Source organism: Selenomonas sp. oral taxon 136 (assembly GCF_001554015.1).
Lineage (GTDB): Bacteria > Bacillota > Negativicutes > Selenomonadales > Selenomonadaceae > Centipeda > Centipeda felix.
On the sequence record NZ_CP014239.1, the window covers coordinates 1,070,001 to 1,127,671 of the forward strand.

Below are 57,671 nucleotides of genomic sequence, written 5' to 3' on the forward strand. Positions count from 1 at the left end.
GTACACGCGGCGTCGGATTGGTGACGAGGTCGTCCATGCGGATGAGGTGCAGGTCTTTCATGGTATTTCTCCCATATTATAATAGAAAATGAACGACGGCATAGGCAATGGCAAGCCCGATGCCGATTCCGGCAACGGTCTCAAATGATGAGCTCTCCTCCGCACGGTCACTTTGCGGGACGGGCGTGCGCGAAGAGGTGTTTTGCTGTGGTGTCGTGAGCCACGTCTCGCGCTCCTTCTTTCGCGCCTCGCGGCATTCCCTGCAGTTCTCGGGCTGAGCCAGCCCCTTATCCACGAAGAAGGCGTGCTCGGCAGCGGTGATGCAGAAACGGCTGCCGCACGTTCTACATTGCTTCCATTCATAAATTTCTCCTCTGCACAAGGAACATACGCCGTGGTCGAGCTGCGTGACCGGCACCTCGCTCTTACAAACGCGGCACGGGCGTTTTTCTGGTGACTTCGACTGCTTCGCTCCAGACTTTGTATGCGGCGTTGAGTGCCCCCATGTCTTCGTTTGCTGCGGGGACTTCGCGTCTGCATTTGGTTCAATGTGCTTGTAGCGATTCGGAAAAATCTCAAGTGAGAGGGCATCCTGCTCCGCATACTTCCCATTCGTGAGGAGGTTCTTGTACTCGCGCAGGTTTGCAAGCCACGCGTTCACATCGAGGCGGTCGCACTCTTCGTAGTGTGCTTCGCCCTTGCGGAAGGTCTGATAAAACGGTTCTTTCATCGCACGGCGCGGGAGATGGCTCCAGATGAATCTCCACGGGCCGTCGGGAGCACGGCGATTCGAGTTCTCTCCGCAGGGATAGGAGAAATCACCGCGTGCAATGTTTTCCTGCAGATCGTTGCCGCCCTGCTGGGAGTAAGGCGTCTTACCCGGAAGCATGATGCGGAAAAGCAGGGTCGCGATAGCAAATGCCTCATTCCCCTTCGTGCGCAGAAAGCTTGAGAACGGTTGTCCCTGCACCTCGGGGGCGGTGTAAACGGGGGTGCCTACGGGACAGGGAAAGCCCTCAATCTGATAACTGTCCGTGTCAACAAAGTAGACCTCGGTCGCGGAAACGACGAGGATATTCTGGTCATTCAGGTCGCCGATGAGAATGTCGTGGTCGTGAAGGTACTTGATCTTCTCAAGGATGGTAATGCAAAGGATAACAAGGTCGACCTTTTTCCAGTGCGGGAAAAATTTCTGCAGGCGCCGCGGACTGAATACGGCGATCTGCAGGGACTGCCCCTGTGCCCGCGGCATTAGATAGCCGACAAAGTCCCCGCTCTCGTTTGAGAGTTCTGCACAGGGCCAGCAGATGCCCGCATAGGAGATACTGCGGCTGAGCATACGGCGAATCTTTTCCCGCCGCCGTACAGTCAGGCAGTCCCGCGCGTAAATCTTCGCAACGTATGGCGTGCCCGTTTCGTAGATCCTGCCCTCGCCGCCCTTACCGATCTCCTTGCCGAGACGTATGCGCTCCGGCACGCCGTTCTGTAGGCGGAAGACAATCTCGCCCTCGATGGGGATGTGTGCTGCAGGCAGCGGATCATCGGCGATGGCCGTGACGACGGTCTTTCGTGCAGTGGTCATGGCGGACGAGCGGCTGTCCGTGCGCTGCGGCGCGGGCCTCTGCCCTGCCGTATGCTCATGCCCACCATGCGGTCGACGGTCACCGTCTGTCTGCGCGCGCGCGGAGTCCGTCCTTTTCGTATGCGGCTTCTTTCCATCCTGCGGGAAAAGGTTGCCGCCGCCATCGATGCGCCGTACATGGATTTTCTTGCCGCGCTGAACGGAACGCTGGTTGACAAGGTTGCGGATGTCCGCGCCGAGGTCTGCATCCTGCGTGATGAGAAGGAGGTTGTACGTCATGCGGTGACGCGTAAACTGCGTGATGAAGACGTTGTCTGCGTGACCTTCCCGATCAACCGGCTCTCCACGAAATTCGAGCAGGTTCTCCTGCTGATACCGTGGCAAAAACTCTGACAAACAGCGTTCCGCATTTCGCACATCCACAGGATCATATACCCCCGCGGCGTTCCTGTAAATTTTCTGCAGTTCGTGAAGCACACGCTCCGGAACGATGACGGGGTTGTTGTACTTCAAAATATAGGGTCTGGCGCGTTCCCAGAACGTCGGCGCAGCCTCCTTGAGCAGACTGCAGGTGTCAATGAACACCTTCCAGTCCTTGAAATACATATCAAGCAGCTTCTCTTGCCGCTCCTTCATGTTGCGTCCCGTCCCTACGCGCACGCGCTCTCCACCCCCTACGTCTTTTCTCATCAGCCGATCTCGTCCCATCCACGCGGCAAAGCACTGCGGTCATGCTCCGGTACGCTGCTCTTCGGCGTGAACGGAGTGCTGTCATTGCTATTATCACCGCATTGCCGGTCCACGAGCTCAGCTGTCGCGACATCGTCCGCTGCGGCGGCGGGTGCGCTGCTCTCTATCATACCTTTCTCGAACGCCCGCATATCCGCTGCCATAGTCTCCAGCTCCGCAGCATCCGGCTCGTCGAAGATAATTACCTCGTCCGAACACGGAGGTATCTCCTCAGCGGAAGGCGGCACACGTTCAATCTCCTCAAGGTTCTCAAGAGGCGCATCGGAGGGTTCCGCAGGCACACCGTCAAGGTCATCCCATCCGATCACCGGTTCCCGCACGTCCGCATCATCCTCCTCGTCTGCATAGGAAGGTATGCCGCAGTCTGCGCCCGAAACCTGCCAGCGATAAAATCCGTGATCGGTCTGATATCCGACAAGGTCGATCTCCGCACCGCCGAGGCGAGCACGATTCAGCAGTGCGATCTGTGCTGCACAGTCAGACGTGTTCGTAAAGAGTACAATCTGATGGGCATTTTTGAATCGCGCAAACACGGAAAAGAAAGTACTGAGCTCCGACCCGTCGTCATCTTCACCGCGCAGGTCGATCAGCCCCTCCTCCTGCAGTTGCACCAAATGCTGCATACCGTGCTTGGCTCTTCTGCGCACGGCATCATCCGTGCTGCGCATATCCCCTTCAAGAGCTCGCACAGTCGCGAGGGAGATGAAGAAAGCACTGCCATGTTCACGCAATGCAGCGAGCAGCGGCTCTGCTGCCGCAAAGAAGCCCTCCGATGCGACGACGCTGTGGTCAAGGAAGATGCGGCAGTCCGTCGCGAAGGCATGGTAATCCTCCTCCGTCAGCCAGTCGCGTGTACTGTCCTGTGCATATATATCGAGAGGCGCAGGGAATGTGTCGAGCCACCGCTGTGTGAGTGAGAGCGTACCGAGGTGATCGAAAAGGCCTGCGTCCTCAGGTGCGTTGAGTGAGAGAATTGTCTCCATCCGCACGGCAATCTCTGGCCTCTCCCGCACAGCGCCGTCCAGCACAGCGGCAATCGCGAGGAACATCGTCGCACCGAGCTCCTCGCCTCCCACCTCGATGTCCGCCATCTCCTGTTCGTGGATCCCCAGTACTGCCGCAAACTGCTTCGCATCCATTCGCAGGAGCCGCCGCAGGTACGGCAGAGATTCTTGCATGGCGGTACACATGAGTCCACGCTGCTCTTCATAATAGGTTCGGATATCCATATCTATTCCTCCTCTATCAGCTGGCTGCGCGCCCCCGCGCAGCCCCGTCCTATAATTTGATCTCCGATATCGGCTGATTCGGCCCATGCGGCTGCACCAGTATCTTTGCGGGAGTCGCTCCCGCGGGCATGGCAAAAACAACACTTGCTGTCATCTGCATCCCTGGTGATATGTTTTCCATGTGGAACGTGGCAACCCTGTTGTGAAAGAGCACGCCCATACCGCTGTCCGAGACTGCATAGCTGTTGCCATCCGTATCAACCATGCGTATGTTAAAACTCACGATGTGGATACTGCTCGAGCCTCGGTTTGCAAGCGTCAGTTTGACGAGAGCAAAAGGCCCCTGCACGGTGCCCATCGGACCTGTCAGCGAGGACGGGCGCGAGATGGACTCCACACGCCCGACAAGCGCAGGCTTCTGTGCAGATGCACTCTGCGCTGCAGGTTGGTCCGTACGCAGAGAGCCCCCCGTGGTTTTCTCGCTGCCCTTCTTTGTGCCGCGCTCCCCATTCTCCTTGGTTTTGGCATCCGTCTTTTCTGTTTGCGTCGCTGTCATCGGCTGTGCAGCAGGCGCATCTTTTTTCCAAAGCCCCAAGCCGGGGCCGAAAAAATAGATGAGCGCTCCCAGAATAAGCCCGAACAGGATCCCCTTCCTCATCTCTCTACGTCCTTTCTCATTGAACGCAAAATCATTTTATCGAGTATGAAATCATTCTACCATAAAACAAGATATGCAGCAGGAAAAATTTTCTATCCATAATTATATTTCCCCAGATGATTGTTCCTTGTTTCTTCCCCCTTCCTGTGGTATTCTATGATAGAATTTATTCTGGGGGAAGTACTGATAAGTTCGGCACGACCATCTTGACGCATCTTTTCGTCCGCTTGTCGTCGGCAAATTCTCCACATAGCCCTTGCTATGCGTCCGGTTTGCTGCCTCAATCGGACAAAATCTACGCCGATCTGAGAGACTGTTTTATCAGCGATTTCCTAGATGAAATACCCTGAAAGGAATTTGAAATGCCGAAAAATCCGGTCAAGCATCAATGCACCTTCTGCAAGCGCATCATCGACGTGCGCGACCAATACGATATGCCGATCTACGATCCGAACACAGGCTTTGCGATCTGCAAGGACTGCGTGCGTGAGATCAACCGCTACCTCGACGAGCACGACGCATCCGTCTCCTCGGAGGAGCGCACGACGTTCCGCAAGGAGCTGGGCGACGTACTGGAAAAGACGCGCCCTCACCTCATCAAGGAGTATCTCGACACCTACATCATCAATCAGGACCGCGCGAAGAAAATCCTCGCCGTTGCCGTCTACAACCACTACAAGCGCATGAAATACGGCTACGAAAAGAAAGAGGACGAGGGCACGGAGATCGAGAAGTCGAACGTCATCATGCTTGGTCCCTCGGGCTGCGGCAAAACCGCCCTCCTCTCCCATCTCTCAAAGCTCCTCGATGTGCCGTTTGCCGTGACAGATGCCTCCAGCCTCACCGAGGCGGGCTTCGTCGGCGCGGATGTCGAGGTCGCCGTCCGCAACCTCTACTATGCGGCGGACAAGGACGTGGAGAAGGCGGAGCACGGCATCATCTACCTCGACGAGTTCGATAAAATCGCGCGCAAATCCGGCGCAAACAATTCCATCACTGCTGACCCCGGCCACGAGGGCGTCCAGCAGGCACTCCTCAAGATGCTCGAAGGCAGTGTCGTCGAGTTCACGGCGCGCGGCCAGCGTAAACACCCCGAGGCGCCGACCATCAAGGTCGATACGAAAAACATCCTCTTCATCGTCGGCGGTGCATTCGTCGGCATCGAGAAGATCATCGCCAAGCGCCTCAAGAAAGGCAACGTCGCCATGGGCTTTGGCGCGGAGGTGCGCGGCAAGGATCTCGAAAAGGAATACGACGCACTCATCCATCAGGTCACGCCGGAGGACCTCATGGAGTATGGCATCATCCCTGAGATCATCGGCCGCCTGCCCGTGATCTGCACGCTCGAAACCCTTGACGAAGACGCACTCCTGCGCATCCTCACCGAGCCGATCAACGCGCCGGTACGCCAGTACCAGCAGCTGCTCGCGATGGACGGCGTGGAGCTCGTCTTTACCGAGGACGCACTGCGTGCCGTCGCAAAAAAGGCAATCGAGCGCAAAACGGGCGCACGCAGCCTGCGCGGCATCATCGAGGAGGTCATGCTCGACGTGATGTTCGACATCCCGCGTGAGACCGCCCCGCGCCGCGTCACCGTGACGAAGGAATGCATCACCGAGGGCGCAGCGCCGACCGTGGAGAACGCGGCGGCGGGGTGATAAATTTATCCTTGCAAAACAGCATAAACGTGTTATACTGTGTGTAGAAGTCAACGATGGTCATTGACAACCAAAAGAAAGAAATCCCCTGCGGCTGGTTACCTCAGGGGTCTTTCTTTGCAACTGGTGAGGTCGCATCTGGCTGGTGCCACAACGGCGGTCGCTTCTACCGCCCCAGCCTCTGCAGAATCAGCGCCCCGAGAATACTCCCGAGTACGCTGGTCAGCAGGGAAAGCATAACATCTCCGATGGTCATCGTGACAACCTCCCTTCCTTGCCGGATTGGCTTGGTTGGGCCGTGGCAGCTTCAGTATAACACAACGGACGACAAAACTCCCACTGCGGTGCCAGCCGCAGTGGGAGTTTTCATATGGAAATTTATACCCGTACAAAATCCCCGTCCGCCGTCATGCGCCAGATCTCGTCCGCCGCACCTGCATGTGCGGCAAAGCGTTCGACGTTGCGGGCATCGCTCGCCTCGCAGAAGGCGGTCGCCTCCGCCTCGGAGAGGCCCCCCTGCACCTTGCGGGCGATGAGACGAGCCCGCAGGAACGCGGCGGGTGCGTCGATACGGACGGCATAGTCGGCGAGCGGACGGAGGCCGCTCCACGGCTCCTCGTCCAAGAGCAGCCAGTTGCCCTCGACGAGGAGGATTGGCGCATCCGCCGTGACGGCATTGGGCACGACATCGTGAATGCGGCGGTCATAGACAGGGAATTGAACCGCGCCAACCTTTGCCGCCGCAAGTTTCTCCGCAAGTGCTGCCGCATCGAATGTCTCGGGTGCGCCCTTGATGGATTTCAGGGGGATTTCTTCCCCGCCCTGCCGGATGGTATGCGCTGCGAGACAGCGATTTGGGTAGTGAAAGCCGTCCATGCCGAGTGCCTGCACGGGGGTCAGCCCCGCCTCGGTGCGTGAAAGCTGCGCCAAGAACTGCGCGAGCGTCGTTTTCCCCGTAGCGGGCGGCGCGGCAAGGAAGACGATGCATCGCCGCCCGCTGCGCCGCTGCAGCTCCGTGAGACGACGCAGCAGCGGCAGAAAGAGATGCTCCACCGTGTCGGTACGGTAACGAACACGCTGCGGCAGTCCGTTGACGGTCATCGCGCAGGTACGCCACTCTTTTTCACGCACAGAGATCCCCCTCCTCGATGGAATATTTTAGCAAAAGTATGCCCATGGTTCAACTGTAGACAAGTTTCCATATAAAAAGGACTGCTGAACGAGTCAAGCCTCGTACGGCAGTCCTTTCTTGTGCCCCCGCCACCGCTTGCTGACCTGTCCAAGAAGCAAGTCCGTAGGACGAAGCTGATTGGGAAACAGGTCGTATGCGAAAACGTCCCAAGAACACGAGCGTTAGCGATGTGTGATTGGCTGACGTTGACCGCTCGCGTTCCCCCTCCCCCGTCACAACGGAGGAGGCTTTAGCGAAATCACGGCATAGCAGCTTCCCCATTTACGAAGGGGCTAGGGAAGCACGAATAAGTTTGGCACAACCATCTTGACGCATCTTTTACGCCCGCTTTTCATTAGCCAATGTTCCACATAGCCTCTGCTATGCGCCCGGTTTGCCTCCTTAATCCTTCATGCGCGGAACGGTCATCGTGCCGAAGGCGGTCTCCTTGCGGTGGCAGTGCGGGCACTCGTTCTCGATGAGTCCCGTGTAGCCGCAGACGGGGTCGCGGTCGACGGGGTGGTTGATGGAGAAGTAGCCCATGTCCGCGTCGTGCATGGCGCGGACGACTTTCTCGAAGGCCTTGACGTTCTTCGACGGGTCGCCGTCCATCTCGATGTAGGCGATGTGCCCCGCATTCTCGAGCGCGTGATACGGTGCCTCGATGCGGATCTTGTCGTAGGCGCTGATGTCGTAGTAGACGGGCACATGGCTTGAGTTCGTCATGTAAGAGCGGTCGGTGACGCCGGGGATCGTCCCATAGACGCGCTTGTTCGCACGCTGGAACTGTCCTGCCGTGCTCTCGGCGGGCGTGCCGAACGTCGACCAGTTGCGGTGCTCCGCCTCAGTGTAGGCATCGGTACGCTCGCGCATGTGCCCGACGATCTCGAGCCCGAGTTTCTGCGCCTCCTCGCTCTCGCCGTGGTGCTTTCCGATGAGTGCAACAAGGCACTCGGCGAGTCCGCAGAAGCCGATCGAGTACGAGGCGTGCTTCAGCACTTCCTTGATGGAGTCGACGGGACTCGCCTTTTCGCTGTCGAGCCAGACGCCCTGCCCCATGAGGAATGGATAGTTGTAGATGTGCTTTTCCTCGATAATCTTCAGCCGATCGAGCAAATAGTCGTGGCAGAGGTCAATATAGTAATCGTAGAGTTCCCAGAACTTCTTTAGATCGCCCTTGGCCTCGAGCGCAAGCTTCGGCAGGTTGATCGTCGTAAAGGAAAAATTCCCGCGGCTGCCCGACTGCTCGGGGCCGTTGACGTTGCTCATGACGCGCGTGCGGCAGCCCATGGTTGCGACGCAGCTGTTGTAGTCGCCGGGCTTGTAGTACTGGAGGTTGTACGGCGCATCGAGGTTGACGTAGTTCGGGAACAGGCGGCGCGCACTGACGCGGCAGGACTCGATAAAGAGGTCGTAGTTCGGATCCTCGGGGTTGTAGTTGACGCCCGCCTTAAGCTGAAAGACAGAAATGGGAAAGATTGCCGTCTCGCCGTTGCCGAGCCCCTGCCAGATCGCGCTCAGTACCTCGCGGATAACGAGCCGTCCCTCGGGCGAGGTATCCATGCCGTAGTTGATGGAGCTGAACGGCACCTGTGCACCCGCACGCGAGTGGAGCGTGTTGAAGTTGTGAATGAGCGCCTCCATCGCCTGATGCGTCTCCTCCTCGACACTTTCGCAGGCGAGCTGGTAGATCGTCCGCACGTCCGCCTCGAGTTCCTGCTCCGCCGGGGTGTCGAATGCCGCACTGTAGACGATGTTCAGTGCACGCATGAGTTCGGCACGGGCGCGCTCCGCACGCACATCGTCCTGCTTTTCCGCATAGACGCAGACGGCAAAGTCGAGCTCGGCGCGCAGTGCCTTCTTGAACGCCTCATGCGTGAAGTAGCCGCGTCCGATGTGGTAGAGCAGCGCCTTCCACGCCTCCTCGAGGATTGCCTTGCGGAAGGACTTCTTTACGCCGTCTGCCATGGCGTAGTCAAACGCGTTGATGCTCTGCCCGCCGAACATGTCGTTCTGGTTCGACTGGATCGCGATGCACGCGAGGCTCGCATAGGCACGGATGGAGTTCGGTTCGCGCAGGAAGCCGTGTCCCGTCGAGAAGCCGCCGCGAAAGAGTTTCAGAAGATCGATCTGGCAGCAGTTGAACGTGATGAGTGAGAAGTCCTTGTCATGGATGTGGATGAAGTTCTCGCGGTCAGCAGTCGCGTAGCGCTCATCGAGGACGTAGTTGTCGACGAAATGCTTCGCCCCCTCCGCACCGAGCTTCAGCATGATGCCCATCGACGCGTCCGTGTTGATGTTCGCGTTGTCGCGCTTGAGGTCGGAGTCCACCGCATCGGCAAAGAAGATGTCGCGGTAACTCTCCATGAGATGCTTCTGCGCGCGGCGGCGCTGGGCATGCCGCTGGCGGTAGGTGATGTAGCGGCGCGCAATGTCATAGTGCCCGTGCGCGAGCAGCTGTTTTTCGACGAGATCCTGGATCTCCTCGACGCTGATCTCCGTGCGGTCGCCAAACGCCTCCTCGACGCTCTTCGTCACCGTGTCGATCTCAAGCGCCGTCATCGGGTGGACGTACTCCTTGCTCGCCGAGGTAATGGCATTGAGGATCTTCGAACGGTCGTAGGGCACCGCATTGCCCGCGCGTTTTGTCACCGTCGTCACTGTCATAGATTTCGCTCCTTTATCCATAAATAATACTATATCTTGTGGTTCGCATTTTTTGCTACGGAAGATATTGTAACAGAGAGGAAGATTCTTGGCAAGGTATTTTTCACGCAAAAAAGGCAGCGGTACGTCACAATATGACATACCGCTGCCCATGTGCGCAGCGAAGCATCCTCGCTGCTTTTCGTTACTTCTTGCTGACGACGGCAATATAGGAAAACTCTTTGCCATGATCGAAAAAGAAATTGAACATCGTGCGGAAACGGTCGATGTTCTCCGTGCGCAGCCCGTTGCGGATGATCTTCATCGCACCGTCGAACCCCTCGTCGCGCACCAATCCGGCAGGATCGAGCAGCGTCATCCGCCCCGTCTGCACCTCCGTCGTAAATCCCGCCTGTTGAAAGAGCTGGCGCCACATGCCCTCAGAGAGCGGATCGACGTTTACGCGAATCGCACGCGAGATCCCCGCGCGCAGCTCCGCCGCCTGCTCCTCGTCGTCCGTGCGCAGGGCAACGTCATGGGTCAGGAGTACGCCGCCCGGCTTCAGCACGCGGAAGTACTCGGCGATCGCCTTTGCCTTGTTCTCGCGCGGCAGCATGGTAAGCATCGCCTCATTGATGACGACATCAAACACAGCATCGGGGAACGGCAGCGCCATGGCGTTGCCCTCGACCACATCGACCACATCGGAAAGCCCGTGTGCCTCGATATTGGCACGCGCCTTCGCGAGGGCGGCGGGATTCATATCGAGGCCCGTGATGCGGCAGCCATGCTCCTCCGCCAGCGCGATCATCGTCGTGCCCATGTTGCAGGCGACCTCAAGAACACGCGTGTCAATGGTAAAATCCACATGGGAAAGGAGCCACTCCGTCGCCTCACGCCCGCCGGGACGCAGGCGCGTCTTGCCAAGACGTGCAAGGAACTCATGGCCCATCTCGTTTTGCTTCTGTTCTGTCATCATAACACCTCCGTTGGTCGATTATAGAACGATTCTCAACGTCATTCTACTGGGTATTGGCAATCGTTTTCTGTAACGAATGTTACGGGCATAAAATTATTTCCGTATCTTCTATCTCCTTAACGGGAAATTCATTGCTCCGCGGCTTTGCTTATCTTCCTCTCATGAGATATAATGAAAGAGATTCTATGTGTATAAGGAAGGAATATCCATGAACGAAAACGATCCAGCCCGCCGCAGGATCATCCTGAGCGGCATTCAGCCCACCGGCACATTCACCCTCGGCAACTATCTCGGCGCGGTGAAAAACTGGCGCCAGCTGCAGAAGGAATACGACTGCTACTACTTCGTCGCCGATCTCCATGCGCTCACCGTCTATCACGAGCCTGCGATGCGGCGAAAAGCAAGCCGCGCGGCGTTTGCCCTCCTGCTCGCGTGCGGACTTGATCCGGAGAAGAGTCTTGTCTTTATCCAGAGCCACGTGAGTGCACACGCGCAGATGGGATGGATGCTCTCCTGTCTCAGCCCGTTCGGTGATCTCAGCCGCATGACGCAGTTCAAGGACAAGTCGGCGAAGCATCCCGAGGACATCAACGCGGGACTCTTCACTTACCCTGCGCTCATGGCCGGCGATATTCTTCTCTATCAGGCGGACTACGTGCCCGTCGGGGCAGATCAGACGCAGCACCTTGAGTTTACGCGGAACGTCGCCGCGCGGTTCAACCACGTCTACGGCGAGACGTTCCGCCTGCCCGAGGGCTATTTCCCGAAGGCGGGTGCGCGCGTCATGAGTCTCGCGGAGCCGACAGCGAAGATGAGCAAGTCCGACGAGAACGCCAAGGCGACCATCTTCATCCTCGACGATGAGAAGACGATCCTCAAAAAATTCAAGTCTGCCGTCACGGACAGCGATGCCGAGGTCGCGTTCCGCGAGGGCAAGGACGGCATCAACAACCTCATGACGATCTACTCCGCCATCACCGGGAAATCCTGCGATGCGATCACGGCGGAGTTTGCAGGAAAGGGCTACGGCGACTTCAAGACGGCCGTTGGGACGGTCGTCGCCGATGAGCTGCGCCCCATCCGTGAGCGTTATGCGGAGCTGCTCACGGATAAGGCGTACCTCGACGCAGAGATTGCGCGGGGGGCGGAGCGCGCCGCACACATCGCCGAAAAGACGCTCGCGAAGGCGAAACGCAAAATGGGGCTGTGCTGATGAATGCACATCGTGTGACGCGCGCCGTCATTCTCGCAGCCGGGCGCGGGTCACGGCTCGCGCCGCTGACCGATCACCTGCCGAAGCCGCTCGTCCCCGTGAACGGCGTGCCGATCATCGCAACCATTTTAGATGCGCTTAATGCGGCGGGGATTTCGTCGATTACTATAATACGGGGCTATTGCGGTGCGGCGCTTGACACGCTCAAGGACGCGTACCCGCACATCGCCTTTCTCGACAATCCGGACTGGGCGGCGGCAAACAACATATCCTCCATCGCGCTCGCGGGGCGTGCAGGGCTGCTTGAGGACAGCTACGTCATCGAGGGTGATCTCTACCTCGCGCATCCCGCCATCATCACGCCCACACAGGAGCGCACGAACTACATCGCCTTCCCCGTGGCAGCGACGGATGACTGGTGTTTCGACGCGGATGCCGACGGGAGGATCACGCACATCGCTACAGAAAGCTCACACCCCTGTCACCAGATGCTCGGTCTCTCCTACTGGACGGCAGAGGACGGGCGGCGGCTCGCGGCCTGTGCGGATGCGATGTACCGCGAAGAACGATACCGTCAGCTCTACTGGGACGAGATCATTTTGAAATACAATCCCGACACATGCGATGTGTATATCAGGGAGTGCACGCGCGAGGACGTGTGGGAGATCGACACCGTGGCGGATCTGCGGGCGCTGGAGGCGCGGATAAGACATAATTGAGCCCCGTCTGCTGGATGCCCGTCTGCTGGATGCCCGAAGCGAAGCTACAGGAGGTTCTCTCTGCCGAGAAGGCAGTGCATCCCCTGTAGCAAACCTAGTGAAGCAAGCGGAGAAAAGGGTACGTTCTGCCCCCCTGCGGATTTCTACCGTTCAAGCGAAGCGCGTTTGGAATCCGCAGGTATTTAGGCAGATAAGTACCCGACCGCTTGCGTAACGAGGTTCTGCGAAGAGGATGCACCGTAAAAATCAGCAAAAATGAAATAGAGGGAAAGATATGAAGAACGTTTATACCTGCTTCTGCACGGACATCATCCACGCAGGACACAAGAACCTCCTGCGCGCGGCGGCGGAGCTCGGCCGGGTCACTGTCGGTGTCCTCTCCGACGCGGAGATGGTACGCTACAACCGCTTTCCGACGAAGACACTCGAAGAGCGCATGGCGATGCTCAGCGAGCTGTCCGAGGTCGCGGAGGTCATCGTACAGGATCACATCATGTACGACGAGGTACTGGATCGTCTGCGCCCCGACTACGTCGTCCACGGAAGCAACTGGGCGCAGGGCCCTGAGTCCGCCATCCGCAAGAACGTCCTCGCGGCGCTCGCGCGCTACGGCGGAAAACTGATCGAACCATCCTATACCTATAATGACGAGGTGCGCAAGATCGACTGGCAGATGCGTGAGCTGCTCGCTATGCCCGAGGCGCGCCGCGGCCGTCTGCGCCGTCTCCTCGACATTGTCCCCATCATCAAGACCATCGAGGTGCACAACGGCCTCACGGGACTGATCGCGGAGAAAACCATCGTCGAGAATGACGGCGGCCTCGACCAGTTCGACGCCATGTGGGTCTCCAGTCTCTGTGACTCGACCTCACGCGGCAAGCCCGACATCGAGCTCGTCGACCTCTCCGACCGCATCCAGACCATCAACGAGGTCATGGACGTCACGACGAAGCCCATCATCCTCGACATGGACACGGGCGGAACGGCAGAGCACTTCGCCTACAACGTCCGCACCCTCGAGCGTATCGGCGTCTCCGCCGTCATCGTCGAGGACAAGACGGGCGCAAAGCGCAACTCCCTCTTTGGCACGGAGGTCGCGCAGACGCAGGACACGATCGAAAATTTCTCCGAAAAGATTGCGGCGGGCAAATCGGCACAGCGCACGGAGGAGTTCATGATCATCGCGCGCATCGAGAGCCTGATCCTCGAAAAGGGGCAGGAGGATGCCCTCGCACGCGCCGAAGCGTATGTCGCGGCGGGTGCAGACGCCATCATGATCCACTCGCGCGCCAAATCGCCCGATGAGGTCATCGCATTCTGCGACGCCTTCCACGCGAGCCACCCTGACGTCCCCATCGTCGCCGTCCCCTCCTCCTACAACACGATCACGGAGGCAGAGCTCGCGGCACATGGCGTCCGCATCGTCATCTACGCAAACCAGCTCACCCGCGCGGCATTCCCCTCTATGGAGAATGCGGCACGCTCCATCCTCGTCCATCACCGCGCCCACGAGATCGACAAGGAGCTCCTGCCGATCAAGGACATCATCCGACTGATCGAGGTCGTCTGAGCGCCGCGTCATCTGTATGGAAGGAAGGTCACATGGACAGCAAGTGGAAAGACGTTTGGAACCGACGGCACGCAAACAAAGCTGCTCTTGCCGGCAGCTGGCAGGATATCTTCCTCGAGCTCAAGCGCATGAACGGCTTCGACGTCATGGAGGGCGGCATCTCTCTGGACGCATGGCTCGAACTGGATGCCGAGATCCAGCATCGGCTGCGTCTCACGCATGGAGACCGGGCCTTTGAGGTCGGCTGCGGTGCAGGGGCAAACCTCTACCTGCTGCAGCGTGCGGGGATAACGGTCGGCGGAACCGACTATGCCGAGGGTCTTGTCGCGATTGCGCAAGCGGTCCTTCCCAATGCCATCGAGCTCTACGCCGGTGAGGCGGACGCCATTGATACAACGCAGAAATACGATGCCGTATACACAAACAGCCTGCTCCACTACTTGCCCAATCTGGGATATGCGGAGCATGTCCTCTTGCGTATGCTCGAAAAAACGACCGGCGCGATTGGCCTGATTGACGTACACGATCGTGACAAAGAAGAAGAGTTTCATGCCTACCGCCGCACCGTAATCCCTGACTACGACGAGCGCTACAAGGGACTCAGCAATCTCTTCTTTCCGCGCAGTTTCTTTGAGGACTTTGCCCGCGCACATGACCTGCACATCGTCTTCACGCCAATGCAGCTTAGGGGCTACTGGAACGCGCCGTTCAACTTCAACGTGTTCCTGTATCGGAGGTAAATTATGAACATCCAGCGCAACGTCCTCCTCAACCCGGGACCTGCGACCACGACGGACACCGTCAAGATGGCGCAGATCGTCCCCGACATCTGCCCGCGCGAGCGTGCATTCGGTCAGCTCATGCGCGCGCTCGGCACCGACCTCCTGAAGGTCGTCCACGCTGATGCGGCGGACTGGGCGACCGTTCTCTTCTGTGGATCGGGCACGCTCTGCATTGATTCGTGCGTCAGCTCGCTCGTCCCCGCCGGGAAAAGACTCCTCATCATCAACAACGGCGCCTACTCCGCACGCGCGGCAGCCGTCGCACGCGCCTACTCCGTGCCGCACATCAACCTGACCTTCCCGGCGGACGGTCTGCCCGACCTCGATGCGGTGGAGAGCACGCTCGCAGAGAACACCGACATCGCCGCCGTCTACACGACGCATCAGGAGACAGGCACGGGCATCCTGAACCCCGTACGCGAGATCGGTGCGCTCGCCCACGCGCATGGCGCGGTCATGATCGCCGATACCATTTCGACCTATGCCATGATCCCCTTCTCCGCCGACGAGATGAACATCGACGTCTGCATGTCCTCGGCGCAGAAGGGCATCCAGGGCATGACGGGGCTCTCCTTCGTCATCACCAAGAAATCCCTGCTCGCGGCGGCAAAGGACTATCCCGTGCGCTCCTACTATACGAACCTCGTCATGCAGTACGAGGGCTTCGAGGAGACGGGCGAGATGCGCTTTACCCCACCCGTGCAGACCGTATACGCGGCAAAGCGCGCGCTCGCCGAATACTTCGCCGAGGGAGAAACGAAGAAATGGGCGCGTCATACACGCACGATCAACGCCATCCACGAGGGAATCGCCCGTCTGGGGCTCACCGAGACCATCCCGCGTGCGATCCAGTCGGGACTCGTCGTCGCCGTCAACTATCCGTCGGCAGACTTTGACTTCACCCGGGTGCATGACTACTGCTATGAGCGCGGCTACACCATCTACCCCGGCAAGATGCAGACGGCATCGACCTTCCGCCTGTGTGCACTCGGCGCGATCGACGCGCCCGACATTGCGGCGTTCTTCCGCGTATTCGAGGAAGCACTGAACGCATAGCAACAGGAGCCCTATCGCGGCTTTGAGGAAAGGGACCCACCATGCAGGACGACGATTTCAGCACATTCTGGCACAATAACGAGCAGGCTTCTGCTCTCTTTTACGACCTCCTCGCACGAGCGGAACAGGGCGCCTACGACGACGACTTTCTCATCCAGCTCGCTACGTATCGTAAGGCGGGTGGGGATGCGGCACACGCCGACATCTTTGCCGCGCAGTATCTTCTCGCGAATGGGGATGCAGAAAGCGCCGTCATCTGCGGGGAGCGCGCCTTTCGCCTGCGCGCTGTCGAGCCTGCACTCTGGGCGGTGCTGCGCCGTGCATACACAGCGACAGCACGCTATGCCGATGCGCTTGTCATGCAGGCGTATACGGCGAAGCTGCTGAACCTCCCTCTCACGCTCCCGACGGATATACCGCGCAGCGCGCTGACCCCAGAGGTACTCGATCGCCTGTCTGTTGCCATGGGCTCACCATCATTTGCCCCGCTGGCGCTCAGCCGTATCAGCTGCGATGGGGAACATGGTCTCTGCGCATCTGAAGGCGTTTTTGCGGGTGAATACATTCCCGCACCGCACGCTTCACACCCGCCCTACTACGTTGCTGCGTATACCGAGCAGGAACAGCAGGGGGACAAAGTCTGGCTGCTGCAGACGATTCAGGATGCAGCGGGTTTTGCCTACAATGTCGGCGGAGGGTTCACCTATGAACTCATTCGCGCCAGCCGTGCTCCCGGGTACGCCGAGATTCACTGCACAGGAGAGACCGTTCTCCCCATCATCGGCGTATCAGCCTTTCAAAATCTCCATATAAAGACCTCATCGGTGGATCAGGACACGCCTCTTGCGCCCGCAACACCGAATTTTTTCCGTCTGTGCGAAGACACCCATCTGTCCTCGGATCATGATTTTCTCGTCGGTGCGCCGATCGCAATCGGGCACAGCTCGACGCGCCGTCCGCTCGTACTGAACATCCTCGCTGATGCACTCTCATGGGAGGTTGTGCGTACTCACTTTGCCGAATGGATGCCGAATACGGCTCGCTTCTTCGCGCAGGGAGCGATCTTCGATCAACACTTCTCCGCATCGGAGTATACCTATCCGTCTCTCTCGACCATTGAAACGGGGATGTATCCGCACCACAATCAGATCTTCAACGATACGCTTGCCGTCCTCCTCAACCCCGCATATATCCCGCTCTCCGAGCGCATGCGTACATGCGGATATGCCACGGCGAATCTCATGGGGGAGGGCAGCGGAGTCTATAACGGGGCAACGCGCGGCTTTGACCGGCTTGTGATCGCGCCCTATCACCTGTTCGCCTACGAGGCTGCGGAACGAACCATCCGCTATTTGGAGGGGCTGCGCGACGCCGATCATTTCATCTACCTGCACACATTGGATGCTCATCCATGGCCTTATCCGCGCTTTCAGATCACTGCGAGCACGCAGGCACGTCTGCCGCTCGAGGAACGTCTGTCGGGGGCAAGGAGCAACTCTCCCAGTCCCTATCTTCAGTCCACAGAACTGAGCATGGCTGCCTATATCCAGGGCATCCGTGATCTCGACCGGGCTCTCGGCACACTCTTTTCCTATCTGGAGCAGCACTACACACCGGATGAATACCTCGTCAGTCTATACTCCGACCATGGCGTTCCCATATTCAGCAAGCACCACTACATCGTCAGTCCGGACATGACACACACTGCATGGATGATGCGCGGGGCAGGCGTTCCCGCGGGGATCACGGTGAGCGAAATGACCAGCACGGTGGACATCTATCCGACACTCGCATATCTTCTCCATTTCCCTGTCGGAGAACATGTGGATGGGGTCCTGCCGCAGATCTTTGGCGGCAGCGGACGTGAGATCGCGTTCAGCAACTCGCTCTACCCTGGGCGTACCTACTGTCTGCGTGCACGCACGCGGGAGCATACATTTCACCTCGAGTCAACAGATGCCCTCCTGCCGAATGGGACGGTGGATCTCGCGCGTGCTGTCACAGCATGCTATCCACGCAGCGAGGAGGGGATCGCGGGACGTGAAATTGACGATCCCGCGCTGAGAGCCTTCTTCTATCCGCATGTGCGGGATTTCCTAACGGGCATCGCAAGCAATGGGGAGATATTCCCGCCGCCAAAGGAGGCATGAGATGAACGACGATTTCAGCATATTCTGGTACAATGATGAGCACGCGCAGGAGCTCTTCTATGATCTCCTCGCACGATCAGAGCATAATGCCTACGACGACGATTTTCTCGCGCAGCTCGCCGCCTACCGGGAGGCAGAGCCCACGAGTGAGCGCGCGGATATTTTTGCAGCGAAGTACCTGCTCCATCACGGGGATGCGGAAAACTCCGCTGTATGCGCAGAACGTGCCCGCGCAAAGCGCCCGCTCAACGCCGAGATCTGGAAGCTCCTCGCCGCCGCCTACAAGGCACTCGGCCGCGAGAACGATGCGGCCGCCATGCAGGGACATCTCTACGGCCTTTACGGCGAGCCGATGCCGTCGCTGGATTTGGGATCCTCAACGCTGACAGAGGCACTGGATCGGCTCTCCCTCACCATGGGAACATGCCTCAATATGCCGACTGCCACGAGCCGTGCCTACGTGGAAAACGGGGAGCTTTTATTTCGTCCCGATATATTTGTCGGTGAGGCACTCCCCCTCACCATGCCGGAGGGAAGCGCCTCCTTTTGGGGTGGGATCTACGCCGAGAACGCCTGTCTGTCGGATCAGAGTCATGTGCTGACCGATCTGCGGCATGAGCGTTCCTTCAGTCGTCATGGCTACCACGACTTCTTCTTCGATCTGCAGAAGGCGCAGGAGGTCCGCGGCACGGTGTCCATCCAGCTTCCTCCGGGGGAGGAGGCGATCATCCCCATCGCGGGCACGGCACCGGAGCAGCCGCTCGCCGTAACAACGGCATCCGACGGCACACAGGAAACCTGTCTGGGCAAATGGTCGTTTAATTTCTTTCGCTTCAGTGAAAATGCCACCCTGCACGCGCCTGCGGACAGCCCCTATACCGTCGGCACGCCGATCCGCCTTGGGCACAGCCCGCGGCGCAGAAAGCTCGTCCTGAGCATCTTTGTCGATGCGCTGTCATGGGCCATCGCACGCCCCTATGCAGAGACGCATCTGCCGAACATCATGCGTTTCTTCTCGCGCGGAACGATCTTTGATCAGCAGTTCTCGAGCTCTGAGTATACCCTGCCCGCCTACCCCGCCATCGAGACCGGATACTATCCGCATCATACAAATATATTTAATCTGCGTGTCGGATACGAGCTGCCGCTCCGCATGCCGACCATCGCAGAGCGGATGAAAGGCCTCGGCTACCACTGCGCTGCCCCCATGGCGACGACACAGGGGATCGCACACGGTCTGCTGCGCGGGTTCGACCGTGTCATCGCCGCCGGATGGACGCTGCACACGGCGGTCGGCGTGGACTCCGTCCTCCGCCATATCGATGCCTTTGACGAGACCGATCAGTTCCTCTTCCTCTATCTGCTGGACGTGCATCCGTACAATGCACGCTGGTTCAAGTGCGATACTGCCGTTGAGGCACACCTGCCGCTTGCGGAACGGTTCTTCCCGCATGACTCCGATGTGGCGAGTGTCCGTCTGCCCAATCTCCGCATCTACCAGGAGCAGTATCTGGAGCAGATGCGGCAGACGGATCGCACGCTCGGGCTGCTGTTCTCCTATCTGGAGCAGCATTTTAACGAGGATGAGTACCTCATCAACCTGTACTCGGATCACGGGATTCCCATGTTCGGTGATACCATCGGCGGCAGCATCGACATCCTCAGCGAACGCTCCACCAGTGCCACGTGGATGATGCGCGGTGCGGGCGTCCCCGAAGGCACTGTTGTTCACGACCTTACGAGCACGGTGGACATCCATCCGACCCTGGGCCACCTCTGCGGGTTCCCCGTCAACGACGATATTGACGGACGTCTTCCCGCCGTCTTCGGCGGTACGCCGCGCGACGCGGTATACAGTGCATCGCAGTATCCGGGGCAGACGTATAAGCTCGCCGTGCGCACCCACGATCACACGATGCGCGCTGAGACACAGGACCCCGTCGATGAGGACGGAACGGTGGACTTTATGATTACGCGCGCCGGTATCTATCCGCGCGGCCATGAGCTTGAGACAGGCTGCGCCGTCGATCAAGAGGATTTGAATGCGTTCTTCTATCCGCGTGCCCGTAACTTCGTCCGCGAGATCGCGAACAATGGGGAGTTCTGGCCCTCGATGCGCGCCGCACGCCCGGAGTGGTTCGGCGGACGATCCTAAAAAGAGCAGCTTAAAAAGGGAAAGAAATATGATGAGCGATGATTTCAGCGTGTTCTGGCGCAATAACGAGCGGGCTTCTGCGCTCTTTTACGACCTCCTCGCACGAGCAAAGCGTGGTGCCTACGACGATGACTTTCTCGCGCAGCTCGCCGCCTATCGGGAGGCAGAGCCCACGAGTGAGCGTGCGGATATTTTCGCGGCGAAGTACCTGCTCCATCACGGGGATGCGGAGAATGCGGCTGTCTGCGCAGAACGTGCCTACCGCAAGCGCCCCGTCAACTACGAAGTTTGGCTGCTGCTGGCCGATCTCTATGCACGACTGAACCGCCCGATCGACGCACTCATCATGCAGGGATATGCTTATGGTCTCTACGGTGCGCCGCAGTTCTCCTTTCACCTCGACGAGGATCAGCTCCGCGAGGGGTTGGGGCGTCTGTCGATTGCGCTGGGCATGGGCAAGGGGGCTCCCTTGACAAAGGTGCGCGCGGTCATCAGAGAACAGGGACTCCAGTTCTCTACAGATCTTTTCATCGGCGAGCCGCTCCCTCTCACCATGCCGCCGCATTACTCCAGGTTTTGGGCGGCATCCTATACGGACTACTATCTCTCCGACCAGGGCATCATGCTTGACCACAACCGCCACACGGACGCATTCAGCACATACGGCTACCGCGCCGCTTCGTTCCAGCTGCAGCAGGCAGAGGAGGTGCGCGGTCCATCGGAGATACAGATCCCGGCAGAAACAACCGCTATCGTTCCCATCGCGGGCACAAGCCATCTGCAAAAGCTGACCATCACAAATGCAGGAGCCTCCCATCCGCTATACCTTGGAAAATGGGCGTTCAGTCTTTTTCGTCTGGAGGGAGCCGCGCACATCACCCCCGCGGATGACCGTCCTTACGCCATCGGCACGCCCATCCCACTGGAACACAGCCCCGCACGGCGAAAGCTCGTGCTGAACATTCTCGTCGATGGACTTTCCTGGGGTGTCATCCGTACATGTTTTGCCGAATGTATGCCGAATACCGCCCGTTTCTTTGCACGCGGCACGATCTTTGATCAGCATTTCTCCGTATCGGAATTCACATATCCCTCTTTGCCGACCATCGAGACGGGACGTTATCCGGCGCATACGCAGGTATTTAACGAGAACGACAGTCACGAACTGCCCCTCGACATCAAGACTCTCTCGGAGTCCATAGCGGATCTCGGCTACTATACCGCCGCACCGCTGGGTGCAGCGGACTGCATCTACAGCGGGGCCATGCGCGGCTATCGGACGCTCAACGCAGAGCCATGGACGCTGCCAAGTGCCGATATGGCGGAACGTACCATCCGCCAGATCGAGGCATTTAACGAGACAGATCAGTTCCTCTACCTGCACACAACAGATGTTCACCCATGGAATCCCAAGGGGTTCAAGTTCTACCCGTCGACAGAAACGCACCTCCCACTAACACAGCGCGTTTTTGAGGTGGATGAAAATGTGACGAGTGTGCATCTGGCGCAGCTGCCCGTCTATCAGGATCATTTCTGGCGCAGCCTTTCCTGTGTTGACCGCCACCTCGGTTATCTGTTCTCCTACATTGAGGCGCACTTTGACGAACGCGATATCCTCGTCAGTCTCTACTCCGATCATGGGAATTCGGTATTTACCATGCCTGTGAACGGCAGTGTGGACGTCATCGCCGAAAATGCGACGCACGCCGTATGGATGATGCGCGGTGCAGGTGTCCCCGAGGGACACATCGTAAGCGAGCTGACCAGCACGGCAGATCTCTATCCGACGCTCGGGACGCTCTGCGGCTTCCCCGTCGCAGACGACATCGACGGCAATCTGCCGGCGGTCTTTGGCGGAAAAGAACGCGACGCGGTATATAGTATGTCGATGTTCCCGGGACAGACCTATAAGCTCGCCGTGCGCACCCACGACCATGCGCTGCGCCTTGAGACGCTAGAGAAGGTCGATGAGGACGGTACGGTGGATTTCGCAGATGCGCGTGTGGGGATCTATCCGCGCGGCCATGAGCTCGATGAAAACCATGTCGTGGACAGTGCGGAGCTGCGTGCATTCTTCTACCCACGTGCGCGCAGTATTGTCCGTGAGATCGCGAACAACGGGGAGTTCTGGCCCGCCATGCGCGAGGCGAGGCCTGAGTGGTTTGGAAGCAGTACAAAGGAGCATCTATGAACGCTAACGATTTCATTGCCGCCCTCGGAGCGGAGTTCTTCACAGGCGTGCCCGACTCAAAGCTGCGCCCCCTCGTCGACTGCCTGATGGATACCTATGGGGCGAACAGCCCGTCGCACATCATCGCGGCGAATGAGGGGAATGCGGCGGCACTCGCGGCGAGCTATCACCTCGCAGCGGGCAAGGTGCCGCTCGTCTACCTGCAGAACAGCGGGCTCGGCAATATCGTCAATCCCCTGCTCTCCCTCCTCCACGCGGGGGTCTACGGCATCCCGTGCATCTTTGTCATTGGCTGGCGCGGCGAGCCAGACCTCCACGACGAGCCGCAGCATCTCGTACAGGGGCGCCTCACGCTGCCGCTCCTCGATACGATGGGCGTCAAGACGATGGTGCTCACGGAGGCGTCCCAGCCGGAGGATGTCTCCGCGTGGATGGAGCAGATCCGCCCGCATCTCGCTGCCGGCGGACAGTGCGCGCTCCTCGTCCGCAAGGGAGCGCTCACGCATCCGAAACACAAATACGCAAATGAAAATCCCCTGCGGCGCGAGGATGCCATTGCACAGATCCTTGATGCGGCACAGGGCGCCGTCGTCGTCGCGACCACGGGCAAGACGGGACGCGAGCTCTTTGAGCTGCGCGAGGCACGCGGTGAGGATCACGCCCATGACTTTCTCACCGTCGGCTCGATGGGGCACGCGGGCGCGATTGCTCTCGGCATCGCCCTCCACCGCCCGTCGCAGCGCGTCTTTCTCCTCGACGGAGACGGCGCTGCCCTCATGCACATGGGGGCGATGGCGACCATCGGTGCCGCCGCTCCGCCGAATCTCGTCCACGTCCTCCTCAACAACGAGGCACATGAGAGCGTCGGCGGCGCACCGACAGCGGCGCATACGGTGGACTTTCCCGCCGTCGCGCGTGCCGTCGGCTACCGTCTGGTGCAGACGGCGGCGGATGCGGCAGCGCTCGCGCAGGTACTCCCTGCGGTAGGGAGGAGTGATGCGCTCACCCTTCTTGAGGTGCGCACCGCCATCGGCTCGCGCGCTGACCTCGGCCGTCCGACAACAACGCCGACGGAGAATAAGGAAGCTCTGATGCGGACACTACGGGAATAAAAAAGAGCATTGCATTGGCGAATCACCCGTGCAGTGCTCTTTTAAGGAATCGCTGATAAAATGAGGTCTGCCATATTGACGTAGATTTTTTGTCCGATTGAGGCAGCAAACCGGACGCATAGCAAAGGCTATGTGGAGGATTTGCTAACGAAAAGCGGGCGAAAAAGATGCGTTAAGATGGTAGCGCCGAATTTATCAGTGCTTCCTTAATATGTGATGTTGTTAATAATCAAGTTGGAACGTCCCAGCAAAGAGGCTTTGTTTTTCCCCATTACTGTTTCCCGTGAATTAGTCCCAATGCGAGCTCGGCGTTGCGTGCGGCGAGGCTGCGCATCTGTGCGAGGAGGTCGGCGTTCGCCGCCGTAAATTCGCTGCGTGCCGCCCATTTGCGGCGGACTTCCTTGAGGACGCTCGCGGTGGTGATGTCCTGCAGGTCGTTGACGGGTTTTTCCCCGATGGAGCGCAGGAAGCGGTCGACCTTCGGATCGTAGGAGATGCCGATCATGGGGACGCCCATGACACCTGCAAAGATGAGGGCGTGCAGGCGCACGCCGATCATGAGGTCCATGTTCGCGACGAGGGAGAGGAGCTCTGCGGTCGTGTATTCGCCCGTGAGGACGGTGCAGTCCTCCTTTGTCCATGCGGCGACGGTCTCCGCCGTCCGCACGTCCTCGGGGTACTGCATGGGGAGAAAGATGACGCGTGCATCGAGCTCGCGGACGATGGCGTCGCTGATCTCGGCAAGGATTTCCTTGTAGTGCTGCCAGCCCTGCCAGTCGCGTACGGAGATGCCAACGACGGGGCGCGCGCCGTCCGCTCCGCAGGCAGCGAGGATGGCGCGCCCTGCCTCGCGCCCGACGGGATGGATGCCGAGTACGGGGTCGGCGGTGCACTCCATCGGCGGACGGCGGATGCCGAGGCGGCGCAGCTCTGCCATGGAGCCCTCGTCGCGCACGGTAATGAGGGAGACGCGGTTGCCGAGCCAGCGCATGCAGCGGCAGGCGAATTTCCCCGTGACGGGACCGATGCCCTGCGCGTAGAGCATCGTGCGTTTGCCGAGGAGGAAAGCCAGCAAGATGACCGCCATGTAGTAGTAGAGACTGCGGCGGCTCGTGACGTTCTGGAGCAGGCTGCCGCCGCCGCTGATGAGGAGGTCGGCGTGCCGCATGGCGCGGAAGATTCCGCGCGCGTCAAGCGAGCCGACCGCATGGACGCCGTGGCGCCGCTCAGTGTCGGCAGGGTTGGCTGAGATGACCGTGATATGAAGTTCCGGGTCCAAATCTCCGAGCACCTCGAGCATCGCCGCGAGCATGGCCTCATCGCCCGCGTTCTTCGCACCATAGTACCCGGATACAACGATCCGCTTCATCAGGTAAAGCGCCCTCCGTTTCCCATTCCTGTATAAATGTAAAAGTTTTATGTAAGGGCGAACCCAACGCGAACGCTTAGTTGCGCAAGTGATCGTATGCTTATCTGCCTAAATATCGGCGCACTTCTTAAACGCGCTTCGCTTGGACGAAAGAAGTACGCCGGGGGCAGAACGCATACTTTACTCACTTGCTCCACTAGGGTTCGCTTTTGGGCTTCGCCCTTCCTCATTCACGGCAACACCTTGACAAAGCATCGTCAGTTTTCACACAGAACGACGTTCTCAAAGAATACGGATATCAGACCGCCTTCCTTACGCGCTCCAGCAGTCCATTCCACGCCGCAACGAGGGCGACGAGGACGGCACCGATCGCGCCGCCGAGGAAGATGCCGCCGATGCCGCGCACGAGCGACATCTCGATCGGCGTGCGCATGTGTGCGAACGTCTCGACCATGGAGCCCTGTCCGATGGTTGCCACGAGGACGAGGGCAAAGATGATCCACGTCCGCCACCGCCGTACCGCCGCGCAGAGTGCGAGCAGGAAGGCGGGGTGTCCGATCATGAACTCCTTCGTGCGCGGACGTGCGTAGAAGAGCTGCTCGAGCGCGGCACGCATTTTCAGCTCGATCCCGGGCACGGGCATTCCTGAGGTGTGCCCACTGCGCAGGACGAGGACGATGAGCGCGCCGATGAGGACAAGGCCGCCGAGGAGCGAGCCGATGCGCACGGGGGTCGCGAGGATCTCGCGCACCTGTCCGAGGACGCCCGCCGACGCGTCGAACTGCCCATCAAAGATATCAAAGCGCTGCATGAACGCAATCGCCACGAGCACCATCGGCAGGACAAAGGTCAGCTTGATCCCGCGGAAGATGTCGAACTCGAGGAGATAGCGCGTATCGACGAGTGAGCCTGAGAGATAGCCCGCGCCGACGAGGGAGAGCGCACTCGTGATGCCGAGGAGCACCCAGCCCGCGACGATAATGCGCCATGTGGGCGTATCCTTTGCGAAACGCCGTCCGCCGAGGAGATCGAGCAGCCCCGTGATGGCGAGTGCCGGAAAGAGATTTGCACTTGCCAACGCCGCAAGAACGCGGATCTTACTCCCTGCGCCGAGCAGGACGGGCATCATACCGATGAGCGCGAGCACGACGAAGGCGAGGAGCACTGCACGACGGCGGCGGTTCAGCGCCGGAATGACGAGCGAGAGATAGAGCACGCCCGCCGCGGCGACACCCATGATGACGAGTGCGCGCAGGAGGCGGGACGGCGCGTAGTCCGCAAACGTCCCCGCATGGCCAATGGCAAAGCCGTGTGCCTCAAGTGCCTTGCGCGTATCGGTGAAGTACTTCATATTCGTCTCAAGGAGAGACATATTGGGCGCAGGCGTATCATAGATGCGCAGGAGATTGATGCGGATGTTGCGCTCCTCATCCGTCGTCACCCAGCGCTCGACCGCCTCGGCGATCTTGAGTTTTTTCTGCTCATCGGGCGGGATGGCGTAGAGACGCGCGACGTGCTCCTCTCCGAGCCCCTTTGCGATCTCGTCCATGCCCTGCTGACGGTAGAACTGCAGCTGCGTGATGCCCTCGATCAGGCCGAGCGTCAGGCGGCGCTCCTTCATCTCGTCGATGGTCGTCTGCAGTGCCTTCGGCGCACCGAGCGTCTCCTGTCCCGAGAAGACAATGGCAGAGACGCGGATGCCCTCCATGCGGTCAAAGACGGCGCGCACATCGTCCGGCGTGCAGTCGTGGTAGTTCGACGGGCGCGCGAGTACGTCAAAACCTGCTGCGTTGACGGCGCGCATCTCGTCTGCCGGCATCCCAATGTTCTGTTTCAGGAACCCCTCGTAGAACGCCTTGACCGCGATGACCTCCTCGTCGCCGACCGTATCGACGGTGACGCGATCCGCACCGAAGCGGCGCAGGAGGTCATCCTTTAGCTGTGCGTAGGTCTCGGGGTCGCTCCCCACGACGTAGACCTCCGTGCCGACGATCTTCCCCTCGTCCACCAGCGTGCGCCAGCGCGGATCCATGAGCATCCCGCTGTGATAGCGCGCGAGGATGTCCGCGCCCGAGAGGACGGCCGCCTTGCCGTTCGCGTTGAACTTCTTGAACGTCGTCTCATAGACGGCGAGCGAGATGATGCCCGCCTCCTTTGCCTGAGCGAGCACCTCATCGGCGGGGAGCCCCTCGCGCTGTGCGAGCTCCAAAAGCCCCTCGTAGTCGATGGCGAGCTCCACCGTGCGCGAGTTCACCTCGACGGCGTGCCGCTGGAAGCCGATCACAACACTCGCGACAAAGCCGATGAGAATCGCCGCCAGCAGAATCGGATGATAGTAAAATTTCTTCATCTAAAATAAGTCCTTCGATATAATGCAACGAGGCGTTTGCGATGCTCACCGCACCGAAGCCTTACTTCCCGGCCGTCAGCACCACCACGCCGTCCCGCGCCTCGACGCTCTCAAAGGCGAGCCCGAGAGGCAGACTGTTGGCACGCGCGACAAGAATGTCGGGGAGGATGCTGTCGAGGCTCAGTGCATTCAGTCCGAGCCCGCGCGCGGAGATGCGGCGTGCCTTGTAGTAGAGATCGCCGTCCGCGACGCTGAACGCGCCGTCGATGGTCACGTCAAACGTCTGCCCGAGCGCCTTCGTCTCTGCCGTTGCGAGCACCTTGCCGGGCTCCACCTTCACCTCGACGCCCTCGAACTTGCCCGAGGAGCTGCCGATCAGCTCGCGCACGGCATCGGCATCGACGACGCCGCGCATCTGGACGCTGTCGGCGGAGGTGAGTTCCACCTTGTGCTCGCGCAGGAGGGTCATCATATCCACCTTGAGTCCCGTGCCGCTGACGGTCAGCTCTCGCACGAAGAGCTTACCGACGCGCCCCTGCCGCATGACGCCGTCGACGGCGCCGATCTCGCCGAAGACAAGACGCGGGCTGTCCGTAATGGAGATCTGCACATCCTCCGCCGCCGTCTGCTGCTTCAGCGCATCGACGATGTGCTCCTCGACGACGGTCGGCAGGACGAATACCGCTCCCGCCGCAATCAGCGCGAGGATGAGAATGGCCGTGACTGCCTTCCACATGATGAACCCTCCTGTCAATAATCGCCTCCCCTGCCACAGCGGGGGGAGGGGAACCGCGCAAGCGGTGGAAGGGGCACCTCAGACGAATGCAATGATGCGTCTGCATCGATGCAGATGTTCCTCAGGCACCGCGGCGCCCCTATCGGCACGCGAAGCGTGCCACATACTGACCTGTCCGAGAGGCAAGTCCATCGGACGCAGCCGATCGGGTAACAGGTCGTACGGGAAAACGTCCCAAGAGTATGAGCGATAGCGAAATACGACTGGTCGACGTTGACCGCTCCCCCATTGCGATGGGGGAAGCCAAACTTCTCTTAAAACTCGTGATTTGCCTTGGCGTTGAGATACGCGCGGATGAATGGGTCGAGTTCGCCGTCCATGACCGCCTGCACGTTGCCCGTCTCGGCGTTCGTGCGCACGTCCTTCACCATCGTATAGGGCTGGAACACGTAGGAGCGGATCTGGCTGCCCCACTCGATCTTTTGCTGGACGCCCTCGAGCTTTGCGATCTCCTCTTCCTTTTTCTCCTGCTCGAGCTCAAAGAGCTTCGCGCGGAGCATCTTCATGCACTGCTCCTTGTTCTGGAGCTGTGAGCGCTCGTTCTGGCACTGCACAACGATGCCCGTCGGCTCATGCGTCATGCGCACGGCGGACGAGGTCTTGTTGATGTGCTGTCCGCCCGCGCCGCTCGCGCGATAGTAGTCGACGCGCACATCGTCCATGTTGATCGGCACCTCGACTGCGTCGTCGATCTCGGGCATGACATCGCACGCGGAGAACGACGTGTGTCGCCGTGCCTGCGAGTCAAACGGCGAGATGCGCACGAGACGGTGAACACCCTTCTCCGACTTCAAAAAGCCGTAGGCGTTGTGCCCCTTGATAAAGAGCGTGGCGGACTTCACGCCCGCCTCATCGCCCGGCTGCAGGTCGGCCGTCTCCACGGTAAAGCCGTGTCGCTCCGCCCAGCGTCCGTACATGCGGAGGAGCATCTGCGTCCAGTCCTGCGCCTCCGTTCCGCCCGCGCCAGCATGGAGCGTCAGGATGGCATCGTTCGCATCGTAGTCGCCCGAGAGCAGCACCTCGAGCTGCAGGGTCTCAAGTCCCTCCGCGATGAGATCGAGCTCGGCGCGGATATCGTCCTCCATGGACGCATCCCCCTCCTCGATGCCCATCTCGTAGAGCGTCTCGGCATCCTCGTACTTTGCCATAAGCCCCTTGTAGGTATCGACGCCGCCCTTCAGCGCGGCGAGTTCCTGATTCAGCTTCTGCGCCGCCGCCGCGTCATCCCAAAAGGACGGCTCGCCCATCTTGTACTCGAGCTCGGCGATCTTCTCCTCCTTCGCGGGGATCTCGAGCGAGATGCGCATCTGATCGAGCTTTTCGCCCAGATCATTCAGTGTCGGTTTCAGATCTTCCAGCATAGTTTATTCCTTAAAATGTAAATCCCTATTTCCTGTTCAACGTGATATAACAGCGGACCGTTCAAAGCGCCCCCACCGGCTCACTCCGTTCGCCACCTCCCCCGTACCGACGGGGGGAGGCTTTCGTATTCAGTAGAATGCGGCAGGATGCTCATAAGCAAACCCTAGTGGAGCAAGTGAGTAAAGCGTGCGACTCGCCCCCGGCGTACTTCTTTCGTTCAAGCGCAGCGCGTTTAAGAAGTGCGCCAGTATTTAGGCGAACGAGCACGCGATCACTTGCGCAACGAGGCGTTTGCGTTGAGCATCCGTCGCAAAGCCTAATCATCATTTATCCTTCCCGTGGCAGTTCTTGTACTTCTTGCCGCTGCCGCAGGGACACGGATCGTTGCGCCCGATCTTTTTGCCGTCCTCATTCTTCTCCGCCTTTGCCTCGGCGGGCGCGGACTCATCGCCGTGCGAGACACGTGCGTTCATGAGATGGTTCTCGAGCTTCGAGCGCTCGCGTGCGAGCAGCTGCTCGGCGCGCTGCTGTGCCGCCGCATCCACGACGGGCGCGGGCAGGGGCGCTGCCCCCTCCGCCGCAGCCGGCGCACTGCCGTCCACCGTGCCCTCCTGTGCGGGACCCACCGGCGTGACGATGCTCACATGGTACATGAGCGAGGCGATCTGATCCATGATCGCCGCCTCCATCTCCTCGAACATCGTGAGTGCCTCGATCTTGTACTCGACGAGAGGGTTGCGCTGTCCATAGGCGCGCAGGTTGATGCCCTCGCGCAGCATGTCCATGTGATCGAGGTGATCCATCCACTTCTGATCGACGACGCGGAGCATGACGACCTTTTCGAGCTCGCGCATATTCTCCTCGCCGAACATCAGCTCGCGGTTCTTGTAGCCCTCCTCGGCGACCTTCTCCAGTTCCTCTTGGATCTCGTCGCGCGCGAGCGCCTCGAGCTCCGCCTTCTTGAGGCGTCCCTTCGGGGCGTAGACCTTCTCCGCGTCCTCGATGAGGGCGTCGAGCTGCCATTCCTCGGGATAGAGTTTCTCGTTCGCGTACTGGCTCATCTCGTCCTTGATGATGTGCTTCACCATCGCAAGGATATTCTCACGCAGATTCTCGCCCTTGAGGATCTTCCTGCGCTCGCCGTAGATGACCTCGCGCTGCTGATTCATGACGTCGTCGTACTCGAGGACGTGTTTGCGGATGTCGAAATTGCGTGCCTCGACCTTTTTCTGCGCGTGCTCCACCGAGCGCGTGATGATCGCATGCTCGATCGGCTCGTCCTCGTCCATGCCGAGGCGATCCATGATGCCCGCGATGCGGTCGGAGGCAAAGAGGCGCATGAGATCGTCCTCCAGTGAGAGGAAGAACTTCGACGCACCGGGGTCGCCCTGACGGCCCGAGCGGCCGCGCAGCTGGTTGTCGATGCGCCGCGACTCATGCCGCTCCGTGCCGATGATGTAGAGGCCGCCGAGCTCCTCGACGCCCTCGCCGAGCTTGATGTCCGTGCCGCGGCCCGCCATGTTGGTCGCGATCGTGACCGCGCCCTTTTGTCCTGCATTGGCGACGATCTCGGCTTCCTTTTCATGGAACTTCGCGTTCAGCACGACGTGCGGGATGCCGTTTTTCTTCAGGACGTGCGACATCTCCTCGGACTGCACGATGGAGGTCGTACCGATGAGGACGGGCTGCCCCGTCTCGTGGATCTCCTTGACCGCCTGTCCGACGGCGCGGTACTTGCCTGCCTTGGTCTTGTAGATGACGTCCGGCTCGTCAACGCGGCGGATGGGCTTGTTCGTCGGGATGACGATGACGGGCAGCTTGTAGATCTTGAGGAACTCGTTTTCCTCCGTCTTTGCCGTGCCCGTCATGCCCGCGAGTTTGTCGTACATGCGGAAATAGTTCTGGAACGTGATGCTCGCGAGCGTCTGTGACTCGCGCTGGATCTTGACGCCCTCCTTTGCCTCGATCGCCTGATGGAGGCCGTCGGAGTAGCGGCGCCCCTCCATGAGGCGGCCCGTGAACTCATCGACGATGATGATCTCATCGCCCTTCACGACGTAGTCGCGGTCGCGGTGCATGAGTGCCTTGGCGCGCAGTGCCGCCGTAAAGCAGTGCGAGAGCTCGATGTTCTCGGGAGCGTAGAGGTTCGAGATGCCGACGATCTTCTCGATCTTCGGGACGGCGGAGTCCGTCGGTGCGACGGTCTTGGCCTTCTCATCGACGGTGTAGTCCTCGCCCTCCTTCAGGTGGCGTACGGCCTCCGCCATGACGCGGTAGTTGTCCGTCGACTTCGTGCCGGGGCCCGAGATGATGAGCGGCGTGCGCGCCTCGTCGATGAGGATGGAGTCCACCTCGTCGACGATCGCATAGTGCAGATCCCGCTGCACCATCTGGCTCTCGGAGAGCACCATGTTGTCGCGCAGATAGTCAAAGCCGAACTCGTTGTTCGTGCCGAACGTCACGTCGGCGGCATACGCCGCCTTGCGCTCGGGGAAGTCCATGTTATGTGCGATGAGGCCAACCGTCAGCCCGAGGTAGCGGTAGAGTTTGCCCATCCACTCGCTGTCGCGGCGTGCAAGGTAGTCGTTGACCGTGACCATGTGGACGCCCTTGCCCGCGAGTGCGTTGAGGTAGACCGCCGTCGTCGCGACGAGCGTCTTGCCCTCGCCGGTACGCATCTCGGCGATGCGCCCCTCGTGGAGGCAGATGCCGCCGATCAGCTGTACGTCAAAATGCCGCATGCCGAGCACGCGGCGCGAGCCTTCGCGCACGACCGCAAACGCCTCGGGGAGGATCTCCTCCATCGTCGCCCCCTCTGCGAGCTGCTCACGGAACTTCCGCGTACAGCCCGTCAGCTTGTCATCCGTGAGGTTCACCATCGACGGCTCGAGCGCGTTGATCTGCTCCACGATGCCGCGGTAGCGCGCGATCTCCTTGTCGTTGTTGTCGCCGAGGAATCGCTTGAGAATCGAAGATATGCCGAACAAATATTTCACACTCCTGTGCTGCTGGTCACCATAAACCGATTGAAAGACAGTATTCGTTTCATTATAACACAAAGCCCCCGCCTTTGCATAATAAATGTTGCAGAGGGGGGCTTTCTGTACTGGGAGGCACTACTGACGTCCTATTCGGACACTCGGACAAATGCCGCGACCTTCTTCGTATATTTTTTCCTGCACCGCAGCGGCAGCCTAGATCACTCCGCTTTTTCCTTCGCGTCGAGCAGTTTCTTCGTCAGGGCGCGCAGGTAGTTCATGACGAGGCGGACGTCGTCGAATGCCTGCCGTCCCTTTTTCGTGACGAGGCCGCTGTTGATGAAGAGGGGGTCGATGAGGGGGATCTGGACGAAGCCGTCGGTCGGGAGGACGGACGGACGCGCGAGGAAGGTCGAGCCGATGCCCGCGTGAACGAGATTTTTGACGGTGTGGAGGTAGGGCGAGTAGTGGACGACGTTCGGCTTTTCGCCAGCACGCCCGTACGCGTCCTGCACGAGGCGATCGACGAAGAATTTGCTGTCGAGCATGATGAGCGGCTCGTCCTTGAGTTCGCCGATGCTGAGCGCATGCCGCGCGGCGAGCGGATGATCGGGGCGCGTGACAAAGGTGCACTCGCAGTCAAAGAGTTTCGCATAGGAGAGCCGCGCGCTGAAATCCGCCGTATAGTTCGTCAGGGCAAAGTCGAGTTTCTCCTCCTCAACCATCTGCAGGGCGCTCACGCCGCCCGTCTCGATGATCTCGAGCTCGATCTCGGGGTGCTCTGCGCGGAACTCACCGAAGATGTGCGGCAGAAAGACGACGCCGAGCTGCAGCGGCATGGCAACGCGCACCTTTGCGTGGCGGTGCGCCATGTCGCGGATCTCATCGTCGAGCCGCGCGACCTCCGTGAGGATGTAGGAGACCTTGCTGAGGAGCTTTGCCCCATCCGCCGTTACGGTGATCTTGCGTCCCTCGCGGTGAAAGAGGTTCAGCCCCGTCTCCGCCTCGAGCGCCTGCATGGCGACGGTGACGGTCGGCTGTGAGACGTGCAGATGCTCTGCGGCCTTTGTGATGTTTTGCCATTGGCATACCTCGTAGAAATACCGCATCTGAACCAGCGTCATCCGATCATCTCCTTCCGCGCCTCTGCGGCGACAGAACGTAGTGTATTCCTATATCATCATTAGTCTACTATATAAAGAACCGGGACAATATTTCAAATATCACATTTGTCCAATAGATTTTTTTAATAAAGTTACACTATTATTCTATCAGAAAGAAATATTTTCCACAAGTCCCAAAAAATGATATGCTCGGTTCGAAATAAAGATCACCATCAACGGTCATAGGAGGGGGGGGTACGATGAAGGTATATTGTGCAGATGCAGTGGAGCGTTTTGTCGAGGATATGCTCAAGGCGAACGAGGACAATCTGAAGGCGTATGAGACGAAGCCGGGCGTGTATGCCAACGTCGACCCGGACACGCATCATGATACGGTCGAGATTCCCGACGTACATCTGACGAAGTAAGACGTTTGATAAAAAGCGAGCGGACGATCCGCTCGCTTTTTTGTTCGTAAAAAATCATGCAAACATCATCCATGGAGGTGGGTGTTCCTGCCGTCTCCTAGCAAATGCGCGGCACCAGTTCCCCGAGCGGCAGATCCACGACGCGGATGCCGCCGAGTGCCGTCCTGAGCCCCACCGTACCGGGCGCATCGGCCGTCGTGTGTCCGATCACGCACGCCTCGCGTCCGTAAGTGTTCTCGTGCATCACATCGAGAACACGCGCCGTGAGCTCGGGACGGACGAAGGCAAGGAGTTTGCCTTCGTTCGCGAGCGTCAGCGGGTCGAACCCGAGCATCTCACAGACGCCCTGCACGGCGGGGCGCACGGGAATGGCGTCCTCCTCGAGCAGGACGCCGACGCCCGCCGCGCCCGCCAGCTCGTTCAGCGACGCCGCCGCACCGCCGCGCGTCGGGTCGCGCAGGACGGCGATGCCGTCGCCTGCCGCCGCGATCATTGCCGCCGTCAGGTGACAGAGCGGCGCACAGTCGCTCTGTATCTCGGGCGGCAGGGTGAGACCGTGGCGCGCCGCCATCACGGTCGCCGCATGGTCGCCGAGCGTGCCCGAGACGATGATGTCCATGCCCGCCGTGATGTTCGTCGGCGCGATATCCGCCCCCGCGAGCATCGTCCCGACACCTGCCGTATTGATGTAGATGCCATCGCCGCAGCCACGCGGCACGACCTTCGTATCGCCCGTCACGATGGAGACACCCGCCTCCTCTGCCGCCGCCGCAATGTCCGCGACGATGCGGCGCAGCGCGGCGATGGGAAAGCCCTCCTCAAGGATGACGGCGAGCGAGAGATATGCGGGCGCCGCCCCCGTCATGGAGAGATCGTTGACCGTCCCGCAGACGGCGAGCCGCCCGATGCTCCCTCCGGGGAAGAAATGCGGCTGTACAACATAGGAGTCCGTCGTAAACGCCGTGCGGCCCGTGAGCGGCAGTACCGCACCGTCGTGCAGAACGTTCAGCAGCGTGTTGCCGAGCGCGGGCAGAACGACCTCCTCCATGAGCGCATGGGAGAGCTGTCCGCCCGCCCCATGTGCCATGGTAATCACATCATGCTCCATAGTGGAACCTCCCTCCGCCGTACTTGTACCACGCGGCACACGTCCCCTCGACCGACACCATGCAGGGGCCGACGGCGTGCTCCGGCACACATGCCCGACCAAAGAGTGCACATTCCTTCGGCAGGATCGCCCCGCGCAGCACCTCGCCGCAGCGGCAGCCGTGCCGCCCCTCGATGCGCGTCTCGATCGTGAGCGGGCGCACAGCGGCAAAGTCATAGGCATGGTACGCCTCGCGCATCGCAAGGCCCGAGGCTGGGATCATGCCGAGTCCGCGCCATGCCGTCTCCGCCGGCTCATAGACGCGCTCCATCGCCGCGCGCGCCGCCGGATTCCCCGCAGGCTGCACGACGGACGGGTAGGCGTTCTCGATGCGCGCCGCCCCCGCTGCGATCTGGCGGACGAGCATCTGCAGGGCGATGAGAATCTCCATCGGGGCAAAGCCGCCGACCACACCGGGCACATGGTAGTCCTCCGCGAGAAAGGAGAACGCCTCCGTCCCCGTCACAACGGCGACGTGCCCCGGCAGGAGAAATCCGTCCACGTGCGTCTCACCGCCGTCGAGCAGGGCGCGCATGACGGGCGGCACGAGTTTCTGCGCCGATAGCAGGAAGAAGTTCGAAAGGCCCTGCTGCTCTGCCGCGAGCACTGCCGCTGCCTCGGTCGGCGCGGTCGTCTCAAAGCCGACGGCGAGGAAGATCACCTTTTTCTCAGGCTGCTCTGCCGCAATCGGGAGCGCGTCGAGCGGCGAGTAGACGATGCGCACATCCGCCCCCGCTGCCTGCGCGGCGGCAAGGCTCGACGTTGTCCCCGGGACTTTCAGCATATCGCCGAACGTCGTGATGATGACATCCTCCATCTCCGCATAGGCAATCGCCGCGTCGATGTAGCTGTCGGGCGTCACACAGACGGGACAGCCCGGCCCTGAGACCAGCTCGACCTCGGGCGGAAGGATCTGGCGCAGCCCCGCGCGAAAGATCGCGACGGTATGCGTCCCGCAGACCTCCATGATGCGGATATGCCGCCCGTGAAGGAGCTGCCGCATCTCATCGAGGATCGCCCGGCTCTCTGCCTGCATCTCCTGTGCGCGGGTCATGCCATGTGCTCCATGTGCGGCGTGTCGATGTGCATCACCGTGCGCGGCGCGCCGTTCATCTCCGCGCGCAGGGCCTCAATGCGCTCCATCTCTGCGGGATCGACGATCTGCATCGCAAAGCCCGCATGGACGAGCACGAAGTCTCCCACCTTCGCCTCGGGCAGGAGCATGAGGCTTGCCGCACGGCGTACCCCCTGCACCTCCACCGAGGCAAGCTGATCCTCTATTTCAACGACTTTCGCCGGAACTGCTAAACACATGTTGTTTCCTTCCCTATATGATGAAAATTTTATCTACAAGGACATCGCATCTAAAGCGTTCAAAGCGCCCCCTCCGTCACGCTGCGCATGACACTTCCCCGCTGCGGCAGGGGAGGCTTTGGTCTGCCGCAAATTGCCGCTATGCGTGCTGCGAATGAGCCATCTGCGCGAGCGCCACAGCCGCCTGGCCGTAGGCAATACCGCCGTCATTCGGCGGAACGCGGTGCGGCAGGAGCACATGATAGCCGCCGATGCGCGGCAGAAGCTCCTCCATGAGAAGCGCGTTCTGGAACACGCCGCCCGCGAGGGCGACCGTGCGCAGCCCCGTCCGCACCGAAAGGATGCCAAGCACCTCGGCGACCGCCGCCGCCATCGTCACGTGAAAGTCCAGCGCGCGTCCCGCACGCTCCTCCACGGTCAGCGCCTCTGCCCCATCCGCGAGCGCATAGAGCGCAGGCAGAACGTCCACGGTCAGCCGTGCCCCCTCCGCCACGGTGTACGGCAGGACGCGTCCTGCCCGCCGCGCCGTGCGCGCGAGACGCTCCAGCTCGATCGGTGCCTGCCCCTCGTAGGCACTGCGATACGCGACGCCGAGCAGCGCCGCCGCCGCATCGAAGAGCCGCCCCGCACTCGACGTGAGCGGCGCGGACAGCCCCGCCGCCGTTGCCTGCATCAGGAGCTCCCAGCCCGTCGGCAGCTGCGCCGCAAACTGCGGAAACTGCGCCGCAAAGCCCGCGCCGTCGCGCCGATAGAGCATCCAAAGGGCGAGCCGCCACGGCTCCTCTGCCGCGCGGTCGCCGCCCGGGAGCGGCATGGGGGCAAAATGCGCAAGCCGCTCATAGCCCGCGAGATCGGCCGCGAGGAACTCCCCGCCCCACGCCGTCCCATCGTCGCCCCAGCCCGTCCCGTCGAGCGCGGCGCCGAGCACACGCGCATGACAGCCGTGCTCCGCGAGCACCGCCGCGATATGCGCGTGATGATGCTGGACGCGCACGAGCGGCAGGCCGTCCTGCGCCGCGCGCGCCGCCAGATGCCGCCCCGAGAGATACGCAGGATGCAGATCGGCGGCGAGCACCTCTGGTTTTACCTCAAAGAACTGCTCATACTGCGCCATCGTCTCCGCGTAGGACGCGAGTACCGCCGCATTGGTCAGATCGCCGATGTGCTCGCTGAGAAACGCCTCTCCGCCGCGTGTCAGGCAAAACGTATTCTTCAGTTCCGCACCGCCCGCGAGAACGCTCTGCCCATCCGCAAAGGGCAGGGCGAGCGGCGCGGGTGCATAGCCGCGGCTGCGGCGCAGGATCTGCAGCCCGCCCGCCCCGATGCGCACGACGGAGTCGTCCACGCGGTGCACGATCTCACGGTTGTGCACGAGAATCGCATCCGCGATCCCCGCCAGTCCCTCCTCTGCCGCCGCATCCCGATAGAGGATCGGATCACCGCTGAGATTCGCGCTCGTCATCACCCAGAGATCATCTGCCCCGAGCAGGAGGAGATGCACGGGTGCATACGGCAGCATCACGCCGAGGTACGCATTGCCGGGCGCGACACTCTCTGCCGCAGGGCGGACGGCATCCACGCGCCGCGCGAGGAGCACAATCGGCGCCGCAGGAGACGTGAGGAGTTGCTCCTCCTCTGCCGACAGGAGACAGAGCGCGCGCACCGCCGCGAGACTCCCCGCCATCACGGCGAGCGCCTTCGCCTCGCGGTGCTTGCGGCGGCGCAGACGTGCGACCGCTGCCTCACTGCGTGCATCACAGGCGAGATGATAGCCGCCGATGCCCTTGACGGCGAGGATACCGCCCTGCGCCACGACCTGCCGCGCCGCCGCGAGCGGATCACCCGCCTGCCCCACACCATCGACGAGGAGGCGGTAGGCGGGGCCGCACACGGCACACGCATTCGGCTGCGCGTGAAAGCGGCGGTCGCGCGGATCATCGTACTCGCGCTGACAGGCGGGACACATCGGGAACATCGCCATCGAAGTCAGCGGACGATCGTACGGAACACCGCAGATGATCGAGTAGCGCGGGCCGCAGTTCGTACAGTTCGTAAAGGCATAGCCATACCGCCGATCCGCTGCCGACAGGATCTCGCGCCGACAGTCCGCACAGACCGCAAGATCAGGCGATACAAGCGTCGCTGCCCGCGTCCCCGCGGGGCTCGGCAGGATGCGGAACGTCCGCTCCCCGCATGGCATGACCGCCTGCCACGTCACCGCCGTTACCACTGCCGCACGCGGCGCATCGTCTGCGAGAGCGACGGCAAAGGCGTCGAGTGCCGCCGCCGTCCCTTCCGCCTCGATGCCGACTCCCGCGCTGTCGTTCAGCACCCAGCCGCTGAGCGCATACTCCTCCGCGAGACGATAGACAAAGGGACGATAGCCCACCCCCTGCACAATCCCCGAGACACGAAAGGCGCGCCGCTCGGCGGCGCCCCCCTCCGTATGTACTGCGGTATGTGCCGCGTCCGTCATCTTAGGCATGCGCTGCGGCACGCGGCGCGAGCCGAACGCCCCACGCGCGCAGCTCCTCGGCCGCACGCTGCGCGAACGCGGGCAGGGCCGCCTCCATCGCAGGGCTCAGCGTCAGCCCCGCCGACAGATCGTAGGGCTGCATCCCGAGCACGACCACGTTCGGAATCGCCCGATCCGTCACCGTCAGCCACGCGAGCACATCCTGTATGCCGATCTCGTGCGATGAGACCTTTTCCTGAAAATGCGCCATGATCGCATCATCCTCAAAGCGGTACGCCGTCCCCGGCGCACCGTCGCCCGAGACCGCGTCGAGGATCAGCAGATGCTGTGTCCCCGTGACGAAGTGCAGCAGCTCGGGTCCGAGCGTCCCGCCGTCGAGCAGGCGCACCTCGTCCTCGGAGAACGCCCAGTGCTGCTCCAGATACTCCATCGCGCGCACGCCGAACCCCTCGTCGCGCAGAATGATATTGCCGATGCCGAGTACGGTCACAGGCGCAACGGGTACAATCGACTCCTCCATCAGCGCACCTCCTTCCCCGCCTTCTTTGCCGCCACCTGCGCACGCAGCCACGCGTACCAGTCCGCGAGCCCCTCGCCCGTCTGACAGGAGACAGGAAAGAGCGCGATCCCGGGATGCAGGGCTGTGATGTCCGCACGCGCCGACGCCATATCGAAATTCGTATACGGGAGAATATCCACCTTGCTGAGGACAGCCGCCGCCGACTCCTTGAAGATCAGCGGGTACTTCAGCGGCTTGTCGTCCCCCTCCGTGATGCTCAGAACGACCGCCTTCTCATCCTCGCCGAGCGCGAACTCGGCAGGGCAGACGAGATTTCCGACGTTCTCGATCACGAGGAGATCGAACGCGTCGAGATCGAGGCGGTCGAGTGCCGCCGCGACCATCGCCGCGTCGAGATGACAGCCGCCGCTCGTATTGATCTGCACGACAGGCGCGCCGCAGCGCTCGATGCGTGCCGCATCCTTCGTCGTAAAGAGATCCCCCTCCACGACCGCCACGCGCAGATCACCTGCGAGTTCCTGCAGCGTCTGCTCGAGCAGCGACGTCTTGCCCGCGCCCGGCGAGCCGAGCAGGTTCAGCGCATAGATCCCATGCTGCGCAAAGAGCGCCGCGTTCTCCGCCGCCGCCGTATCGTTGCGCCCCAGAATGTCTGCTTTTACAACTACTTTCATTGCTCTATTCCATCTCTATATAATCCACGCGCATCTCGCGGCCGCCGATGATCTCCATTCCGCCGCCGCAATGGGGGCAGAGGTAGTCCTGCGGTCGGATGTGCTGCTCCCTGCCGCAGTCGTGACAGCGCCCTGTGAGGGGGACGCGCTCCCACGTGAGTACGGCGTCTGCCGCGATCGTGTCCGCCGTAAGGGAGGAAAAACACAGCGAAAGCGCATCGGTCTCCACGCCCGACAGTTCGCCGAGCAGGAGGCCGATGCGCTCGATGCGCGCTGCGCCATTTTTCTGTGCATAGTCCAGGGCAATATCCAAAATGCCCTCGGCAATCGCCATTTCGTGCATCTTAGAGCTCCGCCGAAAGCCCATGTGCGGCAAATTTACTGATGAGCTCCGTCATCTTCGTCTTTGCCGGGTCATAGTCCACGGTCGTCTCCCCATCATGCGTGTGGATGTGCACGTAGAGGACGCCGGGCAGCCCCAAGAGCGCCTTCTCCACCGCGGCGGCATTCTCCTCGGTGTAGCCCTTCACAAAAAACTGCAAATGCGTCGTGCTCTCTGCGAGCCCGCAGCCGCATTCTTTACACATAGAAAACTCCTTTTCTGCAAACGGGAGCAGGAACGTCTTCTGCGCCCCCGTCGCCGTTATCCTATCCCAAACCTACTCTACGTCGGCGGCATCTGCCGGGGTATGGCGCAGGAGCTTCGAGCCTGCGAACATGCTCGAGACCTCTGCCTCGCCCTCCATGAACTCAGCGCGGATGACCATGTAGAAATGGCCGATGGCAAAGAGAATGATCGCCCATGCCGCATAGTGATGCACATAGTGCGAGATCATCTCGCCGCCGAGCACGCGGTTCACCCAGCCGAAGAGCGTCCCGCCGATCGCAGACGGCTCCGTCATGTAGTACATGGCAAAGCCCGTCAGCACCTCGATTGCCACGAGCACGTAGAGCCCTGCGTACGATCCGCGTGCGAGCGGATTGCGCAGAAACGGCTTGTGCGTCGCCTTGATCAGCATATAGTGCTGCGCCACTTCCATCGTGTCCGTGTAGTACTGCTTCTCCCAGAAATGCGGGAAAAGGCGGTCGCCGCGATTGATGATAAAGCCGTAGACGCGGCCGATGAAGCCCGCGCAGAATGCAAACGCCGCGATGAAGTGGACGTTGCGCGTCACATTCATCAGGAGCGGCGACGCATTCGGCTCCGCATAGAGCATCGCAGGCGGCTTCGTGATGAGGAAGCCCGTGATGAAGAGCACGATGATCGCAATGACCATCAGCCAGTGGAAGATGCGCAGAAAGGGACTAAAGAGATAGTACTCCTTGCGTACTTCTTGTTTCATGCGGTTCGCCCCCTTATTTATCGACGCTGACGCCCGCGTATGGATCGGTCGTCACAACGCGGATCTTCTCCCCCTTCGCGTTGAAGAGGTGGGTCGAACACGCCATGCACGGGTCGAACGAGCGGACCGCCTTGACGATCTCAAGCGGCTTGTCTGCGACCTTGACGGGCGTATCCATCATCGACATTTCGTAGGCACCGTGTCCCTCGGCATCGTCGCGTGGGCAGGCATTCCACGTCGTCGGGACGACCGCCTGATAGTTCGCGATCCTGCCGTCCTTGATGACCGCCCAGTGGCTGAGCGCGCCGCGCGGTGCCTCGTAAAGGCCGACGCCTTTTGCCTCCTTCGGCCAGGTCGATGGATCCCACTTGTCGTTGTTCACTACGCGCGTATCGCCGCTCTTGATGTTTGCGACGAGCTTGTCGAAGAAATACTTGCTGATCTCCGCCTGCAGCTGTGCATCGAGCGCACGCGCCGCCGTGCGTCCGACCGTGGAGGGCAGCCATGCCTCGACCGGGACGTTCAGCACCTTCGTCACGGCATCGATCTGATCGACGATCATCTGCTCTGCCCACGTCAGGTCACCGAGGAGGCCCTGCTTTGCCTTCGTGTAGAGGACGATGTAGCGTGCCAGGGGGCCGACCTCGCAGAGTTTGCCGCGCCATTTCGGCGTCTTGAGCCAGGAGTACTTGCCCTGCTCGTTGAGCGCCTTCCACTCGGTCTTCGTGCCTTCCTTCGGCTCCGTGTAGTGCGGGGTCGTCTCGCCCTCCCACGGATGGAGCGCCTGATCGTCGCCGCCCTTGTACTCGTACCAGCCGTGCTCGACGCTCTCTGCGACGCCGTCGGCATCCGTCAGATCCTTCTCCGTAAAGTCATAGACCTTCGCATTCATTACGCCCGAAGCGAAGTCCTCGACGACGCCGTTGCAGCGCACGAGGAGGTTCTTGAAGAAGTCGCCGTTCGTCGCACCTGAGAACGGCTCCTCGGAGAACATACCGAAGGCGAGCACGCGCTTTTTCGCGAGGCCGCCGCCCGAGGTGTAGCCCTTCTGGACGTAGAGATGTCCGATGGCGAGCACGTCGGGGAGATAGTAGTCGTTCATCATATGGCGTGCCTGATTGATCGAATGGTCGACGATCGCGAGACGCGCCGCATTGATCGGCGCGTTGCCGTCCTCCATTGAGATGGAGCAGGGCATGCCGCCGAGCACATAGTGCGGATGCGGGTTCTTTCCGCCGAAGACGACGTGCGGAACGACGAGATCCTTCTGCTTGTCTAGCATCTCGAGGTAGTGCGAGATCGCCATGAGATGCACCTCGGGCGGGAGGAGCTGATAGTCCGGATGATCCCACCACTGCGCGGAGAAGATGCCGAGCTGACCGCTGTCGACGATCTTCTGCACCTTTGCCTTGATCGCGGCGTAGTAGTCCAGCGATGCGATCGGGAAGTCGTGCGGGTAGGCGTCCGTGTCAAATGCCGCCGGTCCACGGAAGGGGAGGCGATAGGTCTGGAGCACCGTGTTCTGGAGTGCCGCCGTCGCCGCCGGATCCGCCTTCAGTGCCTCGAGCGGGCTGACCCAGTCAAGCGCGTGGAGGTGGTAGAAATGGATGATGTGATCCTGATGCCCGAGGCACGCCGCAATGATGTTGCGGATGTAGTGCGCGTTCTTTGGGATCGTGATGCCGAATGCGTCCTCGACGGCACGCAGACAGCCGAGCGCATGAGAAGATGTGCAGACGCCGCAGATGCGCTGAATGTATGCCCATGCATCGCGCGGATCGCGGTCGTTCATGACGAGCTCAAGGCCGCGCCATGCCGTGCCGGAGGAGATGGCATCGGTGACCTTGCCCGATGCCTCGTCCACCTGCAGCTCAACGCGCAGATGTCCCTCAATACGGGTGATTGGGTCTACAACGACGTGTTTCATTCATGCACCTGCTTTCCCTCTTTTTCGAGCTGCTTCTCATGGCATTTCTTCTGTACAAGGCTCGCTCCGGCGTGCGCCGCAACACCGACTGCCGTTGCGACGGCAAGGCCTGCGCCGACCATGTCGACATCGATGCCGTTGTACTCCGGCAGACGCTTCGAGAACGGCGCCTGATCCCAGAAGTTCGCGTTGCTGCAGCCAATGCAGGGTGCGCCCGACTGGATGGGGTACGAGAGCCCCTGATACCAGCGCAGATTGCCGCAGGAGTTGTACGTCTCGGGGCCGCGGCAGCCGAGCTTGTAGAGGCACCAGCCCCCCTTTGCACCCGCGTCGTCAAAGCGCTCGGCAAACATGCCCGCATCGAAGAACGGACGGCGGTAGCAGGTGTCGTGAATGCGGTTGCCGTAGAACTGACGCGGACGTCCCTCGCCGTCAAGCGGCGGCAGTGTGCCGAAGAGCGCGACGTGCATGATGACGCCCGTCATGACCTCGGGAATCGGCGGACAGCCGGGCACAGCAATATAGGGCTTCGCGCCGATGAGGGAGCGGATCCCCCTGGACTCCGTCGGGTTCGGCGCAGCGGCCTGGATGCCGCCCGCCGTCGCGCACGTGCCGTAGGCGATGACCGCCTTTGCTCCCTCCGTGACGTGCTTCAGCGTATGCTCGAAGGAGTGACCGCCCGACATGCAGGTGCAGGCGTGCTCCCCGATGGGAACCGCGCCCTCGACGGCAAGGATGTACTCGCCATGATACTTCTTGATCGTTTCCTCGAGATGTGCCTCGAACGCCTCACCCTCGCCGGCGCAGAGGAGATGGCTGTATTCGAGCGCAATCTCGTTCAGCACGAGATCCGATGCGAGCGGTGCGCCCGAGCGGATGAACGACTCATCGCAGCCCGTGCACTCATGCCCGTGCAGCCAGATCACAACCGGCAGCGGCTTCGCCTCGGCGGCCTCGACGACCTTTGAAAGGTTATCCGTGCTCAGCCCCATGAGCGACGTGAGGGTCACGCAGCCCTTGAGAAAATTCCGCCGGCTGAAACCTTTTGCGAGATATGCCTCCCACAAGCTCTCCCTTTTGTTCACATTATGCCTCCTGTCTCCATGGAAGACTGCCGTCATGCCAAACACCCGCATCCATCCCGCCGCGATCGGCACACAGACACCTTTGCGAGCAGAACGACAGGGCGATTGACAACAGAAACTTGCGTCAATACTTCCCACACATCAGATATATAAAGCCAATCCCGCGAAAGCCAGGGCCCCTCCGTACAAAATAATAAAGGAGGAACCGTCCGACGCACCCGAGGGCACGACAAACAGTCCCTCGTAGCAGACGAATCCAAGGGATATTTTGCATCAAAATATCCTCTCCTCGCCCTTGCGCGGCAATGTTGTCGTTTCCTTTTCAAGGGAGCGGGTTTTCTGCAGGAAACCGCGTTCGGAAGGGAGGCTCCGGCATTTCTGCCGAAACCCTGTGCACTGCAGGGATCACTCCCTGCGGCGCAGGCGCAGCATCATAGGCATCGCCCTTAGATGCTTTTGCTCGGAAACCGAGAGGTACAATGTACCTCTATACCTATGTAATTAATAACAGTTTAACAGAGTGAAAACAGCCTGTCAATATGCGAAAATTATTCTCATCACATGTTTGAGTTATACTTGTTTATTATAGTTATAGAGTGATCCATTCGCGGTGTATGGATGCTGTATCTGCAGTTAAGGAAGCACTGATAAATTCGGCACAGCCATCTTAGGGAAGTACCGAGAGACTGTTTTATCAGCGATTCCTTAATTCGATCAAAAAAGGGGCGCATCCCTCCCGGCATCGGTGATGATGCACATGGGGAGATGCGTCCCTCGCTGTTATTTCTTTCGGCGCAGTTCCTGCCGTACGGCGTCGCGCTCTTTCTCCGTCATGGTGTTTGCGCGGATCACGGCACGGTGCCCCTCGCGGCTGCTCTCCGTGATGAGTGCGCTATTCCCGTCGTAGGCGAGGATCTCGTAGGTGCTGATGGCGTCCTTTTTCGGGCTGAGCACGCGCCGCTGCATGGTGTAGCCGAGGTGCTCGTAGTCCGCATTCTTCATCGCCTCGGCGAACTGTGCCCGACCGAGGTTGTTGTAGAGGATGAGCTGCCAGTAGGAGACGGAGCCGTCGGCGTTGCGCTTCATGCGGCTGCGGTCAAAGAACCAGCCGCGCCGCTCGTCGCCCTCGATGAAGACCCAGTCGCCGTCCTTCAGCGTGATGGGCTCGATCGCCGTCTCTTTGCCGTATGCCTCGCGCTTTGCCGCATCAGCAGCGGCAGCGGCATGCTTTTTCTCAGCTTTTTTATCCGCTGCATCTGCCTTCTTTGCAGGCTCTGCAGACACGGCGGAATGCCCTGCACCGTCCGTCGCTGCGGCGGCTGGCGCCTTTTCCTTCACAGGTTCTTTGACAAGAACGGCTTCGGCCGTCCCTTCCCCATCAGCCGTTTCTTCTGCCGTCTTCGTCTTCGTCTTCGTCTTTGCCTCCGCATCTCTCGCCGAGGTGGCATTGGTCTGCGGTGTCTGCTCTGCTGGAGCGTTCTCTGTGCCGAGCTCATCCATCTCCGCATCGAAGGCATCTTCCTGCGTGCGCTGTTCCGATGCCGCACGGTCCTTTGCCGCGGGCTCCGCCGTGGTCTGCGCCCTGTCTGTCGTCTTTTCCGTATCCACTGTCTCCTGCGCATCTTTTGCGGCAGATGTGGTGCGCTGTTCTGACGCGGCAGCGTCTCCATGAGACTCCTCTGCCGCCATGACGACATGGATCTCCGTCTCCTTCTCGGCGGCCGTCCCGCTGACGGGGAGGAGGAGGATTCCTGCGGCGAGCAGGCAGGTGATGGATTTCATAGTGTCTCCTTTGCTTACAAATACGAGGTCGGGTTAACGGGCTGTCCGCTGAGGCGCACCTCGTAGTGCAGATGCGGTCCTGTGGAGTGCCCCGTCGAGCCGACATAGGCGATGATCTGTCCGCGCCGCACGCGCTGTCCCACCGTCACCACGACCGCCGAGGCGTGTCCGTAGCGTGTCGAAACGCCGCTCCCGTGATCGATGTCGACCATGTTGCCGTAGCCGCCCGCGTTCCAGCCCGCGATGGTCACGACGCCGTCCGCCGTCGCGACGATGGGTGTTCCCATCTCGGCGGCGATGTCGATGCCCTGATGGAACTCCGCGCCGTTCCAGCGCAGTCCATACCCTGAGCTGATGAAGCCGTCCGTCGGCCAGCCTGTCGGGGTGGTGACGGGTGTATCGTCACCCAGGAAGGAGGATGCCCCCGGCACATCCTTCTGCATCATGGCGGCGAGCTGTCCGATGGAGGTGCGGCGCACTGCGGTGCGTTCCTCAAGCATCGTAAGTGCCTCGCCGACCTCATCGGTGGTGAGTGTGTGCGGTGCGCCGCCTGTCGGTGCCGGTGCGGCATCTCCTTCCTGTACCGCGCTGTCCGTCTCCGCGGGCGGTGCGCCGACGAGTGCGCGCAGCCCGTCCTCCGTACGCTGGATGGCATCGACCTCCTGCCCAAGCGCGGAGGCCTTTTTCGCGATCTGGCGGATCTGCTCCTGCTGGATGCGGTTCGCCTCGCGCAGCTGTGCCGTCTCCTCCTCGTGGAGGTAGGCATGCGTGAGGGTGTAGATGGAGAAAATCGAGCCGACAGCGACGAGTGCCGCCCCCGCGCCCACGCCCATGGCGAGCAGGCGCAGGGCGCGCAGCGAGAGGCGCACGGTGTGCGTCGTGTCCGTTTCCCGATCCACCAGCTGCAGTTTATAGCGTGATTGTTCTTCGCTCAACGCGTCCCCCTCTTCCCATCGAGATGTTCCTGTCCGATCCCTATTTCCCTATTTCCCTATCCTATCCAAAGAATATGAAAACCTGCTGTGACACAGCAGGTTTTTGTCCGTTGATATCTTCTCAGTACTGGATGGGCAGCGGTTTTGCCATGGCTTCCTTCAGTACGTCCTTTTCCTCGTCGCTCAGCGGGTAGTCCGACGATCCGTTTTTGATCGGTTTGATGTAGCTGCGCGAGTCCTCGCGGGCAAAGATGCTGGAGAAGATCACGCCGTCGTTGTTCGCATCGAGCAGGGCGACGGCATAGCTGAGGTCGCCCCCCATGTCCTCAAAGGCGCGGAACCGCACGGAGGCGACGCGCACGAGCGACTGGCGGATGAACTGTCGGATTAGTTCGTTCTCCTCGAGGATGCGTGCGTTCGTTGCCGCGACCTCCTCCACCGTGCGCACGTGCTGGATCAGCATCCCCTCGAGATCGTCCTTGCTCGAGCCGCGCATCATCGCGCGGTAGCGGCTGCTCATCGTCGAGAGCCGTACCATGACGTAGATGACGAGGATGAGCAGGACGAAGATCAGGAGCAGCGCGGTGAGCAGGAGGGCTGCATCATATGCTTCGATCGACTTCACTAGATTACTAAAAAACAAGTTCTCTCTTCCCTTCTTTCCTCCGTCCCCCATGGGGCGGAGGCGGATGTGCCCCAGAGGGCGGCAGACGGCACGCCGCACATCCTATACGGTGAATTTCTGCGTGGAGAATGCGCGCAGTGCCGCACGCTTGTCCTCTTTTGCCACGCCGTCTGCCGATACGGTCAGGAGCGACAGCAGTCGCTCCAGATCCTCGGCGGAGAAGTAGCTGATTTCGAGCCGCCCCTTCCCCTCCTCGCGTCCCGTCTGGATGCGTACCTTCGTGCCGAGGCTGCGCGTCAGGCGCTCCTCTGCCTCACGGACGAAGAGGTCTGGCTTTTTCTCTGGCTTTGGCGGCGCTGATTTTTTCAGTGCGTTCGGATCCTTCGCCAGGCGTTTGACGAGCGCCTCGACGCCGCGTGCCGAGAGCTCGTGCTCCTGGATGTACTCTGCCGCCTCACGCTGCAGCGCGGCGGTCTCGAGCGCGAGGAGCGGACGTGCCTGCCCCATGGTGAGAACGCCGTTCGCGATGAATGCCTGCACCTCTTTCGCGAGGCGCAGGAGGCGGACGCTATTCGCGATTGCCGAGCGGCTGCGTGCGACGCGGCGCGCGAGCTGTTCCTGTGAGAGTTTGAACTCGGTGAGGAGCCGCTGATAGGCGTGTGCCTCCTCGATTGGGTTGAGATCCTCACGCTGGAGGTTCTCGATGAGTGCCATCTCTGCCATCTCCGCGTCGTTCGCCGTGCGGAAAAATGCAGGAACGGTCGTGAGCCCTGCCATCTTGGCGGCGCGCAGACGCCGCTCGCCCGCGATGAGCTCGTACTTGCCCGCGCCAATGTCGCGGACGGTGACGGGCTGGAGGATGCCGTGCTGTGCAATGGACTCGCGCAGCTCCTCGAGTGCCGCCTCGTCGAACTCGCGGCGCGGCTGAAAGCGGTTGGGCTGGATCACGTCAATGGAGAGCTCCGCCGGGACGCCCGCGGAGGCTGCAGCGGTTTCTGTCTTTTCCTCCGGCGGCGGGTCGGTCGGCAGGGTGAGCGCGTCTTTTCCGAGTCCGAGTGCGCCGAGCCCACGCCCGAGGCCGCCTGTTTTAGCCTTCTTCACGCCGTATGACCTCCCTTGCGAGTGCAATATACATCTCCGCCCCGCGCGATGTAATGTCGTACGAGGTGATCGGCTGCCCGAAGGAGGGTGCCTCCGAGAGTCGGACGTTGCGCGGAATCATCGTCTGATAGAGCGCGTCGCCAAAGACGTCGCGCACCTCGTCGACGACCTGCCCCGCGATGCGCGTCCGTGAGTCGTACATCGTCATCACGACGCCCTGGACACGCAGTTTCGGATTGGCGCGCTCCTTAACAAGGCTGATGGTTTTCATCAGCTGCGCCACGCCCTCGAGGGCAAAGAACTCACACTGGATGGGGATGAGGACGGCGTGTGCCGCCGTCAGTGCATTCAATGTCAGAAAGCCGAGGGAGGGCGGGCAGTCGATAAAGATGTAGTCGTAGTCGGTCAGCACCTCGGCGATCGCCTTGCGCAGGCGTGTCTCACGATGTTCCAGCGACGCCAGTTCCACCTCGGCGCCCGCAAGCTCCACATTGGCGGGAACGACGTCGACGAGGTAGTCCGACTCGATGATGACCTCGCGCATGTGCTTTCCGTCGATCAGGACGCGATAGGTCGTCGCGGGGAGTGTGCTCTTGTCGATGCCAAAGGCACTGGTCGCATTTCCCTGCGGGTCGATGTCGATGAGCAGAACGCGCCGTTTCGCACGCGCGACGGCGGCGGCGAGATTGACCGCCGTCGTCGTTTTGCCGACGCCGCCCTTTTGACTGGCAACCGCAATGATCTTTGCCACGGGATCATCCTTTCTACGGGTGCTGCGGTGGATGTTCTAGAAAAGTACCTTTGCGAGGTGCAGGTACTCGGGATCGAGTGTTTTCTTGTTGTTGACGGCGTCGTAGAGGTTGACGGAGACGACGTGTCCCTTGTGGTAGCCGAACACAATGCCCGAGAGCCCCGAGATGAGTGCGAGTGCCGCCTGTTCGCCGAGCTGGCTGGCGCGTACGCGGTCGATGACCGTCGGTGAGCCGCCGCGCTGGATATGGCCGAGCACCGAGACGCGCGTCTCGATGTCCGTATGCTTTGCGATGTAGTCGCAGACGTCCTGCCCCTTGGCCGCGCCCTCGGCGACGACGATGAGGATGTAGCGTTTGCCGTGCTCGTATGCGTTGGTGAGGTCGTTGACGATCTCCGCGAGGTCAAATTTCTCCTCGGGGACGAGGATGTACTCCGCACCGCCCGAGATGCCCGAGACGAGAGCGAGCCAGCCGGAGCCACGCCCCATGACCTCGAGCACGATGATGCGCCGATGCGCCGATGCTGTGTCGCGCAGCTTGTTGATCGCGTCGATGATCGTATTCGCCGCCGTGTCGCAGCCGATCGTATAGTCCATGCCCCAGACATCGTTGTCAATCGTGCCCGGCAGGCCGACGATGGGGAAGCCGAACTCCTCGGCGAGCAGCTGTGCGCCGCGCAGCGAACCGTCGCCGCCGATCACGCAGAGCCCCTCGATGCCGCGCTCGATGAGGTTCTCATGTCCGCGGCGGCGTCCCTCGGGCGTCGTCCACTCCTTGCAGCGCGCCGTCCCGAGGAAGGTGCCGCCGCGCTGGATGATGTCGCCCACATCCTTGGACTCAAGCTCCCACATATCCTCATCGAGGAGTCCCTGATAGCCATCGTTGATGCCCCACACACGGACGCCTTCATAGAGGGCTGTGCGCGCCACGGCACGCGCCGCCGCGTTCATTCCGGGGCTGTCTCCCCCGCTCGTCATGACTGCAATACTCTTTAACACAACGCATCCTCCCCCTGCCCATCATTTCCATACGCTCAGTGCGCGGTCTTAGCTTTTTCTACCCTTTTATCATAGCACAAACGGCAAAAAAAATCCCCTCTTTTTTTGAGGGGAATGAGAAAAATGTTTCACGTGAAACAATCTACTCATGCGCGAGATCGCGGAAGCGCGTGTATTCCTTCTGAAAATACATGCGCACGGTATCCGTCGCTCCATTGCGGTGCTTGGCAATGCTCAGTTCCGTGATGTTTGCATTCTCTGTATCCTGATTGTAATAATCCTCGCGATACAGGAACATGACAATGTCCGCATCCTGCTCGATCGAGCCAGACTCGCGCAGATCGGAGAGCATGGGGCGTTTGTCCGAGCGCCCCTCGGTCGCGCGGGAGAGCTGCGAGAGAACGATGATGGGGACGTTCAACTCACGGGCAAGCACCTTCAGTGAGCGCGTCATCTCTGCCACAGCGAGGGTGCGGTTCTCCGCGCGCCCCGGCGCCTGGATGAGCTGAAGGTAGTCGATGGCGATGAGATCGAGTCCATGTTCCGCCTTGAGGCGGCGGGCACGCGTGCGGATATCGAGCACTGTCGTACTGCTCGTATCATCGAAGTAGAGTTTTGTCTTCATGATGCGGTCAGCGACCTTGACGAGCCGCTCCCACTCCTCATCATCGAGCTCGCCGCGGGCAAGGCGCGTCGCGTCGATCTGCCCCTCAGCGCAGAAGATACGATGCATCAGCTGCTCGCGCGGCATCTCCAGAGAGAAGAAAGCGACGGTCCCACCCTGCAGGGCGACGTGCGTGGCGACATTCAGGACGAACGCCGTCTTACCCATAGCAGGGCGTGCCGCAACGATGATGAGATCTGAGGGCTGGAGACCGCGCGTCACACTGTCGAGTGTTGCGAGCCCCGTCGAGAGCCCCGTGATACCCCCTTTTGCCTTGGCGAGTTCACTTACGCGATCCACGGCGTCAAAGACGACCTCCTTCGCAGAGATAAACGCCCCCGTCGTCTGTCCTCCTGCGATCGCAAGGATCTTGCGCTCTGCATCGTCGAGCTGCTCGGCGATATCCTCGCTCGCCTCATACGCTGCCCCCGCAATCTCCGTGCTCGCGTCAATCAGTGCGCGCAGGACAGCCTTCTCCTTGACGATCTTTGCATAGTGTGCGAGGTTCGCCGTGCTCGGCACGGTGTTCGTCAGATTGGCGAGGAACGAGATTCCTCCCACCTGTTCGAGCAGTCCCGACTTTTTCAGCGACTCGGTCACGGTCACGATATCTACAGGCTCACCGTTGCGCAGAAGCAGCTCCATCGCCTCAAAGACGGCACGATGTGTCTGACGATAGAAGTCCTCTGCATGGAGCAGCTCCACAGCCTGCGACACCGCCGCAGGTTTCAGCATCATCGAGCCGAGCACCGAAAGTTCCGCCTCGATGCTCTGCGGCGGCACACGTCCTTCCGGCATATTATACTCCTTTTCGTATCATCATCCACATGAGGGAGGGATTCAACGCGACCCTCCGTCATGCTCTGCATTCTCTTTCCACTTCTCATCGGCGAACAGCACGCCAAAGGCCTCCTCAGCACTCTTGAGGCGGTAGATCTTTAGCCTCAGATGATCCTCGGGGATGTCCTTCTTGTTCTCCCATGGGATGATGAGAGTTGAGATCCCCGCCTGTCGTGCGCCGTATGCCTTTTCAAAGACGCCGCCCACCGGGCGGATCTCCCCCTGCAGAGAGATTTCCCCCGTGACTGCCACATTCTGCCGGACTGCCGCACCGGTCACAGCACTGACAATCGCCATCAGGATGGCCGTGCCCGCACTCGGACCGTCGATATTGCCGCCGCCAATGATGTTGACGTGGAGGTCATAGTCATGTAGGTCACGTCCCGTCAGGCGACGCATGACTGACGCCGCATTGAACACAGAGTCCTTTGCCATGCTGCCTGCTGTCTCGTTGAAGCGCACAGTCCCTTTCCCCTTTTCTACCGCAGGGAAAGCGACAGCCTCAATCTCGATGATCGAGCCGAGGAAGCCCGCCACGCCGAGGCCGAACACCCTACCCACGGCAGGTGTATTCGAGGCCTTCTTTTTCCCAAAGGGATAGAGGCGGCTCACCTGAACGACCTCATAGATGTCTTCCTTTGTCACAGGGATACACGGAGGATCTGTTTCACGTGAAACATTTTCCACTTTCTTCCCATCGTCTTGTGTGGAGGAAGGCTCCATGCCGAGGAGTTCTTTTTCTTCCGCGATGGATGTTTCACGTGAAACATCTGCATTCGCACCTCCCTGCGTCTCATGTTGTTCCACAGAGGATGTTGGCTCGATTGTTTCACGTGAAACAATGCGCTCCACCTCTACATCATCCATGCGGTTCAGTGCGAGGCTATAGGCATCGGCGAGGATGTTAATCGCCTTGCGCCCCTCAATCGTGTATGTGCTGATGAGCTCCGCTGTGCGGGGGGCGAGCGCGACGTGGAGGCGTTCTGCCGCATTCTCCACAATCGTGCGAATATGCGCCGGTGTCAGCGGCTCAAAGTAGATCTCCGCGCAGCGCGAGCGCAAGGCAGGGTTGATGTGATCCGGCTCGCGTGTCGTTGCCCCAATAAGTACGAAGTCTGCCGGCGCGCCCTCCTCAAAAAGTTTGCGGATGTACGGAGGGACACGCTTGTCATCGGGGTCGTAGTACGCCGATTCAAAGTAGGCGCGTTTGTCCTCGAGTACCTTGAGCAGCTTGTTCTGGAGCATCTCATCCATCTCACCGATCTCGTCGATAAAGAGGATACCACCGTGTGCATCGGTCACCAGCCCTGGTTTTGGCTCGGGAACGCCACTGTCGGCAAGGTTCTTCTGCGCGCCCTGGTAGATGGGGTCATGCACCGAGCCGAGCAGAGGATTCGTCATGTCGCGCGGGTCCCAACGCAGCGTTGTGCCGTCTGTCTCAACAAAGGGCGCAGTCTCTGCAAAAGGCGATACCGCACGTTTCTTCGCCGCCTCGAGAACAAGGCGTGCCGCTGTCGTCTTGCCGACGCCGGGCGGTCCGTAGAGCAGGAGATGCTGGGGGTAGGGTGAGGAGAGCTTTGCCATAAGGGAGCGCACGGCACGCTCCTGCCCGACGATCTCATCGAACGTCTTTGGGCGCAGGAGCTCCATCACCGACTGTGTGAGATGCACCTTTTCCAGCGCCTCAAGCGCCTCACGCTTTTTCTTGTCATGCGGAGACTCTGCGCCGGGGCTCTCCTCCGAGATTACCTGACGGCGGATGTCGTCCACATACTCCTCGTGATCCTTTTCGAGCTTTTCATTCACCTTGCGCTCGATGCGATCCTCCAGATCGCGCCGTGCGAGGATGCCCGCGACCTGCTCCGTCATGCGCGAAAGGATCTCGGGCAGCTCTGTCTCCGCGGGCGGGGGAGAGAGCAGCGGATCCTCCTCAAGAATGCGCATGAGTGCGAGGACGCGCTCACGGCGATCCTCCGAGCGCATGAGTGCCATTGCATTCATCTTGCCCGCTTGGATGACTAGGCGCTCCGTCCCCATCGTATCGGCGAGCATGCGAAAGATCGTCGCGATCTCCTCGTCGATCTGCGCGTCCCGTGAGAGCTTCGGATGCTCCTTCCCCGCGTCCTTGCCGCCGAATAAATCCTTAAAAAAAGACATAGTCCTCCTTTTGAGAAGGGCTGATGAGCCATGCTCATCAGCCCGCTGTATTACGGAAGCACTGATAAATTCGGTACAACCATCTTAGGGAAGTACTGATAAACTCAGCACCGCCGTCTTAGTACATCTTTTTCGCCCTGTCTGTGTCGACAAATCCTCCACATAGCCTCTGCTATGCGTCCGGTTTGTCTCCTTGACAGGACAAAAAATCTGCACCAATTCGACGGACTTTATTTTATCAGTACTTCCCAGCGCATCTTTTTTGCCCGCACTTCGGCGGAAAATCCTCCACAGAGCACCACTCTGCGTCCGGTTTTCCACCTCGTTCGGACGAAAAAATCTACGCCAATCTGGCAGACCTCATTTTATCAGTGTTTCCTACATTATTATCAGGATATCAATACGAGAAAAAATCATGTACCGTCCAAGGCGCCCCCTCCGCCGCTGCGGCAGGGGAGGCGACAGCTGGCGCCTTGCATACATCGTGCGTATTCATGCCCCGATGATCTGAGTGCCCCAAACAAACCCTAGAGGAGCAATCGAGAAAAGTGTGCGGTACGCCCCTGCGGATTTTGCCCGGGCGATGTTCGGATCTACACCATAGGAGGCTTGCGTGCATCTAAGCAAACCTTAGCGGAACAAGTGAGTAAAGCGTGCGACTCGCCCCCGACACACTTCTGTCGTTCAAGCGAAGCGCGTTTCAGAAGTGTGTCGGTATTTAGGCGAACGAGCACGCGATCACTTGCGAAGCGAGGTGTTTGCGCAGAGCACGCAGCGATTACTCTTTGCGCACGTGAATCTTGATCGTGGTGGCAATGTTCGGATGCACCTTGACGACGGCCTCATAGATTCCCTCGCCCGTCACCTCTCCATTGATCGAGATCTTGCGGCGATCCACGTCGATGTTCTGCTTCTTCAGCGCCTCCGCGACATCCTTGCCCGTCACCGCACCAAAGAGCCGTCCGTTCTCGCCGATGCGTACGGGGATCTCCACCGTAACCTTTTCGAGCTGTGCGGCCATGAGCTTTGCCTCATCGACCTCCATTGCGTTCTTGCGCGCCTTTGCACCCGCCTGTGCCTTTGCCACGTTCACGTTCGACGTGTTTGCGGGCAGCGCGAGCTTCCTCGGCAGGAGGAAATTACGGCCGTAGCCGTCCGCCACCTCCACGATCTCGCCCTTTTTTCCAATATTCTTTACATCAGCCTGCAGTATGACTTTCACGTTGGTCACTCTCCTCTATATATGCCTTTGCTTTTTCTACCACCTGTGCGCGCACCTCATCCAGCGGGACGCCCTTGACCTGTGCGCCTGCGACATTGGCGTGTCCGCCGCCGCCGAACGCCTCCATGATGACCTGCACATTCATCTCTCCCGACGAGCGTGCACTGATGCCCACCACGTCGCTCGCGAGCGGGAACACATAGATGCTCATGCGCACGCCATCGACGCGGAGCATGCCGTCCGCCGCCTGTGCGGCGATGATCTGCCCGTTTGGCAGGAGATCGGGGAGGCTCCCCACGATCAGCCCGCCCGGGTAGTAGACAGCGTTTGCCTTCGCCCGTGCGAGCGATACCGTCGTCTCGTAGTCGCTCTGGAAGAGCGTGCGGACGAGTACGGGATCCGCGCCGGCGCGACGCAGGTATGCCGCCGCATCAAAGGTGCGCACGCCCGCACCGACGTTGAAATTCTTCGTATCCACCACGACACCCGAGTAGAGCGCCGTTGCATCGAGGCGCGTCGGGCGGACGTTGTCGCCGAAGTACATGAGCAGCTCCGTCACGAGCTCGCTCGCCGAGCTGGACGCCGTCTCGATGTAGACAAGCAGCGGGTTCTTGACGAAATGCTCGCTGCGGCGGTGATGGTCGATGACGACGACCTTCGGAATGCGTTCGAGCAGGGCAGGGTCGGCGAGGATATGCGGGATATGCGCGTCCACCACGACGAGCAGGGAGGACAGTGACGGCGTCTCCGTGATATCGCCGGGACGGAGGAAGAGTCCCTCGTAGGCCTCATCCTTGCGCACGAGATCCACGATGCGGTCAATGCCCTCATTCATCTCGCTGAGGACGATGTGTACCTTCTTCCCGAGAGAGCGTGCCATGCACGCGACGCCCATCGCCGCACCGAACGCATCGTAGTCCTCGTTGTGGTGTCCCATGACGTACACCTCGTCCGAGTTCTCCATAATATCGCGCAGTGCGTGCGCCACGACGCGTGCCTTGACGCGCGTGTGCTTCTCGACTGCCTTTGCCTTGCCGCCGAAGAACTGCGTCTTGCCGCTGATGTCGAGCGCCACCTGATCGCCGCCACGCCCGAGGGCAAGGTCGAGCTTTGCCTCCGCTTCCTCACCGAGCTCGCGCAGGGTCTGCTCGGCGGCGAGAGAAAGGCCGATGGAGAGCGTCACAGGCATGCCCTTCGTGTTGATGATCTTGCGTACCTGATCGAGGATGTCGAACTTCTCCGCGATGGCGTGGTCGAGTGACCTGCGGTCCAGTAGCGCCACGTACTCACCGTCGGAGATGCTGCGCAGGAAGCCACCGAGCCCGCCGACCCAGCCATCGATCTTTTCGCGGACGGCGAGGAGGAGCATGGACTTTTCCGTCTCGCTCTGTCCCTGCATGATCTCATCATAGTTGTCGATCTGGATGTAGAGGAGGGCGGTACGGCTCCCGTAGTAGCGCTTCTCGAGCGCCGCATACTCCGTCTCGTCCTCGACGTAGAGCGCAATCAGCGGCTCACTATGGTACGATTCCGCGACCATGCGGTGATAGACGCGATACGAGTGTCCCGCGTGGGAGAAGCGGTGCTCTCCCTCCGTCCCCCAGATGGACGCAAGGTTAAAATGCGGCCAGAAATCCGCGACCGCCGTACCGGGCTCGGGCATCTCGCCAAGCGCATCACCGAGCTGGTGATTGCACCACTCCAGATGCCCCTCCTGATTGACGAGGAGGATCGCCTGCGGGAGACGATCCACGGCGTAGTTCATAACGTCGTTCACATTACGGATGATGCCCATACAGTAGCGTTCAAATCGCCGCTCCCTGTCACGACATCGTTCCCACGCAAACGCAGCCAGCACCGCCCATAGGAGGAGGGCCGCCGCACCGACAAACGTGCTGTAGCAGAACGTCACGAGCGCAAGCGCAAGCATGACGATCAGATGGATCGTCAGATCGACCCACGCGGATAAGTTCCGCGGCATAGTATCACCTTCTTTACGTTATTTTATCTATATCGAATATGTATTTTCATCGCATATACAGTATATATAAACCATTAGTATTATTGCCGTTCACGAATGCGTCGGCGATAGTCATAGACCATAT

At 60.4% G+C, this 57,671-nt stretch carries 48 protein-coding genes and 1 riboswitch (2 of these 49 cut by a window edge); of the genes, 12 read left to right on the forward strand and 36 right to left on the reverse strand.

What is annotated here, in order from left to right:
- The 4 genes in view from AXE86_RS05205 to AXE86_RS05220 are tightly spaced (at most 49 nt apart) and all read right to left on the reverse strand, a layout consistent with a single transcriptional unit that may run on beyond the window.
- Positions 1-61 carry the 5' portion of a vWA domain-containing protein gene (locus tag AXE86_RS05205; RefSeq protein ID WP_061945320.1) on the reverse strand. The gene continues 707 nt to the left of window position 1, outside the view, so 61 of the gene's 768 nt are visible here — the first part of the coding sequence; its start codon is at positions 59-61; its stop codon lies beyond the left edge, outside the window.
- 15 nt (positions 62-76) lie between these two features.
- Complete coding sequence (locus tag AXE86_RS05210; RefSeq protein ID WP_061945322.1) at positions 77-2,272, reverse strand: zinc-ribbon domain containing protein; 2,196 nt, start codon at positions 2,270-2,272, stop codon at positions 77-79.
- Positions 2,272-3,561, reverse strand: coding sequence for a hypothetical protein (locus AXE86_RS05215; RefSeq protein WP_061945324.1), 1,290 nt, complete (start codon positions 3,559-3,561; stop codon positions 2,272-2,274). The genes AXE86_RS05210 and AXE86_RS05215 overlap by 1 nt, the downstream gene beginning before the upstream one ends.
- Before the next feature lie 49 nt (positions 3,562-3,610).
- Entirely contained in the window at positions 3,611-4,219 is a 609-nt protein-coding gene (locus tag AXE86_RS05220; protein ID WP_050342327.1) for a DUF4352 domain-containing protein, read from the reverse strand.
- A gap of 362 nt (positions 4,220-4,581) precedes the next feature.
- Between AXE86_RS05220 and clpX the strand changes: the two genes are divergently transcribed.
- Positions 4,582-5,877 carry an ATP-dependent Clp protease ATP-binding subunit ClpX gene (gene clpX, locus AXE86_RS05225; RefSeq protein WP_009753363.1) on the forward strand — a complete coding sequence of 432 codons (1,296 nt, stop codon included), beginning with the start codon at positions 4,582-4,584 and terminating at the stop codon, positions 5,875-5,877.
- A 378-nt stretch (positions 5,878-6,255) separates the two neighbouring features.
- Here clpX and AXE86_RS05230 read toward each other — a convergent pair whose 3' ends face one another.
- The 3 genes from AXE86_RS05230 to AXE86_RS05240 all read right to left on the reverse strand — a co-directional run bounded on the left by AXE86_RS05230 (position 6,256) and on the right by AXE86_RS05240 (position 10,670).
- Positions 6,256-7,008: a nucleoside/nucleotide kinase family protein gene (locus tag AXE86_RS05230; protein ID WP_232294929.1), complete on the reverse strand. Its 753-nt coding sequence runs from the start codon at positions 7,006-7,008 to the stop codon at positions 6,256-6,258.
- Between the two features lie 442 nt (positions 7,009-7,450).
- Entirely contained in the window at positions 7,451-9,715 is a 2,265-nt protein-coding gene (locus AXE86_RS05235) for an anaerobic ribonucleoside triphosphate reductase (protein ID WP_061945326.1), read from the reverse strand.
- Positions 9,716-9,899: 184 nt separating this feature from the next.
- Positions 9,900-10,670, reverse strand: a complete 771-nt coding sequence (locus tag AXE86_RS05240) for a class I SAM-dependent methyltransferase (protein WP_198145306.1) — start codon at positions 10,668-10,670, stop codon at positions 9,900-9,902.
- A 211-nt stretch (positions 10,671-10,881) separates the two neighbouring features.
- On the opposite strand from AXE86_RS05240, the gene trpS reads away from it, so the two are divergent.
- From trpS to AXE86_RS13180, 10 genes are all read left to right on the forward strand, one after another.
- The gene (gene trpS / locus AXE86_RS05245; RefSeq protein ID WP_061945330.1) at positions 10,882-11,886 is read left to right on the forward strand and encodes a tryptophan--tRNA ligase; all 1,005 of its coding nucleotides are present in this window, start codon (positions 10,882-10,884) and stop codon (positions 11,884-11,886) included.
- A complete protein-coding gene (locus tag AXE86_RS05250) occupies positions 11,886-12,605 on the forward strand; it encodes a phosphocholine cytidylyltransferase family protein (protein WP_061945332.1) in 720 nt (239 codons plus the stop codon). Before trpS ends, AXE86_RS05250 begins: the two co-directional genes overlap by 1 nt.
- A 274-nt stretch (positions 12,606-12,879) precedes the next feature.
- Entirely contained in the window at positions 12,880-14,175 is a 1,296-nt protein-coding gene (aepX, locus tag AXE86_RS05255) for a phosphoenolpyruvate mutase (protein WP_061945334.1), read from the forward strand.
- A 32-nt stretch (positions 14,176-14,207) separates the two neighbouring features.
- Entirely contained in the window at positions 14,208-14,915 is a 708-nt protein-coding gene (locus tag AXE86_RS05260) for a class I SAM-dependent methyltransferase (protein ID WP_061945336.1), read from the forward strand.
- A gap of 3 nt (positions 14,916-14,918) precedes the next feature.
- Complete coding sequence (locus AXE86_RS05265) at positions 14,919-16,013, forward strand: 2-aminoethylphosphonate aminotransferase (RefSeq protein ID WP_061945339.1); 1,095 nt, start codon at positions 14,919-14,921, stop codon at positions 16,011-16,013.
- A gap of 41 nt (positions 16,014-16,054) precedes the next feature.
- Complete coding sequence (locus AXE86_RS05270) at positions 16,055-18,163, forward strand: sulfatase-like hydrolase/transferase (protein WP_061945341.1); 2,109 nt, start codon at positions 16,055-16,057, stop codon at positions 18,161-18,163.
- Between the two features lies 1 nt (position 18,164).
- Positions 18,165-20,318, forward strand: a complete 2,154-nt coding sequence (locus AXE86_RS05275; protein WP_061945343.1) for a sulfatase-like hydrolase/transferase — start codon at positions 18,165-18,167, stop codon at positions 20,316-20,318.
- Between the two features lie 31 nt (positions 20,319-20,349).
- Entirely contained in the window at positions 20,350-22,509 is a 2,160-nt protein-coding gene (locus tag AXE86_RS05280; RefSeq protein ID WP_061946947.1) for a sulfatase-like hydrolase/transferase, read from the forward strand.
- Positions 22,506-23,621 carry a phosphonopyruvate decarboxylase gene (gene aepY, locus AXE86_RS05285; protein WP_061945345.1) on the forward strand — a complete coding sequence of 372 codons (1,116 nt, stop codon included), beginning with the start codon at positions 22,506-22,508 and terminating at the stop codon, positions 23,619-23,621. Before AXE86_RS05280 ends, aepY begins: the two co-directional genes overlap by 4 nt.
- 84 nt (positions 23,622-23,705) lie before the next feature.
- Entirely contained in the window at positions 23,706-23,831 is a 126-nt protein-coding gene (locus AXE86_RS13180) for a secretion protein HlyD (protein WP_071884745.1), read from the forward strand.
- A gap of 61 nt (positions 23,832-23,892) precedes the next feature.
- Here AXE86_RS13180 and csaB read toward each other — a convergent pair whose 3' ends face one another.
- From csaB to AXE86_RS05315, 6 genes are all read right to left on the reverse strand, one after another.
- Positions 23,893-24,990, reverse strand: a complete 1,098-nt coding sequence (csaB, locus tag AXE86_RS05290) for a polysaccharide pyruvyl transferase CsaB (protein WP_039981200.1) — start codon at positions 24,988-24,990, stop codon at positions 23,893-23,895.
- A 298-nt stretch (positions 24,991-25,288) separates the two neighbouring features.
- Positions 25,289-27,340 (reverse strand): DUF5693 family protein, encoded by a 2,052-nt coding sequence (locus tag AXE86_RS05295; protein WP_061945347.1) that lies wholly within the window; start codon positions 27,338-27,340, stop codon positions 25,289-25,291.
- Positions 27,341-27,401: 61 nt separating this feature from the next.
- On the reverse strand, positions 27,402-28,076 hold the full coding sequence (locus tag AXE86_RS05300) for a DUF2993 domain-containing protein (protein ID WP_009753382.1): 675 nt from the start codon (positions 28,074-28,076) through the stop codon (positions 27,402-27,404).
- A gap of 314 nt (positions 28,077-28,390) precedes the next feature.
- Positions 28,391-29,497, reverse strand: coding sequence for a peptide chain release factor 2 (gene prfB / locus AXE86_RS05305; RefSeq protein ID WP_009753383.1), 1,107 nt, complete (start codon positions 29,495-29,497; stop codon positions 28,391-28,393).
- A gap of 324 nt (positions 29,498-29,821) precedes the next feature.
- Positions 29,822-32,485: a preprotein translocase subunit SecA gene (gene secA / locus AXE86_RS05310; protein ID WP_061945349.1), complete on the reverse strand. Its 2,664-nt coding sequence runs from the start codon at positions 32,483-32,485 to the stop codon at positions 29,822-29,824.
- A gap of 212 nt (positions 32,486-32,697) precedes the next feature.
- Positions 32,698-33,600, reverse strand: coding sequence for a LysR family transcriptional regulator (locus tag AXE86_RS05315; protein WP_061945351.1), 903 nt, complete (start codon positions 33,598-33,600; stop codon positions 32,698-32,700).
- Positions 33,601-33,839: 239 nt separating this feature from the next.
- On the opposite strand from AXE86_RS05315, the gene AXE86_RS12875 reads away from it, so the two are divergent.
- Complete coding sequence (locus AXE86_RS12875; protein WP_006690846.1) at positions 33,840-34,007, forward strand: hypothetical protein; 168 nt, start codon at positions 33,840-33,842, stop codon at positions 34,005-34,007.
- A 97-nt stretch (positions 34,008-34,104) separates the two neighbouring features.
- Here the strand turns inward: AXE86_RS12875 and hypE are convergent, their stop codons facing one another.
- From hypE to AXE86_RS05425, 23 genes are all read right to left on the reverse strand, one after another.
- Positions 34,105-35,115, reverse strand: coding sequence for a hydrogenase expression/formation protein HypE (gene hypE, locus AXE86_RS05320; protein ID WP_061945353.1), 1,011 nt, complete (start codon positions 35,113-35,115; stop codon positions 34,105-34,107).
- Positions 35,105-36,208 (reverse strand): hydrogenase formation protein HypD, encoded by a 1,104-nt coding sequence (gene hypD / locus AXE86_RS05325; protein ID WP_061945355.1) that lies wholly within the window; start codon positions 36,206-36,208, stop codon positions 35,105-35,107. Before hypD ends, hypE begins: the two co-directional genes overlap by 11 nt.
- On the reverse strand, positions 36,205-36,468 hold the full coding sequence (locus AXE86_RS05330; RefSeq protein ID WP_061945357.1) for a HypC/HybG/HupF family hydrogenase formation chaperone: 264 nt from the start codon (positions 36,466-36,468) through the stop codon (positions 36,205-36,207). The genes hypD and AXE86_RS05330 overlap by 4 nt, the downstream gene beginning before the upstream one ends.
- A gap of 139 nt (positions 36,469-36,607) precedes the next feature.
- Positions 36,608-38,944 carry a carbamoyltransferase HypF gene (gene hypF / locus AXE86_RS05335; RefSeq protein WP_061946948.1) on the reverse strand — a complete coding sequence of 779 codons (2,337 nt, stop codon included), beginning with the start codon at positions 38,942-38,944 and terminating at the stop codon, positions 36,608-36,610.
- 1 nt (position 38,945) lies between these two features.
- On the reverse strand, positions 38,946-39,464 hold the full coding sequence (locus AXE86_RS05340; RefSeq protein WP_061945359.1) for a HyaD/HybD family hydrogenase maturation endopeptidase: 519 nt from the start codon (positions 39,462-39,464) through the stop codon (positions 38,946-38,948).
- Complete coding sequence (gene hypB, locus AXE86_RS05345) at positions 39,464-40,135, reverse strand: hydrogenase nickel incorporation protein HypB (RefSeq protein ID WP_061945361.1); 672 nt, start codon at positions 40,133-40,135, stop codon at positions 39,464-39,466. The genes AXE86_RS05340 and hypB overlap by 1 nt, the downstream gene beginning before the upstream one ends.
- Positions 40,136-40,139: 4 nt before the next feature.
- Positions 40,140-40,478: a hydrogenase maturation nickel metallochaperone HypA/HybF gene (locus AXE86_RS05350; protein ID WP_009753393.1), complete on the reverse strand. Its 339-nt coding sequence runs from the start codon at positions 40,476-40,478 to the stop codon at positions 40,140-40,142.
- Position 40,479: 1 nt separating this feature from the next.
- A complete protein-coding gene (locus AXE86_RS05355; RefSeq protein WP_009753394.1) occupies positions 40,480-40,722 on the reverse strand; it encodes a heavy metal-associated domain-containing protein in 243 nt (80 codons plus the stop codon).
- Positions 40,723-40,794: 72 nt separating this feature from the next.
- Positions 40,795-41,478: a Ni/Fe-hydrogenase, b-type cytochrome subunit gene (cybH, locus tag AXE86_RS05360; protein ID WP_061945363.1), complete on the reverse strand. Its 684-nt coding sequence runs from the start codon at positions 41,476-41,478 to the stop codon at positions 40,795-40,797.
- A gap of 13 nt (positions 41,479-41,491) precedes the next feature.
- Positions 41,492-43,405 (reverse strand): nickel-dependent hydrogenase large subunit, encoded by a 1,914-nt coding sequence (locus AXE86_RS05365; RefSeq protein ID WP_061945365.1) that lies wholly within the window; start codon positions 43,403-43,405, stop codon positions 41,492-41,494.
- Positions 43,402-44,490: a hydrogenase small subunit gene (locus AXE86_RS05370; protein ID WP_061945366.1), complete on the reverse strand. Its 1,089-nt coding sequence runs from the start codon at positions 44,488-44,490 to the stop codon at positions 43,402-43,404. Before AXE86_RS05370 ends, AXE86_RS05365 begins: the two co-directional genes overlap by 4 nt.
- Positions 44,491-44,803: 313 nt before the next feature.
- Positions 44,804-44,958: riboswitch (molybdenum cofactor riboswitch) on the reverse strand.
- A 312-nt stretch (positions 44,959-45,270) separates the two neighbouring features.
- Positions 45,271-46,272, reverse strand: coding sequence for a hypothetical protein (locus AXE86_RS05375; protein WP_061945368.1), 1,002 nt, complete (start codon positions 46,270-46,272; stop codon positions 45,271-45,273).
- A 14-nt stretch (positions 46,273-46,286) separates the two neighbouring features.
- Positions 46,287-47,207 (reverse strand): M23 family metallopeptidase, encoded by a 921-nt coding sequence (locus AXE86_RS05380; protein ID WP_061945370.1) that lies wholly within the window; start codon positions 47,205-47,207, stop codon positions 46,287-46,289.
- Positions 47,208-47,328: 121 nt separating this feature from the next.
- The gene (locus AXE86_RS05385) at positions 47,329-47,850 is read right to left on the reverse strand and encodes a DUF4446 family protein (RefSeq protein WP_061945372.1); all 522 of its coding nucleotides are present in this window, start codon (positions 47,848-47,850) and stop codon (positions 47,329-47,331) included.
- A gap of 84 nt (positions 47,851-47,934) precedes the next feature.
- Positions 47,935-48,933, reverse strand: a complete 999-nt coding sequence (locus tag AXE86_RS05390) for a ParB/RepB/Spo0J family partition protein (protein WP_061945374.1) — start codon at positions 48,931-48,933, stop codon at positions 47,935-47,937.
- On the reverse strand, positions 48,920-49,684 hold the full coding sequence (locus tag AXE86_RS05395) for a ParA family protein (RefSeq protein ID WP_009753403.1): 765 nt from the start codon (positions 49,682-49,684) through the stop codon (positions 48,920-48,922). Before AXE86_RS05395 ends, AXE86_RS05390 begins: the two co-directional genes overlap by 14 nt.
- Positions 49,685-49,720: 36 nt before the next feature.
- Positions 49,721-50,683 carry a 6-phosphofructokinase gene (gene pfkA, locus AXE86_RS05400; protein ID WP_039981207.1) on the reverse strand — a complete coding sequence of 321 codons (963 nt, stop codon included), beginning with the start codon at positions 50,681-50,683 and terminating at the stop codon, positions 49,721-49,723.
- Between the two features lie 142 nt (positions 50,684-50,825).
- Positions 50,826-52,145 (reverse strand): replicative DNA helicase, encoded by a 1,320-nt coding sequence (gene dnaB / locus AXE86_RS05405; RefSeq protein WP_061945376.1) that lies wholly within the window; start codon positions 52,143-52,145, stop codon positions 50,826-50,828.
- 42 nt (positions 52,146-52,187) lie between these two features.
- The gene (locus AXE86_RS05410) at positions 52,188-54,344 is read right to left on the reverse strand and encodes a S16 family serine protease (RefSeq protein WP_061945378.1); all 2,157 of its coding nucleotides are present in this window, start codon (positions 54,342-54,344) and stop codon (positions 52,188-52,190) included.
- Positions 54,345-54,428: 84 nt separating this feature from the next.
- A complete protein-coding gene (locus AXE86_RS13185) occupies positions 54,429-54,578 on the reverse strand; it encodes a secretion protein HlyD (RefSeq protein ID WP_071884711.1) in 150 nt (49 codons plus the stop codon).
- 544 nt (positions 54,579-55,122) lie between these two features.
- Entirely contained in the window at positions 55,123-55,566 is a 444-nt protein-coding gene (rplI, locus tag AXE86_RS05415; RefSeq protein ID WP_009753407.1) for a 50S ribosomal protein L9, read from the reverse strand.
- On the reverse strand, positions 55,544-57,547 hold the full coding sequence (locus AXE86_RS05420; RefSeq protein ID WP_061945380.1) for a DHH family phosphoesterase: 2,004 nt from the start codon (positions 57,545-57,547) through the stop codon (positions 55,544-55,546). Before AXE86_RS05420 ends, rplI begins: the two co-directional genes overlap by 23 nt.
- A gap of 80 nt (positions 57,548-57,627) precedes the next feature.
- On the reverse strand, positions 57,628-57,671 hold the 3' portion of the coding sequence (locus AXE86_RS05425; RefSeq protein WP_335338509.1) for a DUF2232 domain-containing protein. It continues 733 nt past the right edge of the window; only the last 44 of its 777 coding nucleotides appear in the window; its start codon lies beyond the right edge, outside the window; it ends in the stop codon at positions 57,628-57,630.

Bases quoted from the DNA above. Each gene is read 5' to 3' on its own strand.
- AXE86_RS05210 (WP_061945322.1), bottom strand. From the start codon at position 2,272: ATGAGAAAAGACGTAGGGGGTGGAGAGCGCGTGCGCGTAGGGACGGGA.
- AXE86_RS05215 (WP_061945324.1), bottom strand. From the start codon at position 3,561: ATGGATATCCGAACCTATTATGAAGAGCAGCGTGGACTCATGTGTACC.
- AXE86_RS05220 (WP_050342327.1), bottom strand. From the start codon at position 4,219: ATGAGGAAGGGGATCCTGTTCGGGCTTATTCTGGGAGCGCTCATCTAT.
- clpX (WP_009753363.1), top strand. From the start codon at position 4,582: ATGCCGAAAAATCCGGTCAAGCATCAATGCACCTTCTGCAAGCGCATC.
- AXE86_RS05235 (WP_061945326.1), bottom strand. From the start codon at position 9,715: ATGACAGTGACGACGGTGACAAAACGCGCGGGCAATGCGGTGCCCTAC.
- AXE86_RS05240 (WP_198145306.1), bottom strand. From the start codon at position 10,670: ATGACAGAACAGAAGCAAAACGAGATGGGCCATGAGTTCCTTGCACGT.
- trpS (WP_061945330.1), top strand. From the start codon at position 10,882: ATGAACGAAAACGATCCAGCCCGCCGCAGGATCATCCTGAGCGGCATT.
- AXE86_RS05250 (WP_061945332.1), top strand. From the start codon at position 11,886: ATGAATGCACATCGTGTGACGCGCGCCGTCATTCTCGCAGCCGGGCGC.
- aepX (WP_061945334.1), top strand. From the start codon at position 12,880: ATGAAGAACGTTTATACCTGCTTCTGCACGGACATCATCCACGCAGGA.
- AXE86_RS05260 (WP_061945336.1), top strand. From the start codon at position 14,208: ATGGACAGCAAGTGGAAAGACGTTTGGAACCGACGGCACGCAAACAAA.
- AXE86_RS05265 (WP_061945339.1), top strand. From the start codon at position 14,919: ATGAACATCCAGCGCAACGTCCTCCTCAACCCGGGACCTGCGACCACG.
- AXE86_RS05270 (WP_061945341.1), top strand. From the start codon at position 16,055: ATGCAGGACGACGATTTCAGCACATTCTGGCACAATAACGAGCAGGCT.
- AXE86_RS05275 (WP_061945343.1), top strand. From the start codon at position 18,165: ATGAACGACGATTTCAGCATATTCTGGTACAATGATGAGCACGCGCAG.
- AXE86_RS05280 (WP_061946947.1), top strand. From the start codon at position 20,350: ATGAGCGATGATTTCAGCGTGTTCTGGCGCAATAACGAGCGGGCTTCT.
- aepY (WP_061945345.1), top strand. From the start codon at position 22,506: ATGAACGCTAACGATTTCATTGCCGCCCTCGGAGCGGAGTTCTTCACA.
- csaB (WP_039981200.1), bottom strand. From the start codon at position 24,990: ATGAAGCGGATCGTTGTATCCGGGTACTATGGTGCGAAGAACGCGGGC.
- AXE86_RS05295 (WP_061945347.1), bottom strand. From the start codon at position 27,340: ATGAAGAAATTTTACTATCATCCGATTCTGCTGGCGGCGATTCTCATC.
- AXE86_RS05300 (WP_009753382.1), bottom strand. From the start codon at position 28,076: ATGTGGAAGGCAGTCACGGCCATTCTCATCCTCGCGCTGATTGCGGCG.
- prfB (WP_009753383.1), bottom strand. From the start codon at position 29,497: ATGCTGGAAGATCTGAAACCGACACTGAATGATCTGGGCGAAAAGCTC.
- AXE86_RS05315 (WP_061945351.1), bottom strand. From the start codon at position 33,600: ATGACGCTGGTTCAGATGCGGTATTTCTACGAGGTATGCCAATGGCAA.
- AXE86_RS12875 (WP_006690846.1), top strand. From the start codon at position 33,840: ATGAAGGTATATTGTGCAGATGCAGTGGAGCGTTTTGTCGAGGATATG.
- hypE (WP_061945353.1), bottom strand. From the start codon at position 35,115: ATGGAGCATGATGTGATTACCATGGCACATGGGGCGGGCGGACAGCTC.
- hypD (WP_061945355.1), bottom strand. From the start codon at position 36,208: ATGACCCGCGCACAGGAGATGCAGGCAGAGAGCCGGGCGATCCTCGAT.
- AXE86_RS05330 (WP_061945357.1), bottom strand. From the start codon at position 36,468: ATGTGTTTAGCAGTTCCGGCGAAAGTCGTTGAAATAGAGGATCAGCTT.
- hypF (WP_061946948.1), bottom strand. From the start codon at position 38,944: ATGACGGACGCGGCACATACCGCAGTACATACGGAGGGGGGCGCCGCC.
- AXE86_RS05340 (WP_061945359.1), bottom strand. From the start codon at position 39,464: ATGGAGGAGTCGATTGTACCCGTTGCGCCTGTGACCGTACTCGGCATC.
- hypB (WP_061945361.1), bottom strand. From the start codon at position 40,135: ATGAAAGTAGTTGTAAAAGCAGACATTCTGGGGCGCAACGATACGGCG.
- AXE86_RS05350 (WP_009753393.1), bottom strand. From the start codon at position 40,478: ATGCACGAAATGGCGATTGCCGAGGGCATTTTGGATATTGCCCTGGAC.
- AXE86_RS05355 (WP_009753394.1), bottom strand. From the start codon at position 40,722: ATGTGTAAAGAATGCGGCTGCGGGCTCGCAGAGAGCACGACGCATTTG.
- cybH (WP_061945363.1), bottom strand. From the start codon at position 41,478: ATGAAACAAGAAGTACGCAAGGAGTACTATCTCTTTAGTCCCTTTCTG.
- AXE86_RS05365 (WP_061945365.1), bottom strand. From the start codon at position 43,405: ATGAAACACGTCGTTGTAGACCCAATCACCCGTATTGAGGGACATCTG.
- AXE86_RS05375 (WP_061945368.1), bottom strand. From the start codon at position 46,272: ATGAAATCCATCACCTGCCTGCTCGCCGCAGGAATCCTCCTCCTCCCC.
- dnaB (WP_061945376.1), bottom strand. From the start codon at position 52,145: ATGCCGGAAGGACGTGTGCCGCCGCAGAGCATCGAGGCGGAACTTTCG.
- AXE86_RS05410 (WP_061945378.1), bottom strand. From the start codon at position 54,344: ATGTCTTTTTTTAAGGATTTATTCGGCGGCAAGGACGCGGGGAAGGAG.
- AXE86_RS05420 (WP_061945380.1), bottom strand. From the start codon at position 57,547: ATGCCGCGGAACTTATCCGCGTGGGTCGATCTGACGATCCATCTGATC.